Here is a 47,170-nt window from a genome sequence, read left to right as displayed (position 1 = left end):
CTATGCCGGTCGACCGACCACCACAAAGGGGACAGGCACCTTTGTGGTGGTTTTGGACTTGCCTGATCGTTTTGTCTCAATCTGTAACAGTTGGAGTCCGTTGAGCCCTGCAGTTGTTACAGATCGAGATATTGTGCCGGCCGCCCACTCCGCATCTCAATCTGTAACAGTTAGAGACCAAATATGCCGCCTGGTGTTACAGATCAAGACGTTGGGCTGACGGCCGAACGGTTCATCTAAATCTGTAACAGTTAGAGCCATTTTCGCTGGCTTGGTGTTACAGATCGAGACTATGCAAAAGCCGAGGATAGGCACTGCCGCCAAGGCCTTCCCCTCGGCCTAAAACAAAAACCACCACAAAGGTGCCTGTCCCCTTTGTGGTGGTTTTGGTCGGTTAGTCTTCGAGCTGCGCTACTTTGTAGCGGTAGGCAGCGGCGATAACGTCTTTGCAGCCCTCGCGGCCCAGCTTGGCGCGGTTGACGACGATGTCCTTACCGCTCGTCATCTTCCACTTGCCGGCGCTGTAGCGCTTGTAGAACGCCTCGCGCGCCTTCTGCTGCTGCTTGACCAGCTTGGCGCCCTTCTTTTTGTTGAGACCGCGCTTTTTGCGCACAATCTCGACGCGGTCCTCAAAGGGGGCGGTCACCAGCACGGCAATGTGGTTGGGGTTGTTACGCAGCAGGTAATCGGACAGACGGCCTTCGATAATGCAGCTCTCGGTCTCGCCCAAGTCCAAAATCACCTGGCTCATCTTTTGGAACAACTTGTCCGAGTACGAGCGCGCGTCGTAGCGGTCGGGCAGAAACGCCATGTTCTCCACAGCCAGACGCTCGTCATAGGCGGCCATCTTATCGAGTGACTCGCCCGCACGCAGCGACGCGCGCACCAGCAGCTCGTTGTCGTACAGAGGAATCCCCAACTCGTTGGCGAGGATGCGTCCAATCTCGTGGCCCTCGGCACCAAAGTCGCGCGCGATGGTAATGACCACAGGACTCTTCTTGTTCTCCAGATCGCTCATCGCGATTCCTTTCTCTATGTGACAAAGGGACTGTCCCTTTGCCACATTCTACGCTGCCACCATTCGCCTCTGATATGCGCGAACCAGCAGCGAGATACCAAAGTTGAGCACGAAGTACATCGCAAACACCAGGCCGTAGAGCATAAGCACCTGCGACAGGTCGATCGCATGGGCCATCACGACGTTTGCCGTGTACATGAGCTCGGCCACGTTAATGCCCGAAAGATACGAGCTGTCCTTAATGACGGTCGTGCATTGGCTAAACAGCGCCGGAATGATCGTCTTAAACGTCTGCGGCAGAATGATGTAACGCATAGTGGCAAAGAAGCCGAAGCCCTGGCTCTGCGCTGCCTCAAACTGGCCGCGCGGAATCGAGTTGAGACCGCCGCGCACAATCTCGGCCATAACAGCGCTGGTAAAGAGCGTAAAGGCGATGGTCGAAATCACAATATCCAAACCCTGCACCGTAAAGTAGATAAAAAGGATCCACAGCAGGTTCGGCGTGCAGCGGAACAGCTCGATATAGGCACTCACCAAAATACGGAACGGGCGGGGCGCATAGCTCTTAACGAGCGCCAGCACCGTGCCAAAGATGAGCGAGAAAAAGATCGACAGCGCCGAGATCTCGATCGTCTTAACAAAGCCGCCCCAAATGTAGAGCAGGTTGGTCGCGTTGAAGATTTCCATGCGCTAGGCCTCCTCTACGTTGTCGAGCCCCAGCTCGGCCAGGCTCACGCCGCGCGGACGCTCCTTGGAGCGGCGCTCGAGCCACTGCACCAGCATGGCGAGCGGAAAGCAGATGATGAAGTACATAAGGCAGCAGACGATGTATCCCTGCAGGTAACCGTACAGACTCACAAAGTTGTCGGAACGGTACATAAGGTCGCCGCCGGCCACAAGCGCCAGCACCGACGTGTTCTTGACCAGGTTGAGCGCCTGGTTACACAGCGGCGGCAGAATGATCTTGAATGTCTGAGGCAGCACAATGTACCAGTACGCCTGCGCACGGGTGAAGCCCTGGCTCTGGGCCGCCTCCATCTGACCGCGCGGAACGGCCTCGATACCAGTGCGGATGACCTCCGAAATGTAGGCCGCGTGATACAGGCCCACACCCAAGAAGCCCAGCACGAACGGCGCGATGCGCACCGGCTGGTCGGCACCGGTTATGGCCTGCAAAAACTGCGGACCGGCCATGTACATAAAGAGCACCTGTACGGGCAACGGGGTGTTCTGGTAAAACTCCACGTACACGCGGCTTATGGCGCGCAGCACGCGCGAACGGGTGGTGGAGAACACGCCCAGCAGCGTGCCCAGCACCAGCGACAGCAGCAGACCGGCAACGACCACCTGTAGCGTCACGCCAAAGCCCTCCCAGAAGGGCCCCATGTTTTGAAATGTCGTCGACCAACGGTCGGCGTCAAATAATCCTTCGAGCATTTGATTCCTTCCTTGGACGATGCGCCTATACAAGACCCCAGGTCTTGACCTCTTGGTCGAGCCAGCCGTCGGCCAGGCGATCGCAAATCACCTGATCGACCACGGCCGAAAGGTCGCAGCCCTTCTTGGTCGCCACGCCGTAGCCCTGCTCGCCAAACTTGACCTCGGGCTGCAGCAGCTCAACGGTCTCGTTCATGTAGCCGGCCAGCGTGGAGCGGTCCATGGCAAAGACGTCGATATTGCCGGCGTCGAGGGAACTCTTGATGATGGGATAGCCGCTAAAGGCCCTAAACTCGGGCTTACAGCTAAAGCCGTTGTCCTTGATCATCTGCTCGATCAGGCCCTGCGTGGTGGCACCCTGGCTCACGCCAATGACCTTGCCGTCCAAGTCCTCAATCGAGGTAAAGCCCGAACGCTTCTTGACCATGAGTCCCACGTAGTCGGTGCGGTACGGCGTCGAGAAATCCCAGCTCTTCTTGCGCTCGTCGGTGATGGTATAGGTCGCCGCGACCACGTCAAGTTGGCCGTTATCGATCAGCGGGCCGCGCGTCTTGGGCGTTACATCGGTAAACTCGACAAGCTCCTGGGCACGGGCCTCCTTGTAGCTCACGCCAAAGACGGCAGCGGCGATCTGGTAGCACAAATCGACTTCCATACCCTCAAAGCGGCCCTTGGCGGTGTCGTAATAGCCATAGCCGGGAACGTCCTTCTTAACGCCGGCATTCAGATGGCCACGCGACTTAATGGCCGCAAGCTTGGACCCCTTGTCGGAGCCCTCGCCGCTGGTGGAGTTGCCGCAACCGGTAAGCGCGGTCCCCGTCAGCGCAAGCATACCGGCGCCCGCCAGCTGCAAAAAGTGACGGCGCGACACGGCCGCCCTCGTCATATCCGTCATGTCCATCACCGCGCCTAGTGCAGAATCTTGGACAGGAACTCGCGGCAGCGCGGGTTCTCGGGGTTATCGAAGAAGTGCTCGGGCGTGCCCTCCTCCAGGATGCGGCCGTCCTCCATAAATATGACGCGGTCGGCCACCTGGCGCGCAAAGCCCATCTCGTGCGTCACGCAGATCATGGTGATGTCCTCCTGCGCAAGCTCGATCATGACGTCCAGAACTTCCTGGACCATCTCGGGGTCGAGTGCCGAGGTCGGCTCGTCAAACAGGATGATGGGCTGCTTGGTGCACAGGGCGCGGGCGATGGCGATACGCTGCTGCTGACCGCCCGAGAGGTTCTGCGGATACTCGCCGGCCTTATGCGCCATGCCGACGCGTTTGAGCGCGGCGATGGCGATCTCGGTCGCCTCCTCCTTGCTCTTCTTTTGTAGCTTGATGGGCGCGAGCGTCAGGTTGCCCAGCACCGTCATGTTGGGATACAGGTTGAACTGCTGAAACACCATGGAACTATACTTGCGAGCCATCTCCAGGTGATTCTTTTTGGTAAGCGGCGTACCGTCGATGATGACCTCGCCCGACGTGGGCTCCTCCAGATAATCGACGCAACGGATGAGCGTCGACTTGCCCGAGCCGGAAGGCCCGATCATTACGAGCTTCTCGCCGCGCTTGACGGTGAGATTGATATCTTTGAGCACATGCAGGTCGCCAAAGTACTTGTTGAGATGCTTGATCTCGATCATGTCTGCCATGAATGTCCCTTCCCTGCGTTTACACGAGTTGAACTATTGTACGGAAAGAACCACGTTTCCGCAGCCCACACTACATTCCCGTAAAGAACCCGCAACCTTCCGCCCACTCATTGGGGACAGACTTAAATGAGTATCTGCTCATTGGGCACTCATTTAAGTCTGTCCCCAATGAGCGCCCAATAACCAGCCAGGGGAGGCGCCCTTCATCAGACCCAAAAATAATCTAACCGCCCTTGTTGAGCATAAGTCAGCGAAAACCCGTACACGCGAGCAAGGTGACGTGAAATGAAAGGGCGCAGACCTTATGGTCGCGCCCTTGAAATTGAACGTCAGATTGCCGTGTGTACGGGTTTGCAGCGTCGAGCCGTTACGCGGTTTGATAAAACCGCTTAACAAATTACGCCAATTTTGCGCCGACGATCTTTGCCGCGGCCGGCTTATCGAAGTTGCCGCCAGTGGCCTTGCCGAGTGCACCCATAACCTGGCCCATCTGCTTCTTGGACGTGGCGCCCAGCTCGGCGATGAGCTGCTCGATCAGGGCCTCGAGCTCCTCGCCCGAAACCTGCGCGGGCAGAAGGCTCTCCAGAATCTTGACCTGCTCGGTCAGGTTGTCGGTACGCTCTTGGTCGGTGCCGGCCTTGATGGACATCTCCAGCGTCTCGCTCGTCTGCTTGATCAGACGCTTGATCATGCTGTTGACGTCTTCCTCGGTCACATCGCGGCGCTCGTTGACCTCGATATTCTTCACCTCGGCCTTAACCTGGCGAATGATGGACAGGCGAACCTTGTCCTTGGCCTTCATGGCCGCGATCATTTCCTTCTGCAGCTCTTCGTTGGTCATCTGCTAATCCTCTCTAATAGCGTGGGCGGTACGCGCGCGAGCACCGCCCCATGATTACTCAGTCGTCGACGAATCGTCGGTCGAACTCTTGGTAACGCCCTTCAGACTGACGTTGTATGGCACGTCTTTGGGCATGGGGTTGACGGTGATGTCGGCATCCTTCTTGTACTGCTCCAGCCACTCGCTGTACGCGGTGCTAGCCGCTTGCGTCTTCACCACGTTGGAGACGTACTTTTTGATGGCCTTGGGCACCTGGTTGATGTCATCAACCTGATTATCGACATGGAAGTAGTCGGTGCACTTGATGATGTGGTAGCCATAGGTCGACTCGATGACTTCGCTCACGTCGCCCTTGTTGAGCCCCTCGAGCGCCGTCTGGTAGCTGTCGACAAAGGTGGTGAGCTTATCCCAGCCCACATCGCCCTTCTTCTCCTTGGAACCGGTGTCCTCGGAGTACTGCTCAACGGCGTCCTCAAAGCTCAGCTCACCGGAGTTGATCTTGTCCAGGCACTCCTGCGCCTTGGCCTTGGCGGCAGCCTTGTCCTCGTCGGAAGCGTCGGAATCAACCTTGATCAGGATGTTCGACGAGCGGCGGGCGTCGTTGTAGCTGGACAGGTTTTCGTTGATGTAATCGACGATCTCGCTGTCCTTGGGCTTGCTCGTGGGCGCGACGGCATCCTTGAGTTTCTGCTGCGCCAGACTCTCCTTGAGCGAATCCTTGTAGGTATCCTCGGTATAGCCGTAGGTCTTGAGGGTCTTCTTAAAGGCTTTGGCGCCGCCGGCACTCTTACAGGCGTCCTTCCAGGCCTTCTCGACCTCCTCGTCCGAGACGGTCACGCCGTTTTCCTTCTGCGCTTGCTGAAGCAGAATCTGCTGCGTGTAGGAGTCGATGAGCTGCTTGCGGTACTTCTTGGGCGTGAGGTCGTTGTCGACCAGATACTGCGCCCAGTCCTTGTCCTTGGTGTAGCCGTAGGACGTGCGCGTGCTCATGATCTGCTTGGTCACGGTGTCCTCGGTGAGGTTGGTGCCGTTGATAGTAGCAGCAACACCGCCGGTCAGCTTGTAGCCCGAGGTGTCCTCGGCCTGCGACATAAGGCCGGAGCACGCCATCGCCGAGACGGAAAGCAACATTGCCAGCACGCCAATAACCACCAGGACGATCTTGGCGGTCTTGGACACGCGGGTCTTGCGCTGCTTCTTGCGAGAGCTGGAGGCAGCGCGAGCCTGCTGCTCGGGCGTCGGCTCGGGTGCGGGGTTCTTTTTCTTATTTGCCATAGTTGGCCTTTCGCATAACGAATCGAACAAACGCCATTGTGTCACAACGCAGCCCCCGCGGCACGCTTGGTGCATTGGAGACAGGTTAATCTGCACCATTTTGGTGCAAAGGGGACAGTCCTTTTCTGCCGGCAGTTAGGGACAGTCCCCAAGTGCCGACTCAGCTCCACCTTAGAAGTGACGACGGATGGCGTCGACCATGCCCTGGGACGTGGTCTGGCCGAGCACGTCGGCTGCGGCATCGGCGTCCATAAAGATGTTCATGAGCGCCTGCAGGGCCTCGACCTGGCCGCCCGGCTCGGCAATACCCAAATTGATGACGATCTGCGCCGGCACCGGAGCGCCCATGCCAGCCATAGCGTTAAATGTCACGGGCGCGGCGGGCTTCACCACCGCGATATAGGGCTTGGCCACAAACCCCGGATCGGTATGCGGGATGGCGATGTTGGCCGCCGGCATGGCAAGGCCCGTGGGATAGGCATCCTCGCGCGTGCGGACAGCGTCGAGCCAACCGGGTGCAATGAAGCCGCGTGGGGCAAGTTCGCCCTCGAGCCGCGCAAACACCTCATCTGGCGCCGCGCACTCCCAATCAAAAAACACCAGCTCAGGCGTAAACAGCGCCTCGTTATCCGCCATGCGCTCACCTCTCTCACCTAGTCACCTGCGACGTTCTTAAACGGCTAGTCGTTTAAGAACGTCCCCAATGACCGCCCAAAACAAAAGGTGGCCACGCGCGCCTTGGCGCCAATGACCACCCTGACCACTCAACTAAATTGTACTGTGCACCGCTAGCCGCGAGGCGCGTCAATTGCGACCTTGCCGCTCTCCAGCACGTGGACGCGGCCGTCGGCGAGCATCTGCACGACCTCGGGATACAGCACGTGCTCAATCGCGTGGATGTGCTCCTCGAGCGTGTCGACATCCCAGCCCTCCTCAACAGCCAGCGCACGCTGGGCGATGATGGGACCGTTGTCGTAGACCTCGTTGGCAAAATGCACAGTCACGCCAGTTACCTTGACGCCGCGCGCAAAGGCATCGTCAATCGCATGCGCACCAGTAAAGCTCGGCAGCAGCGCCGGATGCAAGTTGACCACGCGGTTGGGAAACGCCGCCAGCAGAGGCGTGTGCACCATGCGCATGTAGCCGGCCATGACCACATATTCGCAGCCGCGCTCGAGCAGCTCATGCGCGATGATCTCGTCAGCCGCGATGGGGTCGGCATAGACATCCTTGGACAGCGTAAGTGTCTGGATGCCCGCGCGCTCAGCGCGCTGCAAACCCTTAGCCGAAGGACGGCTCGACACCACAAGCTCAATCGAGGCGTTGAGCTTGCCGGCGGCGATCAGATCGATCAGCGCCTGCAGGTTGGTACCCGAACCGCTGATGAGCACACCGATCTTGAGCGGCTCGGCCGTATCGGTGCCGGTCGGACGGGCGTAGGGCACAAAGCCCAGGCCCTCGGCAGCAGCCATCTGCTCGTTAGCGCTCATCGGAGTACACGACCTTACCGGAGCCCTCGACGCACTCGCCCACGCGGAACGGCTTCTCGCCCAGCGCGACCAGGGCCTCGGTAACCGCGGCCTCGTCCTCGGGGGCGACGATCAGGCACAGGCCGACGCCCATGTTGAAGGTCTTGCATGCCTCGTTGGGCGCGAGCTCGGCCTGACGCGACACGTAGGTGATGACGGGCGGAACGTCCCAACCCATCTCGGCGCCGTTGCGAGTGACCACGGCGTCGACGTCGTCGGCGAGTGCACGGTTGAGGTTCTCGGTAATACCGCCGCCGGTGATGTGGGCGATAGCATGCACGTTGACGCCGCCGCGCAGCAGCTCCAGAATCGGCTTGACGTAGATGCGCGTGGGGGCCAGCAGGGCGTCGGCCAGCGATGCGCCGCCGAGCTCCTCGAGCGGACGGCTCAGCTCCTCGGCCTTAGCGGCGGCCTCGGGCGTGCCCGGCTTGATGCCGTCGACGCCAATGACCTTGCGCACGAGCGAGTAGCCGTTGGAATGCACGCCGGTGGAGGGCAGGCCCAGGATTACATCGCCGGGGCGAACGTTCGCGGGGTCGAGCATCTTGGGACGATCGACAACACCCACGGTAAAGCCGGCGAGGTCGTAGTCGGCCGGAGCCATGACGCCCGGGTGTTCGGCCATCTCGCCGCCCACGAGCGCGCAGCCCGCGAGCTTGCAGCCGTCGGCCACGCCCTTGATGATCTTTGCCATGTGCTCGGCCTCAATGTGACCGATGGCAACGTAATCCAGGAAGAACAGCGGCTCGGCGCCCGAAGCCAAAATGTCATTGACGCACATAGCGACCAGGTCCTGGCCCACCGTCTCGTGACGGTCCATGATCTGGGCGAGCACGAGCTTGGTGCCCACGCCGTCGGTGCCGCTGATCAGGATCGGGTCTTCCATATCCTTGAGCGCGGCGGCCGAGAACAGGCCACCAAAGCCACCGATGCCGCCGATAACCTCGGGGCGGTTGGTGTCCTTGACCATCTGCTTAATAGCGTCGACGGCGCGGCCGCCCTCGGCGGTATCGACGCCGGCGTCCTCGTACGTCACATGCTTGCTGTCGCTCATCAGAGCCTTCCTCTCCCACTACCGTGGCGCCGCGCAGGCGCCAAACGGTGCTCATATTTGCGTTCATTTCGGCGCGCACCATAACAGCACGCGCCGTCATATCAACAAAACGGCAGATAAAACCTGCCAAAATAAACCTGTCCCTACATGGCAGGTTTTAGGCCTCGCCGTGCTCCTCTTCCCAGCTGCGGTCGACATATTTCTCGACCACGGCGTCGTCGTCAAAGTGCAGCGGCTTGTCCAGGTTGCGGGGCTTAAAGCCCTCCATGAACTTGTCACGGCCAAAGCTCTCGGGAATCGCCACGGGATAGCGGCCGGTAAAGCACGCGTCGCAGTAGCCGCCCTTGGGCATGACCTTCAGCAGGCCCTCGACCGAAAGGAAGGCCAGCGAATCGGCGCCAATGTACTCGCAGATCTCATCGACCGTCTTGTTGGCACTGATGAGCTGCGACTGCACGTCGGTATCGATACCGTAGAAGCACGGCCAGATGACCTCGGGCGAGTTGATGCGAATGTGAATCTCCTTGGCGCCGGCGTTGCGCAGCATCTTGACGAGCTGCACCATGGTGGTGCCGCGCACAATGGAGTCGTCGATGACGACCAGGCGCTTGCCCTCGATGTTGTCGCGCAGCGGGTTGAGTTTCATACGCACGCCCATGGCACGCAGCTCCTGCGTAGGCTCGATAAACGTACGACCCACGTAGCGGTTCTTGATAAGGCCCTCACCAAAGGGAATGCCACTCTCGTGCGAATAGCCCTCCGCGGGCGGCAGGCCGGAGTCGGGCACGCCGATGACCAGGTCGGCCTCGACGGGCTCCTCATGTGCCAGCTGACGACCCATGTCATAACGGCAAGCGTAGACGCTCTTGCCGTTCATGATGGAATCGGGGCGAGCGAAGTAGACCTGCTCAAAGATGCAGTTAGCAGGCTCCTCGGCGGCAGGCACGCCTTGCTCGGACACAAGGCCCTCGGCGCTGATGCGCAAAATCTCGCCGGGACGGACGTCGCGGACGTACTCGGCACCCACAATGTCGAGCGCACAAGTCTCGGAGGCGACGACCCAGCCGCCGGCGCGGGTGACATGGGTGGCAACGTCAACCGTCGCGGCGCCGTCCTGCGACGGCAGCTGCGAAACGGATGCGGCATCGGCCTGGTCCAGGCCCTCGTCCACCAGCTTGCCCAACACCAGTGGGCGAATGCCATGCGGATCGCGGAAGGCGTAGAGCGCCTGCTCGTTGATGAGCGTCATGGCATAACCGCCACGCACGAGCTCCATGGTCTTGCGAATGCCCTCGCGCAGGTGGCCCGTACGCTGGGTAAAGTAGCCGATGAGCTTGGTCGCGACCTCGGAATCCGAATTGGAGAGGAACGGCACGCCCAGCTCGATCAGCTGGCGGCGCAGCTCGTCGGTGTTGACGAGGGTGCCGTTGTGCGCGAGCGCGATAATGACGCTATTGATGGTAGAGAGGTGCGGCTGAGAGGCTTCCCAGCTCTTGGCGCCGGCGGTGCCATAGCGCACGTGGCCCACGGCCAGCTGGCCGGAGAGCGTCGACAGGTCGGCGTTGGAGAACACGCGGTCGAGCAGGCCCAGATCTTTGCGGACCATAACCGTGCCGCCGTCACCCACGGCGATTCCAGCCGATTCCTGGCCACGGTGCTGCAGCGCACGCAGGCCAAAGTACGTCAGTCGAGCCACGTCGCGATCGGGCGCCCATACGCCGAAAATGCCACATTCCTCATGCAGCTGGTCGGAGTCCGGATCATACGTCGACATGGTGTTCACCTGTCCCGCGGCACGCTCGGCCGCGCGGATGGTTTCTTGAGACATGGTATCCCCTCAGAGCCTCGTATTTTTGGCGTTACCCGCCTTATTATACGCACGGCGCGACGTGCTCCCCAGCGCATGAGCAGCGCTTTTTAAAAGCCCACCGAGCTAATAATCAGTTTTGTTGCCAAACATTTTATCGGTCTGTCCAGTGTAAGTGCCCGCGCCCCCAGATGGCCGCCGCGTCTGCCGTTGGGGATTACAAAGTTGCAATTGGGACGTTCGTCCTGTCTTTTGGCAGGTCGGCGGCGTATCCTTATAACCTACAACAAAGCGAGAAAGGTTCTGTATGGATCGAAACGAACTCGACCCTAGCGTCCCCAGCGCCACAGAGGTCAAGAAGATTCCCCTCATCATTAAGGTGTACGCCGTCCTGTGCATCCTTTCCGGCGTGGGCACGCTCCCGTCGGTCGCTGCCTTTATGTGGCAGGTCATCACGGCACTTGTTAACGGCAACGCCACCGAAAAGCTCGGCGACAACACGCTCGTCGCAGTCGGCCTTATCGTCGCCGGCATCATGCTCTCTGCGGCAAGTGCCGTCATCCTAATCATCTTTGGCCTGGACCTTATCAAAAACCAGCGCCGCAACGCCGCCCGCCTGTCCTACATCCTTATTGCATTCACCGTCGTCGAGCTTTTGGTCGACGTGATGCTCCAGGGTATCGGGCCCTTCTTGCTGCGCCCCGCTATTCAGCTCGGCATCCTCATCGCGCTTTCGGCCACCGTCGACCCCACGCTGCGTCAGGAGCGCGAGCTGCAGCGCCGCCTGCAGGAGATGCTCGACCGCGATGCCGCCGCCGAGGGCATGCTCGGCCGCGATGAGACCGGCGAGGGCTACATCAAGCTCAACTACTTCAACCTGTTCTGGGTATTCTTCGTCTGCTGCGTACTGGGACTTATCTTGGAGGACATCTGGCACATGACGGTCAACGACCCGGGCGTCTACCAGGACCGCGCCGGCATGCTGTTTGGCCCTTTCAGCCCCATCTACGGATTTGGCGCCGTGCTCATGACCATGGTGCTTAACCGCTTCTACAAAAAGAACCCCATCATCATTTTCCTGGTGAGCGCTGTGCTCGGCGCGAGCTTTGAGGTGTTCGTGGGCTGGTTTATGCAGACCGCGTTTGGCGTGGTCTCGTGGAGCTACTCGCACATAACGCTGTTTGGTTTGCCCGATCCGCTCGTGGTCCTCACGGGCGGACGCACCTGCACGGGCTTTGCCTGCCTGTGGGGCCTAGGTGGCCTCATCTGGATCAAGCTGCTGCTACCGAGGCTGCTTAAGCTCATCAACAAGATCCCCTGGAAGAGCCGCTACTCGGCCACCGTCATCTTTACCGTCATTATGCTGGTCGACGGCGTCATGACGCTGCAGTCGCTCGACTACTGGTACCAGCGCGTTAACGGCACGGAGCCGGACATTCCCGTCGCACAGTTCTACGGCAAGTATTTCGATAACGACTACATGGAGAACCGCTTCCAGAGCATGACCATGAGCCCCAAGGACGCCACGCGCGTTTAGCGCCCGCCGCGCCCAAAACGCAAAATGCCCGCCGGTATCACACGTACCGGTGGGCATTTTTATAAACGATCCTTCTATCGACGCAATCCTCTATGCCTCGCGCTCGACCTCACTCACGCATTCGTTCTTGATGGTGCCAACGAGCGCCTGCAGTGCATCGACCACGTGTGGGCGAATGTCCCCGCCGATAAGCACGAGCATGATGTCGTCACCTACGGTAAGCTCGCCGCTTGCCAGCCACACGCGCACATAGCCGATACCCGGCATCGCGCGCGTAGTCTCGATAGCAGACCGTACCTTTTCGGCGTCGTAGTCAAAGACCATGCCGCCCACCCTGTGGCCTGGCGCCACGCCATCGGTCTCGACTCCGCGCACCTCAGCCTTGGGCGTCGCGCGCACCACACCGTTATGCGTCAGATACATCCCACAGCCTGCCGCCGAAGCATCGGCCTTGGCCTCGCGCAGCCAAGCATCAATCGAAGGCATCAATTTGCCACTCTCGAGCATCATTTCTCCCTTACCGTCGTCGAGTAGCCAATTTGGGACGGGGCCTTTTTAGCTACTCTCGAACAACTTATTCCTCGACCGGCGTGAGCACCATGACGGCGCGTGTGTTGCTCAGCGACAGCGAACGACAGGTCACAAGCGTTACAACCTTAGTTGCCGAAGCGGCACGATCGGTGGCATCACTCGCCACGGCAGAAGCGCCGTCGAGCATCTCGGACAGGTAGTTCTTGAGTCCGTCGTCGCCCTCAAAATTGGTCGTGCGCGCCTTGGCATACGTGTCCTCGACCACCTTGGTCGCCAGCGGACGCAACTTATACGTCGCATCGCGCGTGATGTAGTACACATATTCAATGCTATCGAACGTTGCCTGGTCAGTCGTATCCGAAATCACGTTGAACATCGACCCATCGTTCATATGGTGGCCGTAGATCGTGGTCTGCTGGTCGACCATTCCCGGCGCGGTGTCATCGCTATCCAAGAAGATGGCACCCGAGGCGTTAGACGTGCCATCGAACAGCGTGTTGAGGTATTTGGAGTTGTTGTTGGTCTGCACCACGGGATAGTTGATGTTGGTTCCCGGCACGTAAATCCAACCCACAATCTCGGGGTTCGTCTGAGCAAGCGCATCAAAGTCGATAATCGGCACGCCGCTGGCGTCCTTATCGCTTACATATTGCTTCTCGATTTTCTGATACGAATCGCTCGCCTGCTTATAGCCAATCTGGGCATTAATAAAAATAGCGGCGGCGGCGACAATCAGACCGATACCGATGATGATGAGCAGAATGGGAATAATGGAGTGGCGCTTTTTGCGCGGCGGCTCGGTGCGATCCGACGGCGCGGCATGCGATGAAGACCGGGGCGGCTTCTTAGCGGAGCTATAAGACGAAGGACGATATGCGGCCGGCGCGTCCTGTCGACGATGCGTCGCCGGTGTCACGGGGCGCGGCGCGCGCGGCTGCTGAGGAGAGGATGTCCGACCCTGCTGTGCCGCACGGGCAGCACCCGGCTTCGACGGATCGGGAATCTGAGAAGCCTTGAATCGTTTTCCCTGATAATCGGACATGGCTCTCCTTATACTGCGGTGAAACGGCGGAACGCTTAGGCGTCAGCCATCTCCTGCTTCATCTTCTCGATAACCTTGCGGTACTCGGGGTCGCAAGCACCCAGAATCTGTGTGGCATAGATGGCGGCGTTCTTGGCACCGTTGATGGCAACGCAGGCCACGGGCACGCCCGAAGGCATCTGCACCATCGACAGCAGCGAATCCATACCGCCCAGGTCACTCGTCTTCATAGGCACGCCGATAACCGGCAGCGGCGTAAAGGCAGCCACGACACCACCCAAGTGAGCGGCCTTGCCGGCGGCGGCGATAATCACTTTGATACCGCGATCGGCGGCAGTCGAAGCCCACTCGTGGACCTTCGCCGGCGTGCGGTGCGCGCTCGCAATGACGAGCTCATAGGGCACACCCAGTGCCTCGAGCTCGGCGGTGCAGCCTTCCATAACGCCCAGATCGGACTTGGAACCCATGATGATCCCGACAACCGGCTTCTGATCTGCCATAAACATAGACCTCCTGTTGAGAGCGGTGACGCAGCGAATCCGCGACCCTTAACTGCAAATAATTCAAGTATAGCCACCGATGCCGATGTGTTCGGTGAGAGACGGAATGCTTTGCGAGATTAAGGCCGAAGGGTCGGAGCTTTCCGCCTACATTCAAAAAGCATGCCCACCGTCCTTGGGTGGGACGGCGGGCACGCTTGCTTAGCTGTTGCTGGGGCTACTTGGCCTTGCTGCGACGATGGAAGAAAGCGCCGATCGCGGCGATGATGGCGCCGAGACCACCGACGGTCACGACGGTCGCCGCCGTCTGGTCGCCGGTATTGGGGATCGCCGAACCGTTCTTCTTGCTGCCCTGGGCCTTGTCGCCTGCGGGCTTGCCCGCCTGGTTGCCGCCGTTCGAGCCATTGCCGGAACCCTGGTTGCCCGAGCCGCCCTGGTTGCCGGAGTCGGCATCCCTGAGGCTCTCAATGGCCAGCTTGAGCTGGTCATAGGCCGCCTGGAGCTGGGTGTCGGAAGCATTCTCATCACCCAAGACGTCCTCGGCGTAGGTAATGGCATCCGTCAGGGCCTTGACAGACTCGTCCGTCTTGCCCCTGGTGTCAGTCTCCTTCGCCTGCTTGACCAGGGCCTTGAGCTGCTTCTTAGTCGGATTCTCGACCGGGACCACCGGGGTCTTCTCGAGCGCGCCGCGGGCGCTCTCGAGCGCCCTGAGCGCCTGGTCGACCTCGTCCTGCGTGGCGTCCTCATCGCTCAAGATGGCGCGGGCGCTCGCCAGGGCGTTCTCGAGCGCCGTCCAGGAGGCCTCGGTGTAGTCACCGGCCTTGAGGTCGCCGGCAGCAACCTCGGCATCAACCTTTTCGATCGCGGTAGCGAGATCATCCTTCGCCACCGGATCGGGGACGGCCGTACCGTAGAACTTGAGCTCCGCCATGCTGCAGTAGGCATCAACGTCGCCACCGCCGGCGTGAATCACCTTGACGGTCACGTAGCGACCGCGCGCGGCGCCAAAGCTCATCTGCTTCCAGTCGCCACGGTCGGTGAGCACGCGGCCGTCGTTGTCGAAGGCGAACGTACCCATCGACGCGGCGGTGCCCATCTCATAACCGTCGGCAGTGTCGGAGACCAGTATCTCGGCCTCGAAGATATCGCCGTTAGTGCCGCCGTCCTGGCGCGGCAGGAATGTAACGTCGGTGAGATCGTAGTCGCGGCCCAGGTCGACACTCAGATACTGGGGCATACCGGTCCCATGGGCCCAGTCGCTGTGCCAAAGCGTCCGCTCGTCGCCGTCGAGAGCGTTGACGGCGTTGCTGCCCTCGTAGTCGGCCTCACTCGAGAAGTCGGCCACCTTGACGTTCTTGCGGTTCTCGGGCGTGTTGATGAGGATCTTCTCATCGACAGGGCGCATCTTGAGGCCGTCGATTGCCTTCTCGATCTTGGCAGTGGCGTCTGCGACATCCTTCTTGCTATAGCTGCCCTGGCCGCTGTCGAGGAGCTTCCGAGCCGCCTCGACCGCAGTGGTGAGAGCTGCATAGGAATCCTTGGTGTAGACGGACTCGCTGTAGCCCGCGGCCTTGGAAAGCGCTGCCACGAGCGCAGAGGTATCGACACCAGCCTTGACCTCGACCTCATAGGATGCGGTCTTGGAGGGGTCGAGTACCGACGCCACCGTGATCTTTGCCTTGCCGGCCTTGTTGGCACGCAGGTAGTAGCTCACGCTATCGCCAGCCTGAACAGCGGAGACGCTTACCACAGAGGGGTCGGAGCTCTCGACCGTCACATAGGGGTAGCCAGCGCTCTCAGGCGTAGCCTTGGCGTCGACGGGCGTAATGTCGCCTTCAAAGAACTCGGTCTGGTTCTTGCCTAGCTCGACACCCTCGATGGCCTCGACACCCTGCGTGTAGTTGAAGTTGACCTCACGCAGTGTGAGCATCTGGTCACCCGATGCCTCAAGCGGCGTGACCTCGACCTTAGTCACCTTCTTGCCCTTGTTCTCGGCAGAGAGGTCAAAGGCGTAGCGAGCCAGGAAGGAATCGTACTCCCCGCCCGCGAACTCTTGGATCGAGCCATCCTCGAACGTCACGACGGCCTTGATCTTCTGTACGGTTCCGTTGCCGCCGTTGCGGTTAACGACCTCGACGCTATCGAGTTTCGACGGCGTCTTAAATGCGAATGTCATCGTGGTGGGAAGCTTCACGTAACTCGGTAGCTTACCCTCGCTGTCCCAGTTGCCACTCCAGTTCCACAGGAACTCAAAGCCGTTGTCGCCCTCGTTATTATCGAACAGCGCGTTATAGCTCTTCTGCTGGATAAGTTTCTCGACGTTGGTCCCGTCGTCGGTCGTGAGCTCATCGTTGGTCATCGTGATGTTGAAGGCATCCTGGGCGTACTCGGCGACCGTTGGCTGAGGAACGTCCGGCATCGTCACCGTGCCGTCGCTCGCAAACTCAAGTGCGTCGCATGCCGGGCCGATAAGCCAAGATGTCGAGGGCAGTTCGACCTTTCCGGCGGTCTTGGCCTTGAGCTTGAAACTCGCCACCGCGCCAGTACCGTTGTAGAGCTTGCCATCGCCGCGGTTGGCAAAGGCGAGATTGATAGTCTGCGTTCCGTCCACGAACTGGACCTTCTCGCGAGACAGGTTCTCCATGCCGGCAGTCGAGCCGTCCTGCGCGATGCTCTCGGACACAAACTCGAACTGGTCGCTCTTGAAGTTGACGAGGGCGCCCAGGGCGTTGACGTTCTTGGCGTCGGCCGCATAGACATCAACGGTGATCTCATCACCGGCCTCGACCTCGGTCTTGCTCGGAATCACCGCGAGCGAACCTGCGACCTTGCCCTTTTGTTTAGTGCCGCCGTCAAGACCCGCCATGGTGAACGAGTAATCGTAGACGTCGTAAACGCCGTTATCGTTGAGGTCGGCGAAGTGGTCGCGGATCTGCGAACCGAACGTCGGGGTATCGGGCTCGCGATTCTCGAGGCCCAGATAGTTCTTCATGTTGGAGTAGTCTCCGTCGGAGATCGTGGCCTTGTTGAGGTTGGAGCCCACGGCGAAGCCATCCGTGCCGTCGGTCTTGTAGATGGCAATCTCGGACGCGGAGAAGAAATTGCCGACCGAGGCGAGCGGTGTCATGCGCACGTAACGGGCGGCCACGGTGCCGTCAAACGCTACCGTCTTACAATCAGCGGAACGTGCCCAATCGACCTCCTGGCTCGTCCAGTGGACGCCATCGAGACTCGTCTCAACACGCATCTTGGTCACGGTGCCGTTGCCGGCGTCATCGCGCGGATAGTACTCGAGCTTATCGAGCTTGTAAGCGCGTCCATAGTCAACGGTAAGCGCCTTGCCCAGATCGTTGCCACCGGAGTGGAAACCGCCGTCGCCCGACTGGAACTCATGGTCGAAGGCGAGCTCGGCCTTATGGCTGCCGTAAAGTGAGCCCTCCCAGGTGATTTCCTCGGCGTCGGGGACGTTCCGCCACGGATCGAGTGCGGAGTTCGCCTCGAGCACATCGCTCCAGGCGGAGTAACCTTCGGCGTTGCGCGAACGAATCTGGTAGGTGTGCTTGCTATTGTAGGCGAGGTCGGTGTGCGTGAACTCGGCCGCATCACCCACGGCAAACACAGTGCCGTCGACCTTAAGGTCGTAGGAGGTAGCACCATCGACCTTTCCCCAGGTGAGCTTGATGCTCGTTGGGGTCGTGGCGTCCTCGGGGGCAGCAAGGTTCGTGGGTGCGGAGAGGTTCTCGTTGAGGCGATCGGCTGTGAGCGTGGCGTCGGCGTTCACGAAACCGCCCAGCTCAAGCGTCTGCGCCGCTGCAGCAACATCGGTCTTCGCGAACTTGACGTAGACCTTGGGGTTCGTGGTGATCTTGGTGTTGTTGAAGCTCTCGCCCTGCTCGGCCTCGGTGCCGTCCGCATCGCTGCCGTAGTGGTTGAGGTTGGGGGTCTCGCTGTAGAAGTAGACCGCCTGGCCGGCCTCGGGGGTCGCGGCGTCAAAGGTCTCCTGCGAGTCGACCTCAACCACGTTGAGTGCGGATCCGCCGTTCTTGGCGACAACGCTCGTGGGCTTGGCGGACACATTGGCCACGAAGGTCGTGGTGCGGTTGGAGTCGTAGCCGTTGTAGCCGCCCTGCGAGGCCTCGGCGGTAAAGGTCGCGGTGCCGCCTGCGGCCTTGGAGCTGTAGACGGTGCTCACATGCTCACCGTAGGAGATATTGTCGATCGTGCCGTAGGAATCGTCCTCAGTCGTGTTGTTCTCGATGGAGGAGCCGTCGTCCTCGTACTGCGTAAAGGTGCCGTCGCCCTCGGTGGCGAAGAACTCGACGATACGCTGGCTGCGGTCGGTACCCTTGGTGTTGGTGTCGCTCACGGCCTCGGGGTTGTTGTTCTCGGCGTACATCGGCACGATAGCGTTGGCCTTCACAAACAGCGGCAGCTTCCAAAGCGGAGCCTCGTAGTTGTTGAGAACCTGGCCGCCGCGATACTGCTTACCCGAGAAGTAATCGATCCAGATGGTGGGATTCTCGTCGGTGCCGTAGTTGGGGAGGTAAATCCCATTGCGAATGTCGTTGCCGTTCTCGTCTGCCTGGGTATCCTGATACACCGGTGCCACTAGGAAGTTCTCACCGAACATATACTGGTACTGCGTCGAAGTGCTTGCGGCGTACTCGGAGTTGTCGGAAAGCAGCATGGCGCGGATCATGGGCAGGCCGGCATCGCCGTTACCCGTGTCGATGTTGGCCGCCGAGGCCGCGCTCGTGTAGATATAGGGCATGAGCTGCGCCTTGAGCTTGAGGTAGAAGCGCGAGATGCCTGTGTAGGGATCGCCGTGCGTCATGGGCGATTTACGGTAGGTGCCCCAACCGTCCATGTCAAGCATAGAGGGCGTGAACGTCTTCCACTGGTAGTCACGCGCAGAGATGATGGGGTCGCCGCCAAAGATGCCATCCATGTCGGAGCCGATGTTGGGGTTGCCCGAAAGACTCTGACCGATATACGTGGGGATATGGAAGCGAATGTACTCCCAGTTACCGCCATACTGGTCGCCGGTCCAAATGCCACCAAAGCGCTGCGTGCCGGCCCAACCATCGAGCGTGATGATGTTGGGGCGCTTGTTAGCGCCGGTCGTCACCGTGTCATAAGCTGTCTTGATGCCATTAAGACCAAAGGAGTAGCCAGATCCAACCCAGGCAACGTCGGTCTTAAGGGTAGTGATGCCTCCCGTCTTGACCTCGGCGTCGAAGTCGCGAAGCAGATGCCACGGGGTCTCAGGGTTGCTGTCGGGCTCAAGGTTGGACTGGGTCCACAAGCCCGTGCTCACACCCTTGGAGTTGGCATACTCGGTGAACTTCTTAAGGTTGTCGACATTGGCACGCACAGCGTTAAGACGGTCGGCCGAGCTCGCTCCGTCGGAGTTGACGCCGCCGGTCTTGTAGTAACCGTTCTGGCCATAGCCGGCGCCGTAACCGTCGTTCGGCAGGAACCAGCCGAGCGGCATGTCGTTGTCCTCGTAGTCATCGATAACCTGACGAGCAGAGAACTGGCGGTCGAAATCGGTCGCTTTCATGTTCTCGGTATCAACCGTAGGGCCCTCACCGTTGAGCGTCTCGGCCGCAAGTGTGCCGTCGAGCTTGTAGCCCGTCGACATGCCAGACTCGTACTTAACGTCGCCCTTCTCGCTCGAGGACTTGCTGCCCTTGGTCTCCCACTTCTTTTGACCCGAGGTCGTTGACCAGCCATCACGGTTATAGGCATTAAGATGACCAAGGTAGAACCCGTACTCGGGCAGCAGTACCGGGTTACCGGTCACCTTGTAGTAGTCCTGCAGCATCTCGGTTGCCACGTTCGAAGCGCCCTCGTTGGTCGCCACGAAGTAGTAGGCATCAAACTCATTCTCGCTGTGCAAAGTCGTGACCGTCGATGAGTCCGTGGAACCGAAGTCGTAGGAACCCTCTGCAAACGTGTTTCGGAGTACGCCGTAGCCGTCACTCGTCCAATAAAACGGGTTGGGCGAGGCAACGCCGCCATCGGTCCAGTTGTTCGTGTTGGAGATGGCGATGGTCTGGTTGGTGTGCAGGAAGCGTCCGTTCTGGGTGCCGCCGCCAAAGAAGTTCTCGGACTTCTCCTTGGCGAGCGTCTGGACGGTACCCTTCTTATCAAGGTCGAGGGACGCGGACTCGGAAACCACGACACGGTCGCCTGACTTGATACTCATCTTGCCAGTCGCCTTGTCCAGGATCACGGTCGCCTTTCCGCCGGTGATCTCGATAGTGTCGCCCTTGTCGGCAACCGTCGCACTCGGCTTGCTGTAGGTGTCCGAGGTATCGGGCTGAGCCTGGATCTTAGCCGTGTGGGACTTACTACGCGGCGTGGCGTACTCGGAAAACTCACCCTTGGGGTCGACGTTATAACGGAAAATACCGTCCTCGAGGAACGTAATACGGCCCTTGATGCCGTCAGCGAAATCGATGTCGACGACATTCGAGGCAGACTGGGACACGGTCGCCGAGTCGACGCCCTTGAGTGGCGTGGCAATCGCCTGCTGGGGATTGGCAAACACGAGCGTCGCTGCAGTGGCAACGAGGACCGCGCTTCCCTTCACCCACCGTTTCGTAAAAATGGAATTCCTGCGCATCTGGTCTCCTTTCTTCCGACATGCTGAGGTGCCGAGGACGCCCCCCGGCAGCATGGGAAAACGTATCAAACGGAGATGTTCGGTACATTCCGCACAATGGGGGCCACCCGTTACCAAGGGGCCAACTGATAGTAACCAGATAGCCACCTACTAGGTCATATCAACATATGGGAGCACTTGCGCACCCAAGTTCGGAATTCTCCCAGCGGCAGCAAAATAAGCGTCAACGGCAAGGTGGGCTTAATAAGCCATACCAATTGGTTCTTCAGTCAAATACCAATCTAGCAAAAATGTACTGTTTGTCTGGTATTACACAGACCATACCTTTCCCTCGGGAACTGGGCTTCGCGAAGTTTCCCGAGGGAAAGGCTCAGCCGCCATCCTGCAACCTACCGGGGATTGCCATGACGTACGTTGGCTGATTTGGTTTGGAATGAGATGTTGACGGTGGCTGATGGGCACAACTGTCCCGGGTGCATTTCAAGATGCACCTAAATGTCTGTCTTTATCCTTATAGATTGTCCAGGTAGTCGTCGGCATCATAGGTAAGGCTGTAAGCTTTATTCAGGATGCGCACGAGCTCCTGGGCATCGTGCTCGCCGAGCGCTGAGAGTTGTTTCGAGAGCGATGCCACACTCTCGGCATTTTTTTTCGCCGCGAAATCACGGCCTTCCTCGGTAATGCTCACCAGCACACGCCGACGATCGTTTGGATCAGTCCTGCGCTGAACGTAACCCTTACTCTCGAGTGAATCCAAGATATGCGACATGCGCGCACGGGAGAATTTCAGCTTCTTGGCAATCTCGGAGGGAATGACATCACCGTCAATACCCGATAGATACTGTAAAACCGGTGCCTCGCCCACACTGGCGCCGCCGGCAGCACTCAAGGATCCCTTGGCAAGGGAACGTGAGTACACAATCAGTTTTCGAGCGACGTCATCGTAATCCACTGGGGATATTGTCCTTTGCAACTCTAGAAGGGCCATAAAACCGTCATTTGCCGTACATTAGTTAACATTCGCAACAATTTTTTTATGATACCCCAACGCGGAAGTCTATTGCTCGTCCTTCTTGCGTCGCATAAGCTCCTCAACGTCGACACCAGCGGCCTCGAGCATGCGCTCGACATTCTTTTTGGCGTTGGTCGTGCCGACCTTAAGCACGATCGAAAGCGGAGTGCCCACCACCAGGCACACGATGCCCACGGGGACACCCCAGCCGGGGCCGCCCTGCATACCCCACATCCCCATCAAAAAGCCAATCGCCACGAGCGAATAGCCCAGGCGCAGCCAAACATTGAGCCGCTGAATAGCATCGGTCTGCATCTTTGCCTCGCGAATCAAGTCGTCGCGCGAAAGGTCGTGTCCATGTTTCTCGTGCATATGGTCCTCCTCGTGCAAAGTGTGCATCATGCGCAAGTGCATCGTTTGTCGAATACGTCATCTTTCAAGAGCAATATAGCGGGTGTCGTGTAGGCGATGGAGGTCGCTAGCCATATTGCCCTTGAAGGGCGGCGCAAAATCAGAAGGCCGTGCGGTTGAGGCCGCACGGCCTTACAGGGGGCCAGGGGATGATGACTAGTAGCTCAGTGCCGGGTCGAAGAAGCCAATGAGAACGCCCACAAATGCGATCACAACGAGGATCAGCATCATAACGATGGGGTTGACCTTCTTCTTGGTCATCATGTACCAGCAGAAGATGATGAAGATCATCGGCAGCAGGTGCGGATAGATGCCATCGAGCGTGTCCTGGAACTTACCGCCACCGGGCAGCACCAGGTTGGGGCTGCAGGTGATGGAGACCCAGGTAGCACCGACTGCACCGATGACCATGGTACCGACCATCACGATGGAATCACGCAGAGCCTTGGCCTTGGGGCCGACGAGGGCCTCGACCGCCTTGCCGCCGAGCTCATAGCCCTGGTTGTAGGCAAAGCGCATGCCAAGGAACATGAGCAGGTTCCACACGACAATATAGAAGATGGCGCCGAGCGGGGAGCCGCCGGTCGAGAGACCGAGGGCAATACCGAGCAGGATCGGGATCAGGGTACCGACGATCAGCGAGTCGCCAAGGCCGGCGAGCGGGCCCATGAGGCCGGCGCGGATGCCGTTGATGGCGTCGTCGTCGATGGCCTCGCCGTTTGCGCGAGCCTCCTCGAGGCCGGCGGTGACGCCGACAATCATGGTGCCGATCTGCGGCTCGGTGTTGAAGAACGCGGAGTAGGTCTGGAGGGCCTGCTTCTGCTCCTCGGGCGTGTCGTAGAGCTCCTCGACAATCGGAAGCATGGCGCACAGGTAACCGAAGGTCTGCATGTGCTCCTGCGAGAAGCAGGTCAGGTTGCCATAGGACCAGTTACGGAACGACTTGGCAAGCGTTTTCTTAGAGAGCTTTTTCTTCTCTGCCATTAGATGTCCTCCTCTTCCTCATCATCTGAGCCCGAGGCGATAGCTGCCTTGGGAGCGTTTGCGAGGTCGATCTTGAGCGAAGCGATCTCATAGTTGATCAGGGCGAAGAAGCAGCCGATGCCGGCAGCGGCGATCAGGTTGCAGCCCATAACAGCGGACAGGGTGAAGCCGAAGAAGAACGTCAGGAAGTCCGTGGGCTTAGAGATGACCTGCTTGAGCAGGATGGCGATACCGACGGTAGGCAGCAGCGAGCCGACGGTAAACAGCGTCTTCATCGCGATGCCGTCCATGGGCATGTAGGTCTTCATGAGGTCGACCATGGCGGTGCCGCCCATGGTGATGATGAACGTCGGGAGGAACGAGCAGACGATGTGACCGATCCAAGGCAGAACGTTGTTGACCAGGTAGAGCTTGTGGAGATCGCCCTTCTCGAGCCACTTCCAGCCCATGCCCTGCCACACCAGGTTGATGGTGGCGGTGCCATAGAAGAGCACAGTGCCGAGCGTGCCGACGGCGGCACCGAGGGATGCGGCCATGCCGGCAGCCTCAGCGGAGGCGGGATCGATGCCCGAGTTCTTGATGGCGAGGATCGCCAGCGGGATGCCGATATAGGACACGGCGCGGACGTCGGCGGAGACGGTTCCGCCGGGGGTCACGAGAGCGATGTAGACAACCTGGATGGCAGCGCCGACGAGGATACCCGTCTGCATATCGCCCATGATGATGCCGACGATGAGGCCGGCGACCAGAGGACGACCCAGAGTGTAGTTGCCGATCGTCGTGCCGCCCATGCCAGGCAGTGATGCCAGGCAGGCGAACAGGCCGAACAGCGCGGCTTGGAATGCATTGATTGCCATGCTTTCCCCTTTCTTTATTCCTCAGCCCCTTTCACCAAGGGCTGTAGATACCAAAATGCGGCTGGCACCTAACTAGAAGCCAAACTGACCGCGGAACTTGGGCCACTCACCGATGGACTTCTCCTTGATAAGGGCGAACTCGACCGTGTAACCGGCGTTGGTGAGATCCTCGAGCGCCTGGGCCTCTTCCTGCGTGATCGACTGGTTGTTGCCAAGCTTGGTGGTGCCGGGACGATCGTTGCAGGGACCGACGATGATGCGGTCCATGCCGGGCTTAAAGCCAAAATCGACGAGAAGTTCCTTCATGTCGAGCGGGTTCTTGGTGATCAGGAAGTACTTGGTGTCGGACTTGAGAACCTTCTCGGAGACCTCCTTGAAGTGCTCCTTGGTCCACACGAACGTCTTCTTGCCCGAGGCACTCTTGTAGGCCTCCTTGAGCACGGGGTTGGACGCTGCAGCGTCGTTGACGGCGATAAGACCGTCGCAGGGATACTCGAGGGCCCAACGGGTAACGGTCTGTCCATGGATCATACGGTCATCAATACGGATGAACGAAATCATGCGTTCTCCCTTTCTTTATCACCGGGGGTCTTTCCTCTTAACCCCCGCTCCATCACGAAAATTTGGGCGGATGCGCTGCCTAGATGTCGTCGTCCTCGTCGTCGGCGTCATCGGTCGGGACAACGAGCTCGGACATACCGTTCTTGCCCTCCTGCAGCATCATCTGCTTGAGGGAATCCAGGTCCATGGTGGCAAGCCCCATCATGGCGGTCATAGCCATGGGCAGATTCATACCGCCGAAGGCAATGGTGTGGGCGAGCAAACCCTTCTCGGCCAGCGTGTTCATGGCATTGGTGAGCGGCGATCCGCCCAGGATGTCACCAAGCAGGACAACCTCGTCATCGGCGGTAACGGGAGCGAGCATCGCCTTGACGTTCTCGACATACTCGTCAGCGCCCATGCCGTCCACGAGACTCGTCGACAAGATGTTCGGGGCGTCATTGCCGAGCATCTTGAGGACACTGTGCAGTCCGGGAGCGAGCGTTCCGTGACTGACCATTACCAGATACCGCATGCGGTCTCCTCTCGACCTGCCGTGTGTCGCACGGCTTTGCTTTTTGCTGAGATTATTGTTGCGCCGGGGCATGTTCGGTACAAGAAAATAGTTGCGAACGGCAACTATTCATCGGTTAACGGTAGCAACTATTTTTGTGCCTAAATTATTTTTTCTTCTAATTATTTTTAAAATAGCAGGTAGATTGCCTGATAAATGTTTTATGTTCCTTATGCACCATACATACCAGCAAGAATCGGGCCTGGCATCTCCGGTTTGCCCCGCAGTGTCAGACCATGTCACGTACGCCCACGACATGGAGGTACCCCATGGATATGATCTCGTTTCTCGCCTCCGAACCCTTCGACCGCAGCGGTGATACGCCGCTCTATGTCCAGCTTAAACATCGAATCGCTCTGCTTATCGCCAGCCAGGCGTTCGACACCAAGACGCCGCTGCCACGCGAGCTCGAAATCTGTGAGCGGCTGGAGTTATCGCGCGCGACCGTGCGCCGTTGCTTCCAAGATCTCGTCATCGAGGGGCGCGTGGTGCGCAAGCGCGGCCAGGGCACGTTCATCAAGCCCCAAACTTCAGCACCCGGCATCGACCTGGCCCTGAATTTCAGCGCGCGGATGCGCGAAGCGGGACGGGTTCCGAGCTCGCAGATTCTCGCCTTTTCAAGCATACCGGCCGTCCGCGGCATCGCCTCCGGGCTCAAAGTGCCCGAAGGGACACCCGTCTGGGAGATTCGCCGCCTGCGTCTCGCCAACGACAAACCCATGGAGCTCAACTACGTCTATATCCCCGTGTCACTTTGCCCCGAGCTCACGCGCAAAGACGTGGATGGCTCGCTCTACGCCTACATCGCGGAAAAGACCGGCATCCTGCCCGCAAGCGTCGATGCCGTCTACGAGACGGTCAACCTCGACAAGCATGAGGCGCGTCTTTTGGGACAGAACACCGGTAAGGCGGCGATGCGCATCGTGCGTTCGACCTACGACAAGACGGGAACCCCGTTCGAGGTAGGCGTGCTCATCAGCTGCGACGGTCAGGCAAAGCTGCACGTGCACATCGCCGCCGACAAAACAACCTTCACCGCCACAGCCCAATAAATCCAAAACGTGGGCGCCGTCGTTCAAACGAACGACGGCGCCCACACTCATTTTCTATTCAGCCCTAGTCATCGCACAAAGCCCCTTCGGCAGCACACGGTGCGGCCAAGTCACCGCAGGCCGGGGCGGGAGGCGGACCTTTCTCTCGGAAAACTTCGCGAAGCCCAGTTTCCGAGAGAAAGTGTCCGGCTGCCGCCCCGGCCGACCAGGTCACATTACACCGTGTGCTGCGGCAGGTCCTGCAGGGCGATGACGTCCATGCCCATGTCGTTGGCGCTGCCGTGACCCTGCTGGTCCTCACGCACCGCCTCGATGGCACTCACGTACGTGTTGGCGGCAGACATCGCGGTCACGCAGGTCACACCGCGTCGCACTGCCTCGGTGCGCAGCAGATAGCCGTCGCCGCGCGAGCCCGGACCGTACGGCGTGTTGATGATCACCGCGATCTTGCCATCGGCGATGAGGTCGCCGATGTTGGGGCGCTCGCCGTCGTGCGGGCCGCTAATCTTCTCCACGATCTCGCACGTCACGTTGCCTCCACGCAGCACGCGCGCCGTACCCTCGGTAGAGCAGATGTCAAAGCCCAGGTAACGCAGGATACGCGCGACCGAAAGGATATGACGCTTGTCGCGGTCGCACACGCTGATGAATACCTTGCCGCAACTCGGATCGGGCAGCTTGTAGTCGATTGCCAGCTGCGTCTTGGCGTATGCCTCGGGGTAGCTCTTGGCGATACCCATGACCTCGCCCGTCGACTTCATCTCGGGCCCCAGGATGACGTCGGCGCCCGGGAAACGACCCCAGGGCATGACGGCTTCCTTCATGCAGAACCAGTCCAGCTGACGTTCGTCGCTCGGCAGGCCCAAGCTCGCGATGGAATCGCCTGCCATGATACGCGCCGCGCATTTGGCCAGCGGCACACCGGTGGCCTTGGAGATAAACGGCACGGTACGGCTGGCGCGCGGGTTGGCCTCGATCACGTAGACGGTCTCGCCCTTGATGGCATATTGCACGTTGACCAGACCGCGGACTCCCAGCGCCATCGCGATGCGGCGCGTGGTCTCGCGGAGCTTCGCCTGCAGGCTCTCGCTAAAGCTGAACGGCGGGATGCAGGTCGCGGAGTCGCCGGAGTGAATACCGGCTTCCTCGATATGCTCCAGGATGCCGCCGATGTATACCTCTTCGCCATCGCACAGGGCGTCGACGTCGGACTCGATCGCACCCTCCAGGAAGCGGTCCAGGTACACCGGGTAGTCGGGGCTAATGCGCGCAGCCTCGGCCATGTAATCGCGCAGATGCTCGGCATCGTAGGCGATCATCATGCCGCGGCCGCCCAGCACATAGCTCGGGCGCACCAGCAGCGGATAGCCGATGTGCGCGGCCACGGCCTCGGCCTCCTCAAACGAGGTGGCCTGGCCCGCCGGCGGGTACATGATGCCCAGCTTGTCGAGCAGAGCGGCGAAGCGCTCGCGGTCCTCGGCAAAGTCGATGGCGTCGGGCTTGGTACCCATGATGTTCACGCCGCTCTCCTCGAGCATGCGCGCCAGCTTAAGCGGGGTCTGACCGCCGAGCGTCACCACGACGCCGTCGGGTCGCTCAACATCGATGACATCCATGACGTCCTCGTAGGTGAGCGGCTCAAAGTACAAGCGGTCCGAGGTGTCATAGTCGGTCGAGACGGTCTCGGGGTTGCAGTTGACCATGATGGTCTCAAAGCCGCGGGCCGCCAGCGCGTAGCTCGCGTGCACGCAGCAGTAATCGAACTCGATACCCTGGCCAATGCGGTTGGGACCGGCGCCCAGGATCATCGCCTTGGGCTTGTCCGCCGGCGTGGTCTCGTCGGGAGCCACGCACTTCTTGGCATCCGGACTCGTGCGGTAGATGTTCTCGTACGTCTTGTAGTGGTACTCCGTGGCGCTCGAGAACTCCGCAGCGCAGGTATCGACCGTCTTCATGCTGGGAACCACGCCCAGACCCTTGCGATAGGCGCGCACAAAGCGCTCGTCCGAGCCGGTCAGCGCGGCGATCTCGGCGTCGCTCGTACCGTACTGCTTGAGCAGGCGCATCGCGTCGGCGTCGATATCCTCCACACGCAGGCCGCGGATGCTCTCCTGGACCTGCACCATATCGTTGATACGGTTGAGGTACCACGGATCGATACCGCAGATGGCATGGATGCGAGCGATGTCCCAGCCACGGCGCAGGGCCTCGACCACAAAGAAGATGCGGTGCTCGGTCGGGGTTGCCACGGCCTGAGCGAGCTCGTCGTCGCTCAGCTTGTCGGCACCCTCCTTGCCACCGGCGCAAATGCCCTGATGTCCGTCCTCCAGCGAGCGCATGGCCTTGCCAAAGGCCTCCTCAAAGGTGCGGCCGATCGCCATGATCTCGCCCACGGCCTTCATGCGCGTGGTGAGCGTGGGGTCGGTACCCTTGAACTTCTCGAAGGCAAAGCGCGGCACCTTGACCACGCAGTAGTCAATCGTGGGCTCAAAGCAGGCGGGCGTTGCCTTGGTGATGTCGTTGACGATCTCGTCGAGCGTGTAGCCCACGGCCAGGCGAGCGGCGGCCTTGGCGATGGGGAAGCCCGTGGCCTTGGAGGCCAGTGCGGACGAACGGCTCACGCGCGGGTTCATCTCGATGACGATCAGGCGGCCGGTCTGGGGGTTCACGGCAAACTGCACGTTGGAGCCGCCGGTCTCGACGCCGATCTTCTCCAGAATGGCGAGCGACGCGACACGCATGCGCTGATACTCAAGGTCGGAGAGGGTCTGCGCTGGCGCCACGGTGATGGAGTCGCCGGTGTGCACGCCCATGGGGTCGAGGTTCTCGATGGAGCACACGATGATGCCGTTGCCGGCGTGGTCGCGCATGACCTCCATCTCATACTCTTTCCAACCCTCGATGGACTCCTCGACCAGCACCTCATGGGCAGGCGAGAGCTCAAGGCCCTGGCTCACGATGGAGACGAGCTCCTCGTGGGTATGCGCGATGCCGCCGCCGGCGCCACCGAGGGTAAAGCTCGGGCGCAGTACGCAGGGATATCCCACGCGCTCGGCGATAGCCTCGGCGTCGGCCACGCTGTAGGCATAGCCCGAGCGCGCGACCTCCAGGCCGATCTCGGCCATGGCCTCGTTAAAGAGTTTGCGGTCCTCGCCGCGCTCGATAGCGGCCAGGTCGCAGCCGATCATCTCGACGCCGTACTTGTCGAGCGTGCCGTCCTTTGCCAGCTCGACGGCGGCGTTCAGACCGGTCTGGCCGCCCAGCGTGGGCAGCAGCGCGTCCGGGCGCTCTTTCTTGATCACGCGCTCGATAAACTCGGCGGTGATAGGCTCAACATAGGTGCGGTCGGCCAAGCCCGGGTCGGTCATGATGGTCGCCGGATTGGAGTTGACCAGGATGACCTCAAAGCCATCCTCCTTGAGCACCTTGCAGGCCTGTGCGCCGGAGTAGTCGAACTCACAGGCCTGGCCAATGACGATAGGGCCCGAACCAATAACGAGGATGCGCTTGATGTCAGTACGTTTAGGCATGTTAGTTCTCCTCGGTCGCAGCGTTCTCGGACTCGGCGAAATTCCAGCCGGCGAGGCGGTCCTTCGCGGTGTCGATGTCCAGGTAGTTCTCCTCGCCGTCTATGAGTCGCGTAAAGGCGGTAAAGAGATAGTGGGCATCGGTGGGGCCGGGCGAAGCCTCGGGGTGGTATTGGACCGAGAAGCACGGGGCGTCGAGCAGCTGGATGCCCTCGGCGGTGCCGTCGTTGAGGTTCACATGTGTCAGGCGAATGCGGCCAAAGCGCTCGTTCATCACGACCGGCGCGATACCGCGGCGCACCCAGGCGCGCAGGTCGCCATCGGCCGCATGCTCGGTTTCGCCGCCGGAAAGCTCCGGAATCAGTTTGCCCAGACTGGGGAACAGCAGGCCAAAGCCGTGGTTTTGCGCGGTGATCTCCACGCGACGGCTCACCAGATTCATAACCGGCTGGTTACCGCCACGGTGACCGAATTTAAGCTTTTCCATTTGGGCGCCGCAGGCCAAGCTGATCATCTGGTGACCTAGGCAAATACCAAAGACCGGCACCTTGCCGATCAGCTGCTGCACCTGCTCGTAGGTCTCCACCACGGCATCGGGGTCGCCGGGGCCGTTGGACAAAAAGACGCCATCAGGATTCATGTCGAGCACCTGCTGGGCGGGCGTATCCCACGGCACGACGGTGAGGTCGCAGCCGGCACGGACCAGGCCCTCCAGAATACCGCGCTTCACACCGCAGTCGTAGGCGACCACTTTGTGACGGGCAGGAGCGGCAGCCGCAAGCGCAAAGCCATGCGTGGCAGGCAGGTCGGCGGCCACAAACTCGTGAGGCACGGGACAGCTCACGGTCTTGACCAGGTTCTCGCCCACCAGCGTGGGCGCTGCGTCCAGACGCTCGGCGAGCTCGTCGACGTCGAAGATCTCTGTCGAGATAATGCCCATCTTGGAACCATTGTCGCGCAGATGGCGCACCAGAGCGCGGGTGTCGACACCCTCGATAGCGACGATGCCGTGAGCGCGCAGGTACTCCGGCACGCTGACGGCCGAGCGCCAGTTAGAAGGCGTGGCGCACATGTCGCGAACGATCATGCCGCGCATAGCCGGAGCGCTCGCAGGGCGCACGGCGTCGCCGGGGAAGGCCGACTGGACATCGGTCTCGTCGATACCGTAATTGCCGATCTGCGGATAGGTCATGGTTACAATTTGGCCGGCATAACTCGGGTCGGTCATGACCTCAAAGTAGCCCTCAAGCGAGGTGTTGAAGCAGACTTCGCCGGTCGCGGTGCCCTCGGCGCCGCATGCACGTCCATAAAAAATGGTCCCATCCTCAAGATACAGGATACAGGGACCGCAGGTGCCCTTGCTGGTTTTGGCCAGCATACGCTGGCAAAGCTCGCTGGGCGCGAAGGTGCGGGCGGCAGCGCCCGCGGTATGGTTGTTCGCCATAATTCTCCTTCCCGGTCTCACAGGACCGGCTTAAAGGTGTGTAGTTAGGCCTCGCGGTATTGTAACCGCAAGCATGCCTCATGGCGTTAATTTCATCGAAATGTTTACGAAATGATAATTATGACTTTCTATGCATAATGATTTTTCTGGGACGGGGATTAAAAATCATCCCGCGGGGCTTGTGGCTCACACGGGATGATGGCGTCTTATTTTTTCTTGTCCTGTTCCAGCAGATCGGACGGTGAACGATCGGGCTTGCCGCCGCGGAAAATCTCGCGGCCATGCAGACGATGCTCCAGGTCACGTTCGGCCTTTTCCTCGTCAATCTTGGTCTGGCTCACCACCTGGTCCTCGATCAGCGACGAAACCGAGTTCACCTGTTTTTGAATGCGCTCGGCAATGGTGTCGTCCATGCTTACGATGCGCATCTTCCAGTCGATACTCGTGGCGTTGGATGAGCTCTTGGTCCACACAAACGTCAAAATGGCGCTCTGATGACCCCGCGCGGGGAACATGCCAAAAAAGGAATCGTGCTGAATGTTGCTATCCTCGTCGATATAGGCGTGAACGTTATACACCACGCGGTCAATCTTGTCGTTGAGCAGGGCGTTGGTCGCAAGCGCCGCGGCCTGGATCTGCCCGTTGGACAGCAGCTCGAGCTCATTGGCAGACGATGTGTCCAACACCGTCACCTCGACCGTGCCCGTACGCTCATCAGCTTCATCGACGGTAAAGTCGAGCGGGAACTGCGTAAAGCCGTTGCCCCACTCAAGGCCGCCCTTGAGCGCGGTCGAGACGGTATCCACCGAAACGCTCTCGGACAGGTTGGCGGTATTCAGACGGCGCATCACGCCGTAGCCGATCTGCATGCCCACGATCAGCACCAGAATACCGATGACCACGGCCATCGCGGTCTTCGTAATGGTATGGCTCACCTGCGAGCCCGAAGGATCGTCCTCGGACAGCGGGTCGATATGTTTTGCCTGGCTCGCGCGGTCCTCACTGCGCAGCTGCGCTAGCGCCGCTTTGTCACCGCGCTTGGCCGCAACCTCCTTCTCACGCATGCGCTCGGTTCGCTTTTTGGCAAGCGTGGGATCCAAGACACCGGATGCATCGATTTCGGAGAATAACTCCGTCACTTCTTCCGGAGTCAAAGGGTTCTTGTCAGCCATAAACTTCCTGTCATATCAATCAGTCGAGCTCGTGCGCACGCGCACCTTCGAACTGCATTCGATAGTAACGGGCATAGGTGCCACCATGGGCGAGAAGCTCCTCGTGCGTGCCACGCTCCACAACGCGACCATGCTCAACGGTCGCAATCTCATCGGCATGCTTAATGGTCGAAAGACGATGGGCAATGATAATCGTGGTGCGGCCGCGTGCCAGCTCTTCGAGTGACTCCTGCACCGCCTCCTCGCTCTCGTTATCCAAAGCACTCGTCGCCTCGTCCAAAATCAGGATCTTAGGATTCTTGAGAAACACACGCGCGATGGCGACGCGCTGTTTCTGTCCGCCCGAAAGACGGCTGCCGCGCTCGCCCACCACGGTGTCGTAGCCCCGTGGAAGCGACTCGATAAAGGCATCGATGTTGGCGCGACGGGCGGCCTCGGCGATCTCTTCAGCCGTAGCGCCCGGCTTGCCGTAGGCGATGTTCTCGCCGATTGTTCCGTCAAACAGGTAGACATCCTGCTGCACCAGGCCGATGGCGCGGCGCAGGCTCTGCTGCGTCACATCGCGCACGTCCTGGCCGTCGATGCTAATGGATCCGGCAGCCACGTCATAAAAGCGCGGCAGCAGCGAACAGGTCGTGGACTTGCCACCGCCCGAAGGGCCAACCAAAGCGATGGTCTGCCCGGGCTTGATGGACAGATTCATATGGTCGATAACGGGACGCTCGTCGGCATCACCCTCGCCCAGCTCAACGTCCTCGTAGTTAAAGCACACATCGTGATAATCCACGGCGCCGGCGGTCACCTGCAGATCCGTGGCGCCCGGCTTGTCCTGGATATCCGGCGCGGTCGAGAGCACCTCGTCCATACGCTTAAAGCCAGCGATGGCCTTCTGATACATTTCGGCCGAATTGACGAGCGTCTCGAGCGGCGTGCAGAACAGCGAAATGTAGAGCGCGAAGGTTGCCATATCGACCGCCTGCAGCTGACCCTGGGCAACGAGCCAACCACCCAGCAGCACCACGATCACGTACAGCACGCCCGAGAGCAGGCCATACGTCGCAGTATAGACGCCCATGGCGTGATACATGTTTTCCTTGGACGAAAGGTAGCGGTCGTTAGAGGCACGGAACTTGGCACGCTCGGTCTCCTCATTGGCAAAGCTCTTGACCACGCGCATGCCCGCCAGCGAATCCTGCAGCTGTGCATTGATGCCACTGATTTTTTTGCGATTGTCGCTAAAGACCTCGCGCATGCGCATGTTCTGCCAAAACATGATGACCGCAAACGCTGCTGTCACCGCAGCCATGGCAAGCGCCAGCACCGGAGCGATGGTAAAGAGGATCACAAACGAGCCGATAATCTCGATGCCGCAGATGATGATCCACTCGGGCACGTGATGCGCCGCCTCGCAGATATCGAACAGGTCGTTGACCACGCGGCTCATCATATCGCCCGAGCTGTTGCGGTCGAAGTACGCAAAGCTAAAGCGCTCATACTGGTCGAACAGGTCCTCGCGCATCTTGGACTCCATGCGCGCGCCCATCACGTGACCCCAATAGCTCACAAAATAGCGGCAGGCGCAACGGATGACATACATCAGCACCAAACCCACCGCGATCATACCGAGCGCCTGCATAATGGCAGCCTGACCCTGGGTAAACAACCCGCCGGTCAGATTGCGCAGAATAATAGGAAACGCAAGGTCAATGGCAGCAAGCACCAGAGCACAAACAGTATCAGCAACAAAAAGCCCCATCTGGGGCTTGTAATACGAAAGAAACCTTTTAAACATGCAATCCTCGAAGAGAAATAAATAGCGTGAGAAATCCGGTTGAACCGGTCAGGCTGAAAACAAAGCGTCCCAACAAGCATAACGCCGATGTTCTGGCAGCGTCAGCGAAAACGTCCCTGAGCGAGCAAGGTGCCTTGAAAGAGGAACGACGCGTACTTCGGTACGCGAGCGACGATTGAAAGGCAGATTGCCGCTTAGGGGCGTTTGCAGCGTCGACTCGTTACGCGGTTTGGTAAAACCGCGTAACCTAGAGCTCGGCTCCGCCCAAGCGGTGCGCGATGCTATCGCAGGCCAAGGCGCCCACGACGGTCTTGGCGTCTTCGATCTTGCCGTCGAGTACGGCGTCGATCAACTCGTGCAGCGGCACCAGGTCCACGTTGACAAACTCGTCATCATCGGGGTTGGGCGCGTCGAACTCGAGCTTGGTAGCCAGGTAGATATGAATGATCTCGTCGCAGAAGCCGCAGGTCGTGACAATCGACGTCAAAAAGCGAATGCGACCGGCCCTAAAGCCCGTCTCCTCGTGCAGCTCACGCTTGGCGCAATCAAGCGGATCCTCGCCCGGGTCGAGCTTGCCGGCGGGAATCTCGACTGTTACGCGGTCGATGGCAGTGCGGTACTGACGCACCAGCACAATCTTGCCGCTCTCGGTCAGCGCCACCACGGCCGCCGCACCCGGATGACGAATGATGTCGCGGGCGCTGCGGTGGCCGTTGGGCAGCTCCACCTCAAGACGGTGGACGTCGAGGATCTTGCCCTTCCAGGCGCACTCCTCCGAAAGAATCTTCTCGTGCAGCTCGGCATCGTGCGGGTCGTCATCGCCCAGCACCAGCACCGGCTCGTCAGCGACCTCGCCGCCAGGCTCGCCCTCGGCGTGCCCATACACGCGGCTGTCCTCCTCGACGATCTGCGCATCCACGAGCTCTTCGTTCTTCTCGTCCATCCATCTCATTCCTCTCGGACTTTAGGCATCCCAGGCGTCGCGGCCGCGCAGCGCGCGCAGGCCGATGTCGTGACGCAGGGTCTTGCCCTCAAAATCAATCTTCTCGCAGGCCTCGTAGGCAAGGTTGCGAGCGTTCTCGAACGTGTCGCCCAGAGCGGTCACGGCAAGCACGCGGCCACCATTGGTCACGAGCTGGCCGTCCACCACGGCAGTGCCCGCGTGGTACACGGTCACGTTCTCCATGGCCTCGGCATCGGCGATACCGGTGATGACCTTGCCCTTCTCGTAGCTGCCGGGATAGCCCGCGCTCGTCAGGACAACGGCCACGGCCCACTCGTCACGCCAGTCGAGCTCAATCTGATCGAGCTCGCAGTTGGCGCAGGCGAGCATGACCTCGACCAGGTCGTTCTTAAGGCGCGGCAGCACGACCTGCGTCTCGGGATCGCCAAAGCGGGCATTGAACTCCAGCACCTTGGGGCCGGCAGGCGTGAGCATAAAGCCGCCGTACAGGCAGCCGCGGTAGTCGATACCCTCGGCAGCGAGCTCTGCCACGGTCTGCTCCATGACCGCCACCATGGTGGCGTGCTCCTCGTCGGTCACGATGGGCACCGGGCTGTAGACGCCCATGCCGCCGGTGTTGGGGCCCTTGTCGCCCTCGAGCGCGCGCTTGTGGTCCTGCGAGGTGGCCATGGGGCGCACGGTCTTGCCGTCGGTAAAGGCCAGCAGCGAGCACTCGGGACCAACGAGCATCTCCTCGATGACCACGGTATTGCCGGCATCGCCAAAGGTGCCGCCAAAGCACTCGCGCACGGCCTCCTCGGCCTGCTCAAGTTCGGTCGCCACGATAACGCCCTTGCCCGCGGCAAGGCCGTCGGCCTTCACGACCAGCGGAGCGCCCTGCTCGCGCACGTAGGCGAGAGCCGAAGCCTCGTCGGTAAACGAACCATAGGCTGCCGTCGGGATACCGGCGCGCTCCATGAGCTGCTTGGAGAACAGCTTGGAACCCTCCATCTGGGCGCCCTCGGCACCCGGGCCAAAGCAGGGAATACCTGCCGCGCGCACGGCGTCGGCCACGCCCGCCACGAGCGGAGCCTCGGGGCCAATTACCACGAGTCCGCATCCGTGGCTCTGCGCAAACGCCGCCACGGCCGCAGGATCGCAGTCGTCGAGAACAACGTTCTCGCCGCAGCTCGCGGTGCCGCCGTTACCCGGCGCAATGTAGAGCTTGCCGGCGCGCGGTGATGCTGCGAGCTTAGCTGCCAAAGCATGCTCACGGCCGCCGCTGCCCAACAACAGGATGTCGATGGTTTGAGTGTCCGCCTTCAAGGGTGCCTCCTCTATGGATGAATGGCCCGCTCCGCGCGAGCCCTTTGCAAGCAAATATACCCCTCGGCCGCCCGTCCGGGCTGCAAAGGGGTATATCGCAATAACCAAATAGTCCCGATTACTTCCAGAATCGGTTGATGATCTGCTCGCGACCAGCGCCAACGCCAATAAACGTCACGCGGGTGTGTGCCAGATCCTCGATAAACGCCACGTAGTCCTGAGCCTCTTGCGGCAACTCGTCAAAGCTGCGGCAACCGGTGATGTCGCACTTCCAGCCGGGAAGCTCCTCGTAGATGGGCTTGGCATGCTCAAAGCGCACCTGATGCTCGGGCACGCTGGTGTAGCGCTCTCCATCGACGTCGTAGGCCACGCACACCTTGATGGTGTCGAAGGCCGAAAGCACGTCGAGCTTGGTCACGGCGATGTCGGTGAGGCCGTTGACGCGCGAGGCATAGTTGGCGATAGGGCCGTCAAACCAGCCGCAACGACGACGGCGACCGGTGGTCACGCCGTACTCATAGCCCTCCTCGGTCAGCGTGTGGCCGGCCTCGGACTCATAGGAAAGCTCGGTGGGCATGGGGCCCGAACCGACGCGGGTGATATAGGCCTTCATGACGCCCAGCACGCGGTCGACGTTCTTCATGCCCACGCCGGAGCCGATGATGGCGCCGCCGGCGGTGCAGTTGGAAGACGTCACGTACGGATAGGTGCCGTGGTCGATGTCGAGCAGCGTCGCCTGGGCGCCCTCAAACAGCAGGTCCTTGCCCTCATCGATCATGTTGTTGAGCAGCAGGCTCGTCTCGGTGATGTAGGGGCGCAGGCGCTCGGCCATGGGCAGGTACTCGTCGCAAATCTGGTCCACGGTGTAGGTGGGCAGGTTGTAGATGAGCTCGAGCTCAGGGTTCACGCGGGCGAGAGCGGTCTCCAGCTTGTCGCGGAACAGTGCCTCGTCCAGCATGTCCTGCATGCGCAGACCAATGCGGGCCATCTTGTCCTGATAGCACGGACCGATACCGCGCTTGGTGGTACCGATGTTCTTCTTGCCGAGCTTCTGCTCAAAGGCACCATCCAGATCGATGTGGTACGGCATGATGACATGCGCATTGCCGCTAATCTTGAGGTTCTTGGTGGTGATGCCGTCGGCCTCGAACATGTCGATCTCCTCAAGGACAACCTTGGGATTGACGACGCAGCCGTTACCGATCACCGACACGTGGTCGGAATACATGATGCCGGAGGGCACCTGGTGCAGGCCGTACTTCTTGCCGTTGACGACGATGGTGTGGCCGGCGTTGTTGCCTCCCGAGTAGCGCACGACGGCATCGAAGTCGCCGGCGACCAGGTCGCAGATCTTACCCTTGCCCTCATCGCCCCACTGGGCACCGACCAAAACGGTTGACGGCATGTTTACTCCTTACATTCATGGACTGTCTACGCGCCACGCCGGCACGCAGAAGCACAAAACATTCCCAGTATACCCGTGCAACGGGCGCCTGTCCTACTCCTCGGCATGTGCCCCATCAAGCTCATAGAACTTGGTGGATGCCGGCAGGAACATCAGGTCGACGTCGCCGATCGGGCCCGAACGGTTCTTGGCCACGACGATACGCGTAACGCCCTCGTCGGGTCGATCGTCGCGCGAGGCTTCGGCCTCGTCGGCGGAGCGGTCCAAGAACATAACGATATCGGCGTCCTGCTCGATGGAGCCCGATTCACGAAGGTCGGAAAGCTGCGGGCGCTTGCCGGTACGGGATTCGACCTGACGCGAGAGCTGCGACAGCGCGATGAGCGGGATCTTGAGCTCCTTGGCCATGATCTTCAGACCACGCGACATCTCGGAGACCTCGACGGTACGGCTCTCGGAGCGGCGTCCCGGCGGAGGACTCACCAGCTGCAGGTAGTCCAGGATGATGATGGCCTTCTCCTTGTTGTGGAGCATGCGGCGGCTCTTGGCGCGAATCTCGGTCACCGTGGTGCCGGGCGTATCGTCAATCAGAATATCGAGCTTGGACAAGGTCTGCGTGGCCTCGTTGATATTGGCCCACTGCTCGGGGCTAATGCGGCCCATGCGGAAGTCACTGATCGAGATCATGGCGTAGGCGCAAATCAGACGCTGGGCAATTTCCTTGCCCGACATCTCCAGAGAGAAGAAGCCGACGGTATAACCGGCAGCGGCGGCGTTGAGCGCCAGATTCAGGGCGAACGACGTCTTACCCACAGCAGGGCGGGCGCCGATAATGATGAGCTGACCCTCGCGAAAACCCATGAGCATGCGGTCGAGCGACGGGAAGCCCGTGGGCACGCCCGCAGCCTGGCCACCGGCCTGGCACACTTCCTCGGCCTCGTTATAGGCCTCGACCATAAACTCGGTCAGCGTCTTATAGCTCGACTTGACCTCGCGTGCCGTGACCTTGAGCAGCTTGCTCTCGGCTAGCTCCACGACCTCTTTGGTGTCGGTGGGGGCGTTATATGCCAGCGCGTTGATCTCGTTGGTGGCGCCGATCAGCTCACGCAGCATCGAATCACGGCGAACGATGGCGGCATGGTGCTGCCAGTTGACGAGCGACAGAGTCTGACCCATCAACTCCAAAATGTACGCTTCGCCGCCCACGGCATCGAGCTTGTTGATGCTTCGCAGGTAATCGATCAGCGAGATGGAGTCGATAGGAATGCGGCTGTTGTACATATCGACCATCGCGGTATAGATGGTCTTATGAATGGGCCGGTAGAAGTCATCGGGCTGCAGCTCGACCTGGGCCTCTTCGACCACCTCGGGCGATAGCAGCATAGCGGCCAGTACATTGGCCTCTGCATCTTGGTTTTGGGGAAGACCCAACTTTGAGCCGCGGTCCTCAACCGTCAGCCCGGTCTCCCTATCGTCATATGCCATGAGCATCCTCATTCATATCGCTTGCGAGCATCCATAGTATCAGCCACGGTCCCAAAACGCGCCGCGCGCCGCCAATCATCACCGAACCAAGCGGATGAACGATCCTGTATATAGGACTTCGACGCAACGTTCACCATGACACTCACTCAGCGCAAAAAAACAAAAGGGCGCCCTGGTTTCCCAGAGTGCCCTTCTTAGAACAAGATTGTTGCGTTGCAGCAAATGCTACTCGGCAGCAGCCTCAGTCTCGACCTCGGCGGTCTCGGCCTCGGCGACCTCAGCGGCCTCCTCGACCTCAGCCTCGGCAGCGAGCTCCTCGGCGGTAACGCCGACGAGAACGACAACCTCGGCCTTGATCTCGCGGTACAGCGAGATGGCAACGGTGTGGGCACCGGCAACCTTGATGGGCTTACCGAGTTCGACGCGCTTGCGGTCGATGTCCATACCGAGCTGAGCCTTGATGGCGTCAGCGATCATGGCGGCGGTAACGGAGCCAAAGAGGATGCCCTCGTCGCCGACCTTGACGTCAACGGTGACCGTCTTGCCCTCAAGGGCAGCCTTGGTCTCGTTGGCGGTAGCCAGACGGACGGCCTCGCGCTTGGCGATGTTGTTGCGACGCTCGTCAAGCTGCTTGAGGTTGCCCTTGGTAGCGGCAACAGCGAGCTTCTTGGGGAACAGGAAGTTCTCAGCGTAACCCTGAGCGACCTCTACGACGTCACCCTCGCCGCCCTTGCCCTTGATTTCATCGAGAAGAATAACCTTCATGATGCGTCTCCCTTCTTAGCCGCGGTCGCGGTTGCCACGAGAGGAAACCACGGGGACGGTGTACGGCAGGAGAGCCATCTCGCGGGCGCGCTTGATGGCGTTGGCGATGTCATGCTGATGCTGCGTGCAAGCGCCAGTGACGCGACGGGGCTTGATCTTGCCACGGTCGGTCATGTACTTACGGAGAAGCTGAGTGTCCTTATAGTCGATGAACTCAGTGTTCTCCTTGCAGAACTGGCAGTACTTACGACGCGGCTGACGTGCAGAAAAATCATTAGCCATGTCAAAATACCTTTCATTTGGCAACTTCGGCGAACCGAAGCCGCCTCTCACTCAAAAATAGGTGAACAACCCTTAGAACGGGATGTCCTCATCGTAGACGTCGACCGCGGGCGGCGTGGCCACCGGTGCGGCAGGACGTGCTGCGGGCGCGGGAGCTGCGGGGGCGTAACCGCCCTGATCGTAGCCACCCTGGCCACCACGGGAGCTCATAAACTCGATCTCATCGACGATGACCTCAAGCTTGCTCCGGCGCTGGCCGTCGCGCTCCCAAGAGCTGTAGCGCAGCTTGCCCTCGATCGCGACCTTGTTTCCCTTTGCCAGGAAACGGCTCACGGCCTCGGCGCGGGTGCCGAACATAGTGCAGTCGACAAAGTTGGGATAGTCCTCCCACTCGCCAGTCTGCGCGTTGCGGCGACGATCGTTCACGGCGACGCCAAAAGACAGAACCTGGGTTCCGCCGGCGGTGGCGCGCAGCTCGGGATCGCGGGTGAGGTTACCGGTGATGTTCACTCGATTGATGCTCATAACTCACTACTTCCTCTTGGGGCACAAGCCCAGTCCAAAACGACAGTCTTACTCCTGGTCGTCGCGACGGACGATCATGTGGCGGACCACAGCGTCGGTGATGCGCAGGACGCGATCAAGCTCGGCGATCTGGGTAGGATCTGCGTGGAAGTTGATGAGGGTGTAGTCACCATCGGTGAGGTCGTTGATCTCGTAGGCGAGCTTGCGCTTGCCCCACTCGTCAACGGAGTCGACCTTGCCAGCGCCCTCAGCGATCGTGGTATCGATACGCTTCATAACAGCGAGACGAGTCTCGGGGTCGAGCGACGGGTCAACAAAGAACAGCAGTTCATAAGCCTTCATATTGTCACCTCCTCTGGGCAAATGTGGCTTCAGGTCGTGAAGGTGCGCCTGAAGCAGGAAAAGACTTGGTAATAATATCTTTCAACCTCCCAAGCCGCAAGAATATGCAGCTACAACCTCATGACCTCCACATATGCCCATGCTCGCACCACGTTTCATGCGCATTCCAACCAAATGCCGACCAAGAGCTTGACGGATTTGTGGACAAGATACGGTGCCGCGGGGACAAGCTGAGCCAAGCCGCAGGTCAACGGGCACAAGGCTGTGGTCGCAAAATGCATACCAGTGGTCCACAGCACCACCCAAAGATTTTTAAATTCATTGCCAAGTCGCTTATGAATACCCCTTTTGAACAATTGAGTTGATCAACCACGCTGGTCGGAAGCCGTTTTTTGGCACCTCAAACCCCACTGCAACGCCAAACGCGGCCGAGCGTTTTAAAAAATGCCAACTTTTCTGTTTGCACTTTGCGATTCCTCGTGTATACTGACTTTCGCATTTAACGGAGAGTTGTCCGAGTGGCCGAAGGAGCACGATTGGAAATCGTGTAGGCGTCAAAAGCGTCTCCAGGGTTCAAATCCCTGACTCTCCGCCAGTTAATTCCAAAGCAGGCCTTCGAGCCTGCTTTGTTTTTACCCCACGCGGAGGGGTGGCAGAGTGGTTGAATGCGGCGGTCTCGAAAACCGTTTGGCCTGTATAAGGTCACGAGGGTTCGAATCCCTCCTCCTCCGCCATTTTGGTTGAGAAAGCTCCCGAAAACGGGGGCTTTTTTGTTTAGAGTCCCTTACAAGCAAATACGGCGGAGGAGAAGGGATTCGAACCCGCCCCTCCCTCAAAAACATGTACATCACCCTCCAAAAACGACATTTTTCGGCATCTTTGAAGGCTGATGTATATGTTTGGTACCCATGACCGTTCCCAGTCCCGACCGTTTACCGAGCAATAGGGTCACCACGCCCGCCAACCATGTACTATGTACGGGCATTGTCCAAATCCGTAATCCAAAGGACCCCATCTTGCCCGTCGTCGCCGCTATAACCGTTACCTCACACGCCACGGATGCCATGGTCGCCATCCCGTTTTGGCTCGAAATGTTCGCCGTCGTCGCGGCTTCAATCTCGGGCGTGTTGGTCGCGCGCGAGCACAAACTCGACCTGGTGGGTGCAGTTGCGCTCGCCGTGGTCTGTGGCTTGGGCGGCGGTCTTTTACGCGACATGACGCTGCAGGTGGGCAACGTCTACATCCTCAACCAGCCAATGGCGCTGCCGCTTTCCATTGCCACGGCAGCCATCATCTACATTTTCCCGGCAATCGTCGACAAACCCGAAAAACTCATTCCCCTGCTCGACATCATCTCAGTCGGCATCTACGCCGCCACCGGAGCAGACAAGGCACTGGTCTACGGCTTTGCGCCGGCGGTGTGCATCATGATGGGCTTTTTCACCGCGGTGGGCGGCGGCATGCTGCGCGACAGTTTTATGGGCGTGGTACCGGGCATTTTCCAGCGCACCAACTTCTATGCCATCGCAGCCATCGCCGGCTCGGCGAGCTATGTATGCCTTGTCATGAGCGGCGTCGTCAGCAACATCACCGCGTTGATCGTATGCGTTGCGGTAACCATGGGGCTGCGCTGGCTGTCGCTGCGTTTTGACATCAAAAGCCCCACCGAAGAGGACATCGCGCGCTTTTTGCACCACAAAAAGTAGATTGCGCGGGCTCATCCTTCGAAATGCAACCGAGAGGTTCTTTTAGAGCGCCCACGCGTTGGGTACCCTGTTAGGTGCATATCGAGCATCTGACGAAGGATTCACTATGCCCCACAATCAATTCCCGTCGACCCAACGCCGTAAAGCGTGGGGCCGCATCACCATCCTATTCGCACTCATCGCTCTGGCGCTCACCGCACTTCCCGCTACGGCTCTTGCCGGCACGGACACCGCAGGCAACGTACTTGCGACCGACAATGACGCCACTCCGTCCGGCGTCGAAGGTGACCTGTACTGGGCAGGTCAGAGCCTCAACCTGGACGATACCTCCATCGACCGCGATATCATCGCCGCGGGCGATACCCTCTCGATCCGCGGCTGCACGGTGGGCGGTGCCGTCCGTCTGGCGGCACGCACTATCGATATCGCCAAGACCACGGTTGATGGCAGCGTCACGGTGGTCGGTCAGCACGTTGTGCTCAACACCGACAGCTCTGCCAACTGTCTTTACGCGGTGGGCGAGACGGTTGCCCTGCGCGGCTCTACCAAGTCGGCAGCGCTTGCAGGCGACACGGTGACCATCGATGGCACCGTCGAGGGCGATGTCGAGGTTTGGGCCGACAAGCTCATCCTGGGCAAGAACGCCCACATCACCGGCACCGTGAACGCGCACGTCTCCGAGGACCCCGAGCGCGCCGCGGGAGCCGAGGTCGGCGCGCTCAAGATCGACCGCATCGAGAACGAAGATACTTCCACCGCCAACGATGTCATCGGCGGTATCGTCGCCGCGGCCCTCTCGACCTGCTTTGTCGCTCTGCTGCTCGAGCTCGTCTTTCCGCGCGCGACCGCCGGCGCCGCCGGCATGCTCCACCAGCGTCCCATGCCTCTGTGGGTGAGCGGTCTTCTGGGTGCGATTGCTATCGCCCCCGCCGTCCTACTGCTGATTATCTCTATCGCAGGTCTGTCGCTTGCCGGAGCCCTCTTGTGCGGCGTTATCGGCATCGCGTTGGTGTCGAGCGCCTTCGCGGGCTGCGCCATTGCCCGCATGGTCGGACACAACCAGAACCGCTACGCCATGGCAGCCGTGGGCGGCGTAATCGCAGGTGCCCTCACGGGGCTTCCCCTCGTAGGCGGCTTCATCAGCGGCGCGGCCTTTGTCCTTATGCTCGGCTACGTTATCCAGACCATCTGGCGCAACGCCCACCTCAAGCCGCAGCAGCCGGCTAACACGCCAGAACTCCCCACCGCTTAGCCGCCAAACCCCATAAAGGGGACAGGCACCTTTATGGTGGTGCAAAGGGGTCAGGTTGCTTTGCACCAACAAACGAAGCGGGGCACCCGATCGCATCGACCGGGTGCCCCGCTTTTTCATATCTCGTGTTGATATTCGAGGCGAACAGCTACTCCTCAGAACCGTCGTCGCGCTTACGACTACGGATGAGGTGCGCCACGCCAATGCACAGCAGCGCGCCGCCAGCAATCCAAGTGAAGGTCACGCCGTTGAGACCGGTCAGCGGGAGTTTGATCTGTTTGGTATTGCCGACGGTGATGTTGATTACGCCATCTGCAGGATTGGTGGCGCTGTCACCATTGACGTTCAGCTTGTTGTCGCCGGCGGTCTCGTCAAGCTCGCCTAAGACAACATCGCTACGGGGGGAATCGAGACTAGCGCCGATCGTTTTCACATTCATGGTGCCGTCAGTGGAATACTCCGGAGTGATAGTAAAGGTGAAGTGTTCTGCGGCGGTGTACTCTTTGTTGCTGCCGGGAGCCTTGATCTCGGTTACCTTGTAGGAGCCGGCGTCGAGGCCGGAGGAGGTGATCATGCCGTTATTGTCGGACGTGAACTTCACACAATCAGGAAGGTTTTCGACGCTAGTGTCGCTAGGGACGTCCACGAGCTGGCCAGCGACGACGTTGCTGCCCCCAAATTCTCCCGCCGTTGAAGCGACGTACTTGCCCATGGTGTTCACATCAGCAGACTGGATGGTGAAGACGGCGCCCTCAAGGCCCTTCTCGGTGCCCTGGTCGACCTTCTTGAGATTGAGCCTGAACGCAAAGTCGGCGACGGTGTGCTCAATCGTCTTGCCCGTGCCTTGGGCATGCGGATTATTGGAGTACTCGAGCGTAACGGTGTTGGGGTTGCCGCCCTTTTTGGGTTTACCAGACTCATCCTTAGCGTTGCCAATTACAGCATTGCCATTGAGCTTGGCCCTATAAAAGACAACAATCTGGGTTTGATCATTTATGCCCGCAACGTCCTTGAGGCCGTTATCAGTTTCATCAACCTTGAACTCGACCGTAAGAGTGTTGTTATTGCTGGCATCAGGTTTCGTTACGTAGTAATTGGTCCCATCGATTGGGGTATAGGTAGAGCCGTTCAGCGCATATACCTCAGCAGATCCATCAACGTATTCAAGGCCGTTGGAAAGCTCGTCGGTAAACTTGTACGCATAGCTATCGTAAGTAGCATAGTTGCTGGCAACCGAACCGGTAAGCTTGTAGTTGACCTCCTGGCCGATTTGGGAATCGGCGATATCCTTCCATTTTTTGGAAGTCTTGATGTTAACGCCATCAGCATCAGCATCGGCGTCATCGAGGATTTCCTTTTTGACGGTGGGGACACCCTTCTTAGGCTCCGCATTCACATCGGCTCCGCCGACGATGGCGAAAATCGGCGAGGTGTAGGCATCCGTGTTGCCAGTAGTCGTGTTGGCGGTGTCGCTAACGCCCGCAGTCACAAAGAGCCAGTAGCCGGCAGACAGCGTGGAAAATTTACCATCAGACGAATTTATCCAGCCAGTAGCCTCATTGACTGTGGTTAATTTCTCAAGCGCCTTGGCAATCTTGTCGAGCGCGCTGTCGGCATCGACCTTGAATCCTTTGCCAGCATTACCAGCAACTATTCCAGCAATGTAGTCTGCCCAATCCTGAGCTGTGGCGCCTTCACCAGGATTATTGGTGTCTTCAGCAAAAACGCCTTTAACAGCATTCTCAACCTCAGGAGTCGCCCACTGGATGTCGGACAGCGTCTTTTCGTGATCCTCAGTCCAAGCTCCATTCTCATCTGCAACGCCATCGCCATCCGCATCAGCCTTACCCTGCGTTACCGTGGCCTTGAAAATCTGGATACCCTTAAACGAGGTGCCGGCATAGGTGTTCTCAGCAATGGTCACGTTGCCGGTCGTCGTCGCCGTCGGCACATAGTTTGCGGCGGTTCCGCCCTCAGCAAGCGCCATGCTCACGGGTGCCATGACTCCGCCGAAGCTCAGGGCCGCCGTGAGGCCGGCGGCTACTGCCAGGCGGGCGATGTTCTTGGTTGTCTTCATGTTTGGCCCTCTTTCTTGGAGAGTTCTCTAGTAACTTTTTCAAAACCAATGATCATCAGGTCGGTAGACCTGTGCGTCACTCGCTACGGAGGCAGTACGCCATTGAGCAAGGGGGGGGGACAATTATTTTTCACGGCGACCTCCTCCCCGCCTGATGACGAGCGCGACAACAATAGCCGCCACTCCGATGGCAGCCAAAGCCGCCACCAGAACCAACGTTCTATCTCCCGTCGAGGGCATAAAGCCTCGACTCACTTCTTTAGATGGGGTGTTGAGCACCGACAGCTCAATCGAGCCCGTCCCGGCATCGGCGGTATCAACCCGCAGAGGGCTTTCGGCCGACACGGTCACTTTGGACTTCGCGGCTGCCACCTGTTTAACGTCCAATCCCTCGGACGTAACCGTTACCGTTCGTTTGCCCTCAAAGGCGGTGTAGCCCTTGGGTGCCGCGATTTCCTCGACGGTATAGACGCCCGCGTCCACGCCGGTCAATTCCACATGGCCGTCCGCGCCCGTGGTGACACAAGCGTCGGCATCCGTCGACCACGAGCCATCAGTCGTTAGGATGCGCCCGCGGTCATCGATGATGCGTAGCTTGGCGCCCGCAAGCGGTTTATCGTCCGAGCTTGAGCGCTTGATCAGACTGAGTCCCCAGGTGTAGGCGCACGCATCGTCGCTCGGCGTGCGGGTGAATCCGGCGTCGCCGGACTGGTCGGCGAGGGGAGATCGCGGATAGCGCAGGTAGACCTCGTTGGGGTTGCCCTTCGCGATGCCGTGGTTGCATGCGCTGCTGAGCGGTGCGTTGTACACGGCGACCACGCGGGCGCCCGCGGTGAAGGCGTCGGCCCCGCCGA

39 protein-coding genes and 2 tRNA genes are annotated in these 47,170 nt (G+C 59.8%); 6 read left to right on the top strand and 35 right to left on the bottom strand.

Annotated features, from left to right (window positions below; translation table 11 throughout):
- Nucleotides 1–394: 394 nt before the first annotated feature.
- The 11 genes from I2G43_RS02390 to I2G43_RS02340 all read right to left on the bottom strand — a co-directional run bounded on the left by I2G43_RS02390 (nt 395) and on the right by I2G43_RS02340 (nt 10,623).
- The gene (locus I2G43_RS02390) at nt 395–1,018 is read right to left on the bottom strand and encodes an AAA family ATPase (protein WP_118094044.1); all 624 of its coding nucleotides are present in this window, start codon (nt 1,016–1,018) and stop codon (nt 395–397) included.
- Between the two features lie 48 nt (nt 1,019–1,066).
- On the bottom strand, nt 1,067–1,705 hold the full coding sequence (locus I2G43_RS02385) for an amino acid ABC transporter permease (protein ID WP_006235796.1): 639 nt from the start codon (nt 1,703–1,705) through the stop codon (nt 1,067–1,069).
- 3 nt (nt 1,706–1,708) lie between these two features.
- Nucleotides 1,709–2,455 (bottom strand): amino acid ABC transporter permease, encoded by a 747-nt coding sequence (locus I2G43_RS02380; RefSeq protein ID WP_035136546.1) that lies wholly within the window; start codon nt 2,453–2,455, stop codon nt 1,709–1,711.
- A gap of 25 nt (nt 2,456–2,480) precedes the next feature.
- On the bottom strand, nt 2,481–3,356 hold the full coding sequence (locus I2G43_RS02375; protein WP_082435536.1) for a transporter substrate-binding domain-containing protein: 876 nt from the start codon (nt 3,354–3,356) through the stop codon (nt 2,481–2,483).
- Nucleotides 3,357–3,364: 8 nt separating this feature from the next.
- The gene (locus I2G43_RS02370; protein ID WP_055251548.1) at nt 3,365–4,096 is read right to left on the bottom strand and encodes an amino acid ABC transporter ATP-binding protein; all 732 of its coding nucleotides are present in this window, start codon (nt 4,094–4,096) and stop codon (nt 3,365–3,367) included.
- 397 nt (nt 4,097–4,493) lie between these two features.
- Complete coding sequence (locus I2G43_RS02365; protein ID WP_195534945.1) at nt 4,494–4,937, bottom strand: GatB/YqeY domain-containing protein; 444 nt, start codon at nt 4,935–4,937, stop codon at nt 4,494–4,496.
- A gap of 54 nt (nt 4,938–4,991) precedes the next feature.
- Entirely contained in the window at nt 4,992–6,212 is a 1,221-nt protein-coding gene (locus tag I2G43_RS02360) for a peptidylprolyl isomerase (RefSeq protein ID WP_195534944.1), read from the bottom strand.
- A gap of 171 nt (nt 6,213–6,383) precedes the next feature.
- The gene (locus I2G43_RS02355; RefSeq protein ID WP_195534943.1) at nt 6,384–6,848 is read right to left on the bottom strand and encodes a PTS sugar transporter subunit IIA; all 465 of its coding nucleotides are present in this window, start codon (nt 6,846–6,848) and stop codon (nt 6,384–6,386) included.
- 152 nt (nt 6,849–7,000) lie between these two features.
- On the bottom strand, nt 7,001–7,702 hold the full coding sequence (gene purN / locus I2G43_RS02350; RefSeq protein ID WP_195534942.1) for a phosphoribosylglycinamide formyltransferase: 702 nt from the start codon (nt 7,700–7,702) through the stop codon (nt 7,001–7,003).
- Complete coding sequence (gene purM, locus I2G43_RS02345; RefSeq protein WP_195534941.1) at nt 7,692–8,795, bottom strand: phosphoribosylformylglycinamidine cyclo-ligase; 1,104 nt, start codon at nt 8,793–8,795, stop codon at nt 7,692–7,694. The genes purN and purM overlap by 11 nt, the downstream gene beginning before the upstream one ends.
- 157 nt (nt 8,796–8,952) lie before the next feature.
- Nucleotides 8,953–10,623: an amidophosphoribosyltransferase gene (locus I2G43_RS02340; protein WP_195534940.1), complete on the bottom strand. Its 1,671-nt coding sequence runs from the start codon at nt 10,621–10,623 to the stop codon at nt 8,953–8,955.
- Between the two features lie 286 nt (nt 10,624–10,909).
- Here I2G43_RS02340 and I2G43_RS02335 point away from each other — a divergent pair, with 286 nt between their 5' ends.
- Nucleotides 10,910–12,139, top strand: a complete 1,230-nt coding sequence (locus I2G43_RS02335; RefSeq protein ID WP_117778665.1) for a putative ABC transporter permease — start codon at nt 10,910–10,912, stop codon at nt 12,137–12,139.
- Nucleotides 12,140–12,229: 90 nt separating this feature from the next.
- Here I2G43_RS02335 and I2G43_RS02330 read toward each other — a convergent pair whose 3' ends face one another.
- The 10 genes from I2G43_RS02330 to I2G43_RS02285 form a co-directional block, all read right to left on the bottom strand.
- Nucleotides 12,230–12,646 carry a molybdenum cofactor biosynthesis protein MoaE gene (locus tag I2G43_RS02330; protein WP_117646157.1) on the bottom strand — a complete coding sequence of 139 codons (417 nt, stop codon included), beginning with the start codon at nt 12,644–12,646 and terminating at the stop codon, nt 12,230–12,232.
- A 67-nt stretch (nt 12,647–12,713) separates the two neighbouring features.
- A complete protein-coding gene (locus I2G43_RS02325; RefSeq protein ID WP_117646156.1) occupies nt 12,714–13,712 on the bottom strand; it encodes a class B sortase in 999 nt (332 codons plus the stop codon).
- A gap of 35 nt (nt 13,713–13,747) precedes the next feature.
- The gene (purE, locus tag I2G43_RS02320) at nt 13,748–14,212 is read right to left on the bottom strand and encodes a 5-(carboxyamino)imidazole ribonucleotide mutase (protein WP_006235810.1); all 465 of its coding nucleotides are present in this window, start codon (nt 14,210–14,212) and stop codon (nt 13,748–13,750) included.
- A gap of 217 nt (nt 14,213–14,429) precedes the next feature.
- Nucleotides 14,430–20,843 (bottom strand): discoidin domain-containing protein, encoded by a 6,414-nt coding sequence (locus I2G43_RS02315; protein ID WP_195534939.1) that lies wholly within the window; start codon nt 20,841–20,843, stop codon nt 14,430–14,432.
- A gap of 511 nt (nt 20,844–21,354) precedes the next feature.
- Complete coding sequence (locus I2G43_RS02310) at nt 21,355–21,795, bottom strand: MarR family winged helix-turn-helix transcriptional regulator (protein ID WP_158550938.1); 441 nt, start codon at nt 21,793–21,795, stop codon at nt 21,355–21,357.
- 105 nt (nt 21,796–21,900) lie between these two features.
- Nucleotides 21,901–22,227, bottom strand: coding sequence for a hypothetical protein (locus I2G43_RS02305; RefSeq protein ID WP_117646153.1), 327 nt, complete (start codon nt 22,225–22,227; stop codon nt 21,901–21,903).
- A 195-nt stretch (nt 22,228–22,422) separates the two neighbouring features.
- Nucleotides 22,423–23,250: a PTS system mannose/fructose/sorbose family transporter subunit IID gene (locus I2G43_RS02300; RefSeq protein WP_117646152.1), complete on the bottom strand. Its 828-nt coding sequence runs from the start codon at nt 23,248–23,250 to the stop codon at nt 22,423–22,425.
- Nucleotides 23,250–24,107, bottom strand: coding sequence for a PTS mannose/fructose/sorbose/N-acetylgalactosamine transporter subunit IIC (locus I2G43_RS02295; RefSeq protein ID WP_089572605.1), 858 nt, complete (start codon nt 24,105–24,107; stop codon nt 23,250–23,252). The genes I2G43_RS02300 and I2G43_RS02295 overlap by 1 nt, the downstream gene beginning before the upstream one ends.
- Before the next feature lie 72 nt (nt 24,108–24,179).
- Nucleotides 24,180–24,668: a PTS system mannose/fructose/N-acetylgalactosamine-transporter subunit IIB gene (locus I2G43_RS02290; protein WP_089572604.1), complete on the bottom strand. Its 489-nt coding sequence runs from the start codon at nt 24,666–24,668 to the stop codon at nt 24,180–24,182.
- Nucleotides 24,669–24,747: 79 nt separating this feature from the next.
- Nucleotides 24,748–25,182, bottom strand: coding sequence for a PTS sugar transporter subunit IIA (locus I2G43_RS02285; protein ID WP_089572603.1), 435 nt, complete (start codon nt 25,180–25,182; stop codon nt 24,748–24,750).
- Nucleotides 25,183–25,490: 308 nt separating this feature from the next.
- Here I2G43_RS02285 and I2G43_RS02280 point away from each other — a divergent pair, with 308 nt between their 5' ends.
- Nucleotides 25,491–26,273, top strand: a complete 783-nt coding sequence (locus I2G43_RS02280) for a GntR family transcriptional regulator (protein ID WP_158551165.1) — start codon at nt 25,491–25,493, stop codon at nt 26,271–26,273.
- A gap of 215 nt (nt 26,274–26,488) precedes the next feature.
- Here the strand turns inward: I2G43_RS02280 and carB are convergent, their stop codons facing one another.
- The 12 genes from carB to rpsF all read right to left on the bottom strand — a co-directional run bounded on the left by carB (nt 26,489) and on the right by rpsF (nt 41,281).
- The gene (gene carB / locus I2G43_RS02275; protein WP_195534938.1) at nt 26,489–29,803 is read right to left on the bottom strand and encodes a carbamoyl-phosphate synthase large subunit; all 3,315 of its coding nucleotides are present in this window, start codon (nt 29,801–29,803) and stop codon (nt 26,489–26,491) included.
- A 1-nt stretch (nt 29,804) separates the two neighbouring features.
- Nucleotides 29,805–31,244, bottom strand: a complete 1,440-nt coding sequence (carA, locus tag I2G43_RS02270; protein ID WP_195534937.1) for a glutamine-hydrolyzing carbamoyl-phosphate synthase small subunit — start codon at nt 31,242–31,244, stop codon at nt 29,805–29,807.
- Nucleotides 31,245–31,450: 206 nt separating this feature from the next.
- Nucleotides 31,451–32,416 (bottom strand): hypothetical protein, encoded by a 966-nt coding sequence (locus tag I2G43_RS02265; protein ID WP_195534936.1) that lies wholly within the window; start codon nt 32,414–32,416, stop codon nt 31,451–31,453.
- A gap of 19 nt (nt 32,417–32,435) precedes the next feature.
- Nucleotides 32,436–34,208, bottom strand: coding sequence for an ABC transporter ATP-binding protein (locus I2G43_RS02260; protein ID WP_195534935.1), 1,773 nt, complete (start codon nt 34,206–34,208; stop codon nt 32,436–32,438).
- Between the two features lie 247 nt (nt 34,209–34,455).
- A complete protein-coding gene (locus tag I2G43_RS02255; RefSeq protein ID WP_195534934.1) occupies nt 34,456–35,151 on the bottom strand; it encodes an NUDIX domain-containing protein in 696 nt (231 codons plus the stop codon).
- 21 nt (nt 35,152–35,172) lie between these two features.
- Nucleotides 35,173–36,477 (bottom strand): phosphoribosylamine--glycine ligase, encoded by a 1,305-nt coding sequence (gene purD, locus I2G43_RS02250; protein WP_117716204.1) that lies wholly within the window; start codon nt 36,475–36,477, stop codon nt 35,173–35,175.
- Nucleotides 36,478–36,595: 118 nt separating this feature from the next.
- A complete protein-coding gene (locus I2G43_RS02245) occupies nt 36,596–37,882 on the bottom strand; it encodes an adenylosuccinate synthase (RefSeq protein WP_195534933.1) in 1,287 nt (428 codons plus the stop codon).
- A 93-nt stretch (nt 37,883–37,975) separates the two neighbouring features.
- Nucleotides 37,976–39,373 (bottom strand): replicative DNA helicase, encoded by a 1,398-nt coding sequence (dnaB, locus tag I2G43_RS02240; RefSeq protein ID WP_006235827.1) that lies wholly within the window; start codon nt 39,371–39,373, stop codon nt 37,976–37,978.
- Nucleotides 39,374–39,592: 219 nt separating this feature from the next.
- Nucleotides 39,593–40,132 carry a 50S ribosomal protein L9 gene (rplI, locus tag I2G43_RS02235; protein ID WP_117646146.1) on the bottom strand — a complete coding sequence of 180 codons (540 nt, stop codon included), beginning with the start codon at nt 40,130–40,132 and terminating at the stop codon, nt 39,593–39,595.
- A gap of 15 nt (nt 40,133–40,147) precedes the next feature.
- The gene (gene rpsR, locus I2G43_RS02230) at nt 40,148–40,414 is read right to left on the bottom strand and encodes a 30S ribosomal protein S18 (protein ID WP_006235829.1); all 267 of its coding nucleotides are present in this window, start codon (nt 40,412–40,414) and stop codon (nt 40,148–40,150) included.
- Nucleotides 40,415–40,486: 72 nt separating this feature from the next.
- Complete coding sequence (locus tag I2G43_RS02225; RefSeq protein ID WP_006235830.1) at nt 40,487–40,939, bottom strand: single-stranded DNA-binding protein; 453 nt, start codon at nt 40,937–40,939, stop codon at nt 40,487–40,489.
- 48 nt (nt 40,940–40,987) lie between these two features.
- The gene (rpsF, locus tag I2G43_RS02220; RefSeq protein ID WP_006235831.1) at nt 40,988–41,281 is read right to left on the bottom strand and encodes a 30S ribosomal protein S6; all 294 of its coding nucleotides are present in this window, start codon (nt 41,279–41,281) and stop codon (nt 40,988–40,990) included.
- A 504-nt stretch (nt 41,282–41,785) separates the two neighbouring features.
- Between rpsF and I2G43_RS02215 the strand changes: the two genes are divergently transcribed.
- The 4 genes from I2G43_RS02215 to I2G43_RS02200 all read left to right on the top strand — a co-directional run bounded on the left by I2G43_RS02215 (nt 41,786) and on the right by I2G43_RS02200 (nt 44,239).
- Nucleotides 41,786–41,876 (top strand) — tRNA-Ser (locus I2G43_RS02215).
- 48 nt (nt 41,877–41,924) lie between these two features.
- Nucleotides 41,925–42,015: transfer RNA gene (locus I2G43_RS02210), tRNA-Ser, on the top strand.
- 282 nt (nt 42,016–42,297) lie between these two features.
- Entirely contained in the window at nt 42,298–42,987 is a 690-nt protein-coding gene (locus I2G43_RS02205; protein ID WP_229071489.1) for a trimeric intracellular cation channel family protein, read from the top strand.
- 106 nt (nt 42,988–43,093) lie between these two features.
- The gene (locus I2G43_RS02200; protein ID WP_195534932.1) at nt 43,094–44,239 is read left to right on the top strand and encodes a polymer-forming cytoskeletal protein; all 1,146 of its coding nucleotides are present in this window, start codon (nt 43,094–43,096) and stop codon (nt 44,237–44,239) included.
- A 148-nt stretch (nt 44,240–44,387) separates the two neighbouring features.
- On the opposite strand, the gene I2G43_RS02195 is transcribed toward I2G43_RS02200, so the two are convergent.
- Nucleotides 44,388–46,316, bottom strand: a complete 1,929-nt coding sequence (locus tag I2G43_RS02195; RefSeq protein WP_195534931.1) for an isopeptide-forming domain-containing fimbrial protein — start codon at nt 46,314–46,316, stop codon at nt 44,388–44,390.
- Between the two features lie 123 nt (nt 46,317–46,439).
- Nucleotides 46,440–47,170, bottom strand: a 731-nt coding sequence (locus I2G43_RS02190; protein WP_195534930.1) for a SpaA isopeptide-forming pilin-related protein, incomplete at its 5' end; no start/stop codon positions are given.

Origin of the sequence: Collinsella aerofaciens (assembly GCF_015557435.1) — a bacterium.
GTDB lineage: Bacteria > Actinomycetota > Coriobacteriia > Coriobacteriales > Coriobacteriaceae > Collinsella > Collinsella aerofaciens_Z.
This window is presented reverse-complemented; position numbering and strand designations above follow the sequence as displayed.

Coding starts and splice junctions, on each gene's coding strand:
- I2G43_RS02330 (WP_117646157.1), bottom strand. CDS start 12,646: ATGCTCGAGAGTGGCAAATTGATGCCTTCGATTGATGCTTGGCTGCGC.
- I2G43_RS02315 (WP_195534939.1), bottom strand. CDS start 20,843: ATGCGCAGGAATTCCATTTTTACGAAACGGTGGGTGAAGGGAAGCGCG.
- I2G43_RS02195 (WP_195534931.1), bottom strand. CDS start 46,316: ATGAAGACAACCAAGAACATCGCCCGCCTGGCAGTAGCCGCCGGCCTC.
- I2G43_RS02370 (WP_055251548.1), bottom strand. CDS start 4,096: ATGGCAGACATGATCGAGATCAAGCATCTCAACAAGTACTTTGGCGAC.
- I2G43_RS02285 (WP_089572603.1), bottom strand. CDS start 25,182: ATGCGGTATCTGGTAATGGTCAGTCACGGAACGCTCGCTCCCGGACTG.
- I2G43_RS02200 (WP_195534932.1), top strand. CDS start 43,094: ATGCCCCACAATCAATTCCCGTCGACCCAACGCCGTAAAGCGTGGGGC.
- I2G43_RS02300 (WP_117646152.1), bottom strand. CDS start 23,250: ATGGCAGAGAAGAAAAAGCTCTCTAAGAAAACGCTTGCCAAGTCGTTC.
- I2G43_RS02355 (WP_195534943.1), bottom strand. CDS start 6,848: ATGGCGGATAACGAGGCGCTGTTTACGCCTGAGCTGGTGTTTTTTGAT.
- purM (WP_195534941.1), bottom strand. CDS start 8,795: ATGAGCGACAGCAAGCATGTGACGTACGAGGACGCCGGCGTCGATACC.
- I2G43_RS02365 (WP_195534945.1), bottom strand. CDS start 4,937: ATGACCAACGAAGAGCTGCAGAAGGAAATGATCGCGGCCATGAAGGCC.
- I2G43_RS02305 (WP_117646153.1), bottom strand. CDS start 22,227: ATGCACGAGAAACATGGACACGACCTTTCGCGCGACGACTTGATTCGC.
- I2G43_RS02290 (WP_089572604.1), bottom strand. CDS start 24,668: ATGATTTCGTTCATCCGTATTGATGACCGTATGATCCATGGACAGACC.
- I2G43_RS02390 (WP_118094044.1), bottom strand. CDS start 1,018: ATGAGCGATCTGGAGAACAAGAAGAGTCCTGTGGTCATTACCATCGCG.
- I2G43_RS02325 (WP_117646156.1), bottom strand. CDS start 13,712: ATGTCCGATTATCAGGGAAAACGATTCAAGGCTTCTCAGATTCCCGAT.
- rpsR (WP_006235829.1), bottom strand. CDS start 40,414: ATGGCTAATGATTTTTCTGCACGTCAGCCGCGTCGTAAGTACTGCCAG.
- I2G43_RS02225 (WP_006235830.1), bottom strand. CDS start 40,939: ATGAGCATCAATCGAGTGAACATCACCGGTAACCTCACCCGCGATCCC.
- rplI (WP_117646146.1), bottom strand. CDS start 40,132: ATGAAGGTTATTCTTCTCGATGAAATCAAGGGCAAGGGCGGCGAGGGT.
- I2G43_RS02380 (WP_035136546.1), bottom strand. CDS start 2,455: ATGCTCGAAGGATTATTTGACGCCGACCGTTGGTCGACGACATTTCAA.
- I2G43_RS02245 (WP_195534933.1), bottom strand. CDS start 37,882: ATGCCGTCAACCGTTTTGGTCGGTGCCCAGTGGGGCGATGAGGGCAAG.
- carB (WP_195534938.1), bottom strand. CDS start 29,803: ATGCCTAAACGTACTGACATCAAGCGCATCCTCGTTATTGGTTCGGGC.
- I2G43_RS02335 (WP_117778665.1), top strand. CDS start 10,910: ATGGATCGAAACGAACTCGACCCTAGCGTCCCCAGCGCCACAGAGGTC.
- I2G43_RS02385 (WP_006235796.1), bottom strand. CDS start 1,705: ATGGAAATCTTCAACGCGACCAACCTGCTCTACATTTGGGGCGGCTTT.
- I2G43_RS02260 (WP_195534935.1), bottom strand. CDS start 34,208: ATGTTTAAAAGGTTTCTTTCGTATTACAAGCCCCAGATGGGGCTTTTT.
- I2G43_RS02265 (WP_195534936.1), bottom strand. CDS start 32,416: ATGGCTGACAAGAACCCTTTGACTCCGGAAGAAGTGACGGAGTTATTC.
- purE (WP_006235810.1), bottom strand. CDS start 14,212: ATGGCAGATCAGAAGCCGGTTGTCGGGATCATCATGGGTTCCAAGTCC.
- I2G43_RS02375 (WP_082435536.1), bottom strand. CDS start 3,356: ATGGACATGACGGATATGACGAGGGCGGCCGTGTCGCGCCGTCACTTT.
- purN (WP_195534942.1), bottom strand. CDS start 7,702: ATGAGCGCTAACGAGCAGATGGCTGCTGCCGAGGGCCTGGGCTTTGTG.
- rpsF (WP_006235831.1), bottom strand. CDS start 41,281: ATGAAGGCTTATGAACTGCTGTTCTTTGTTGACCCGTCGCTCGACCCC.
- I2G43_RS02280 (WP_158551165.1), top strand. CDS start 25,491: ATGGATATGATCTCGTTTCTCGCCTCCGAACCCTTCGACCGCAGCGGT.
- I2G43_RS02360 (WP_195534944.1), bottom strand. CDS start 6,212: ATGGCAAATAAGAAAAAGAACCCCGCACCCGAGCCGACGCCCGAGCAG.
- I2G43_RS02255 (WP_195534934.1), bottom strand. CDS start 35,151: ATGGACGAGAAGAACGAAGAGCTCGTGGATGCGCAGATCGTCGAGGAG.
- carA (WP_195534937.1), bottom strand. CDS start 31,244: ATGGCGAACAACCATACCGCGGGCGCTGCCGCCCGCACCTTCGCGCCC.
- I2G43_RS02340 (WP_195534940.1), bottom strand. CDS start 10,623: ATGTCTCAAGAAACCATCCGCGCGGCCGAGCGTGCCGCGGGACAGGTG.
- I2G43_RS02295 (WP_089572605.1), bottom strand. CDS start 24,107: ATGGCAATCAATGCATTCCAAGCCGCGCTGTTCGGCCTGTTCGCCTGC.
- dnaB (WP_006235827.1), bottom strand. CDS start 39,373: ATGCTCATGGCATATGACGATAGGGAGACCGGGCTGACGGTTGAGGAC.